Origin of the sequence: Maribacter algarum (ex Zhang et al. 2020), from assembly GCF_005885635.1 — a bacterium.
GTDB lineage: Bacteria > Bacteroidota > Bacteroidia > Flavobacteriales > Flavobacteriaceae > Maribacter_C > Maribacter_C algarum.
On the sequence record NZ_VATY01000002.1, the window covers coordinates 115,344 to 173,014 of the forward strand.

General features: G+C 38.9%; 44 protein-coding genes (2 of these 44 cut by a window edge). 35 read left to right on the forward strand and 9 right to left on the reverse strand.

Annotation, left to right across the window (positions count from 1 at the left end; genetic code table 11):
- The 3 genes from FEE95_RS09410 to FEE95_RS09420 all read left to right on the forward strand — a co-directional run.
- Nucleotides 1-401, forward strand: partial view of a DUF6503 family protein gene (locus FEE95_RS09410; protein WP_212748430.1) — the 3' portion only. 370 nt of this gene lie to the left of the window's left edge; only the last 401 of its 771 coding nucleotides appear in the window; the start codon falls outside the window, past its left edge; its stop codon occupies nucleotides 399-401.
- Between the two features lie 12 nt (nucleotides 402-413).
- Nucleotides 414-908: a hydrogenase maturation protease gene (locus tag FEE95_RS09415; RefSeq protein ID WP_138657692.1), complete on the forward strand. Its 495-nt coding sequence runs from the start codon at nucleotides 414-416 to the stop codon at nucleotides 906-908.
- Between the two features lie 81 nt (nucleotides 909-989).
- Nucleotides 990-1,973 (forward strand): DUF6503 family protein, encoded by a 984-nt coding sequence (locus tag FEE95_RS09420; protein WP_138657693.1) that lies wholly within the window; start codon nucleotides 990-992, stop codon nucleotides 1,971-1,973.
- Nucleotides 1,974-1,980: 7 nt separating this feature from the next.
- On the opposite strand, the gene FEE95_RS09425 is transcribed toward FEE95_RS09420, so the two are convergent.
- From FEE95_RS09425 to hypF, 7 genes are read right to left on the reverse strand one after another with little or no spacing between them, the layout of a single operon-like run.
- Complete coding sequence (locus FEE95_RS09425) at nucleotides 1,981-2,751, reverse strand: ATP-binding protein (RefSeq protein WP_138657694.1); 771 nt, start codon at nucleotides 2,749-2,751, stop codon at nucleotides 1,981-1,983.
- A gap of 20 nt (nucleotides 2,752-2,771) precedes the next feature.
- Nucleotides 2,772-3,029: a HypC/HybG/HupF family hydrogenase formation chaperone gene (locus FEE95_RS09430; RefSeq protein WP_138657695.1), complete on the reverse strand. Its 258-nt coding sequence runs from the start codon at nucleotides 3,027-3,029 to the stop codon at nucleotides 2,772-2,774.
- Nucleotides 3,030-3,045: 16 nt separating this feature from the next.
- Nucleotides 3,046-3,711 (reverse strand): TetR/AcrR family transcriptional regulator, encoded by a 666-nt coding sequence (locus FEE95_RS09435; RefSeq protein ID WP_138657696.1) that lies wholly within the window; start codon nucleotides 3,709-3,711, stop codon nucleotides 3,046-3,048.
- Nucleotides 3,712-3,718: 7 nt separating this feature from the next.
- Nucleotides 3,719-5,839: a TonB-dependent receptor plug domain-containing protein gene (locus FEE95_RS09440; protein ID WP_138657697.1), complete on the reverse strand. Its 2,121-nt coding sequence runs from the start codon at nucleotides 5,837-5,839 to the stop codon at nucleotides 3,719-3,721.
- 59 nt (nucleotides 5,840-5,898) lie between these two features.
- Complete coding sequence (gene hypE, locus FEE95_RS09445) at nucleotides 5,899-6,936, reverse strand: hydrogenase expression/formation protein HypE (RefSeq protein WP_238474544.1); 1,038 nt, start codon at nucleotides 6,934-6,936, stop codon at nucleotides 5,899-5,901.
- Nucleotides 6,937-6,975: 39 nt separating this feature from the next.
- The gene (gene hypD / locus FEE95_RS09450) at nucleotides 6,976-8,076 is read right to left on the reverse strand and encodes a hydrogenase formation protein HypD (RefSeq protein WP_138657698.1); all 1,101 of its coding nucleotides are present in this window, start codon (nucleotides 8,074-8,076) and stop codon (nucleotides 6,976-6,978) included.
- Nucleotides 8,060-10,363, reverse strand: coding sequence for a carbamoyltransferase HypF (gene hypF, locus FEE95_RS09455; protein ID WP_138657699.1), 2,304 nt, complete (start codon nucleotides 10,361-10,363; stop codon nucleotides 8,060-8,062). The genes hypD and hypF overlap by 17 nt, the downstream gene beginning before the upstream one ends.
- A gap of 663 nt (nucleotides 10,364-11,026) precedes the next feature.
- Here hypF and FEE95_RS09460 point away from each other — a divergent pair.
- The gene (locus FEE95_RS09460; RefSeq protein ID WP_238474545.1) at nucleotides 11,027-12,058 is read left to right on the forward strand and encodes a polysaccharide lyase family 7 protein; all 1,032 of its coding nucleotides are present in this window, start codon (nucleotides 11,027-11,029) and stop codon (nucleotides 12,056-12,058) included.
- Between the two features lie 139 nt (nucleotides 12,059-12,197).
- Here FEE95_RS09460 and FEE95_RS09465 read toward each other — a convergent pair whose 3' ends face one another.
- Nucleotides 12,198-12,908, reverse strand: coding sequence for a ribonuclease activity regulator RraA (locus FEE95_RS09465; RefSeq protein WP_138657701.1), 711 nt, complete (start codon nucleotides 12,906-12,908; stop codon nucleotides 12,198-12,200).
- A 24-nt stretch (nucleotides 12,909-12,932) separates the two neighbouring features.
- Complete coding sequence (locus FEE95_RS09470) at nucleotides 12,933-13,901, reverse strand: sugar phosphate isomerase/epimerase family protein (protein ID WP_138657702.1); 969 nt, start codon at nucleotides 13,899-13,901, stop codon at nucleotides 12,933-12,935.
- A gap of 164 nt (nucleotides 13,902-14,065) precedes the next feature.
- Here FEE95_RS09470 and FEE95_RS09475 point away from each other — a divergent pair, with 164 nt between their 5' ends.
- The 31 genes from FEE95_RS09475 to FEE95_RS09625 all read left to right on the forward strand — a co-directional run.
- A complete protein-coding gene (locus FEE95_RS09475) occupies nucleotides 14,066-16,387 on the forward strand; it encodes a chondroitinase-B domain-containing protein (protein ID WP_138657703.1) in 2,322 nt (773 codons plus the stop codon).
- Nucleotides 16,388-16,412: 25 nt separating this feature from the next.
- Nucleotides 16,413-17,438: a polysaccharide lyase family 7 protein gene (locus tag FEE95_RS09480; protein WP_138657704.1), complete on the forward strand. Its 1,026-nt coding sequence runs from the start codon at nucleotides 16,413-16,415 to the stop codon at nucleotides 17,436-17,438.
- A 45-nt stretch (nucleotides 17,439-17,483) separates the two neighbouring features.
- Nucleotides 17,484-19,262, forward strand: coding sequence for a sodium:solute symporter family transporter (locus tag FEE95_RS09485; protein ID WP_138657705.1), 1,779 nt, complete (start codon nucleotides 17,484-17,486; stop codon nucleotides 19,260-19,262).
- A complete protein-coding gene (manD, locus tag FEE95_RS09490) occupies nucleotides 19,259-20,476 on the forward strand; it encodes a D-mannonate dehydratase ManD (protein WP_138657706.1) in 1,218 nt (405 codons plus the stop codon). The genes FEE95_RS09485 and manD overlap by 4 nt, the downstream gene beginning before the upstream one ends.
- A gap of 14 nt (nucleotides 20,477-20,490) precedes the next feature.
- Nucleotides 20,491-21,630, forward strand: coding sequence for a Gfo/Idh/MocA family protein (locus tag FEE95_RS09495; protein WP_138657707.1), 1,140 nt, complete (start codon nucleotides 20,491-20,493; stop codon nucleotides 21,628-21,630).
- Nucleotides 21,631-21,642: 12 nt separating this feature from the next.
- Nucleotides 21,643-23,403: a sodium:solute symporter family transporter gene (locus FEE95_RS09500; protein ID WP_138657708.1), complete on the forward strand. Its 1,761-nt coding sequence runs from the start codon at nucleotides 21,643-21,645 to the stop codon at nucleotides 23,401-23,403.
- 4 nt (nucleotides 23,404-23,407) lie between these two features.
- Entirely contained in the window at nucleotides 23,408-24,235 is an 828-nt protein-coding gene (locus FEE95_RS09505) for a hypothetical protein (RefSeq protein WP_138657709.1), read from the forward strand.
- A gap of 63 nt (nucleotides 24,236-24,298) precedes the next feature.
- Nucleotides 24,299-25,969 (forward strand): PQQ-dependent sugar dehydrogenase, encoded by a 1,671-nt coding sequence (locus FEE95_RS09510; protein ID WP_138657710.1) that lies wholly within the window; start codon nucleotides 24,299-24,301, stop codon nucleotides 25,967-25,969.
- Nucleotides 25,970-26,116: 147 nt separating this feature from the next.
- On the forward strand, nucleotides 26,117-27,223 hold the full coding sequence (locus FEE95_RS09515; RefSeq protein ID WP_138657711.1) for a polysaccharide lyase family 7 protein: 1,107 nt from the start codon (nucleotides 26,117-26,119) through the stop codon (nucleotides 27,221-27,223).
- Nucleotides 27,224-27,295: 72 nt separating this feature from the next.
- Nucleotides 27,296-29,545 (forward strand): alginate lyase family protein, encoded by a 2,250-nt coding sequence (locus FEE95_RS09520; protein WP_138657712.1) that lies wholly within the window; start codon nucleotides 27,296-27,298, stop codon nucleotides 29,543-29,545.
- A gap of 11 nt (nucleotides 29,546-29,556) precedes the next feature.
- Entirely contained in the window at nucleotides 29,557-29,931 is a 375-nt protein-coding gene (locus tag FEE95_RS09525) for a cupin domain-containing protein (RefSeq protein WP_138657713.1), read from the forward strand.
- A gap of 20 nt (nucleotides 29,932-29,951) precedes the next feature.
- Nucleotides 29,952-30,716: an SDR family NAD(P)-dependent oxidoreductase gene (locus tag FEE95_RS09530; protein ID WP_138657714.1), complete on the forward strand. Its 765-nt coding sequence runs from the start codon at nucleotides 29,952-29,954 to the stop codon at nucleotides 30,714-30,716.
- 17 nt (nucleotides 30,717-30,733) lie between these two features.
- Nucleotides 30,734-31,486 carry an SDR family NAD(P)-dependent oxidoreductase gene (locus FEE95_RS09535; RefSeq protein ID WP_138657715.1) on the forward strand — a complete coding sequence of 251 codons (753 nt, stop codon included), beginning with the start codon at nucleotides 30,734-30,736 and terminating at the stop codon, nucleotides 31,484-31,486.
- A gap of 452 nt (nucleotides 31,487-31,938) precedes the next feature.
- The gene (locus FEE95_RS09540; RefSeq protein WP_138657716.1) at nucleotides 31,939-35,031 is read left to right on the forward strand and encodes a SusC/RagA family TonB-linked outer membrane protein; all 3,093 of its coding nucleotides are present in this window, start codon (nucleotides 31,939-31,941) and stop codon (nucleotides 35,029-35,031) included.
- Nucleotides 35,032-35,050: 19 nt separating this feature from the next.
- The gene (locus FEE95_RS09545; RefSeq protein ID WP_138657717.1) at nucleotides 35,051-36,514 is read left to right on the forward strand and encodes a RagB/SusD family nutrient uptake outer membrane protein; all 1,464 of its coding nucleotides are present in this window, start codon (nucleotides 35,051-35,053) and stop codon (nucleotides 36,512-36,514) included.
- Nucleotides 36,515-36,532: 18 nt separating this feature from the next.
- The gene (locus FEE95_RS09550; RefSeq protein ID WP_138657718.1) at nucleotides 36,533-37,339 is read left to right on the forward strand and encodes a PKD domain-containing protein; all 807 of its coding nucleotides are present in this window, start codon (nucleotides 36,533-36,535) and stop codon (nucleotides 37,337-37,339) included.
- Nucleotides 37,340-37,446: 107 nt separating this feature from the next.
- Nucleotides 37,447-38,871, forward strand: coding sequence for a hypothetical protein (locus FEE95_RS09555; protein ID WP_138657719.1), 1,425 nt, complete (start codon nucleotides 37,447-37,449; stop codon nucleotides 38,869-38,871).
- Nucleotides 38,872-38,882: 11 nt separating this feature from the next.
- Complete coding sequence (locus FEE95_RS09560; protein WP_138657720.1) at nucleotides 38,883-39,794, forward strand: polysaccharide lyase family 7 protein; 912 nt, start codon at nucleotides 38,883-38,885, stop codon at nucleotides 39,792-39,794.
- 680 nt (nucleotides 39,795-40,474) lie between these two features.
- Nucleotides 40,475-41,179, forward strand: coding sequence for a FadR/GntR family transcriptional regulator (locus FEE95_RS09565; RefSeq protein WP_138657721.1), 705 nt, complete (start codon nucleotides 40,475-40,477; stop codon nucleotides 41,177-41,179).
- 723 nt (nucleotides 41,180-41,902) lie between these two features.
- A complete protein-coding gene (locus FEE95_RS09570; RefSeq protein ID WP_138657722.1) occupies nucleotides 41,903-45,088 on the forward strand; it encodes a SusC/RagA family TonB-linked outer membrane protein in 3,186 nt (1,061 codons plus the stop codon).
- A gap of 11 nt (nucleotides 45,089-45,099) precedes the next feature.
- Nucleotides 45,100-46,428, forward strand: a complete 1,329-nt coding sequence (locus tag FEE95_RS09575; RefSeq protein WP_138657723.1) for a RagB/SusD family nutrient uptake outer membrane protein — start codon at nucleotides 45,100-45,102, stop codon at nucleotides 46,426-46,428.
- A 196-nt stretch (nucleotides 46,429-46,624) separates the two neighbouring features.
- Complete coding sequence (locus FEE95_RS09580) at nucleotides 46,625-47,326, forward strand: FadR/GntR family transcriptional regulator (RefSeq protein ID WP_138657724.1); 702 nt, start codon at nucleotides 46,625-46,627, stop codon at nucleotides 47,324-47,326.
- Between the two features lie 245 nt (nucleotides 47,327-47,571).
- Nucleotides 47,572-48,873: an MFS transporter gene (locus tag FEE95_RS09585; protein WP_138657725.1), complete on the forward strand. Its 1,302-nt coding sequence runs from the start codon at nucleotides 47,572-47,574 to the stop codon at nucleotides 48,871-48,873.
- A 21-nt stretch (nucleotides 48,874-48,894) separates the two neighbouring features.
- Nucleotides 48,895-49,656, forward strand: coding sequence for an SDR family NAD(P)-dependent oxidoreductase (locus tag FEE95_RS09590; RefSeq protein WP_138657726.1), 762 nt, complete (start codon nucleotides 48,895-48,897; stop codon nucleotides 49,654-49,656).
- A 110-nt stretch (nucleotides 49,657-49,766) separates the two neighbouring features.
- Nucleotides 49,767-50,807 carry a sugar kinase gene (locus tag FEE95_RS09595; protein WP_138657727.1) on the forward strand — a complete coding sequence of 347 codons (1,041 nt, stop codon included), beginning with the start codon at nucleotides 49,767-49,769 and terminating at the stop codon, nucleotides 50,805-50,807.
- 52 nt (nucleotides 50,808-50,859) lie between these two features.
- Nucleotides 50,860-51,528 (forward strand): bifunctional 4-hydroxy-2-oxoglutarate aldolase/2-dehydro-3-deoxy-phosphogluconate aldolase, encoded by a 669-nt coding sequence (locus FEE95_RS09600; protein WP_138657728.1) that lies wholly within the window; start codon nucleotides 50,860-50,862, stop codon nucleotides 51,526-51,528.
- 19 nt (nucleotides 51,529-51,547) lie between these two features.
- Complete coding sequence (locus tag FEE95_RS09605; RefSeq protein WP_138657729.1) at nucleotides 51,548-52,798, forward strand: Nramp family divalent metal transporter; 1,251 nt, start codon at nucleotides 51,548-51,550, stop codon at nucleotides 52,796-52,798.
- A gap of 40 nt (nucleotides 52,799-52,838) precedes the next feature.
- On the forward strand, nucleotides 52,839-54,125 hold the full coding sequence (locus FEE95_RS09610; protein ID WP_138657730.1) for an NRAMP family divalent metal transporter: 1,287 nt from the start codon (nucleotides 52,839-52,841) through the stop codon (nucleotides 54,123-54,125).
- Nucleotides 54,126-54,284: 159 nt separating this feature from the next.
- Nucleotides 54,285-55,157, forward strand: a complete 873-nt coding sequence (locus FEE95_RS09615; RefSeq protein WP_138657731.1) for an acyl-CoA thioesterase — start codon at nucleotides 54,285-54,287, stop codon at nucleotides 55,155-55,157.
- A 68-nt stretch (nucleotides 55,158-55,225) separates the two neighbouring features.
- Nucleotides 55,226-56,776 carry a long-chain-fatty-acid--CoA ligase gene (locus tag FEE95_RS09620; RefSeq protein ID WP_138657732.1) on the forward strand — a complete coding sequence of 517 codons (1,551 nt, stop codon included), beginning with the start codon at nucleotides 55,226-55,228 and terminating at the stop codon, nucleotides 56,774-56,776.
- Nucleotides 56,777-56,911: 135 nt separating this feature from the next.
- On the forward strand, nucleotides 56,912-57,671 hold the 5' portion of the coding sequence (locus FEE95_RS09625; protein ID WP_138657733.1) for a TonB-dependent receptor. 2,096 nt of this gene lie beyond the right edge of the window; the window shows 760 of its 2,856 coding nt (coding positions 1-760); the start codon lies at nucleotides 56,912-56,914; its stop codon lies off the right edge, out of view.

The window sequence follows — 57,671 nt, forward strand, 5'->3', positions numbered from 1 at the left end:
GTTCTCAGTATATGGTAAGCATGCCATTTAAATTAAAAGCTCCCGGGACTATATTAAACTATGAAGGGATTGATACATTATCAAATAATCGAATAGTACATAAGCTCAAGGTTACCTATGAAAAGGGAGCTGGAAGCGCAGGAGGAATGCACACTTGGTATTACTTTTTAAATAAGGATAATTATCAATTTGAGGCAAATTTTTTAGACCACGGAAAGGGATTCTCATATACTGATTATGAGACCTTTATAAAAGTTGACGGCATAGAAATTACCAAGGAAAGAAAAAGCTATGCTTCTAATGCAATTATGGAAACTACTTACCTAAAAACAATTTACAGTAATACCAATATTAAGTTTGATAAGGAATTCCCCGAAAACCTGTTTCAGGTCGATAATTAGAACTTTTGAAAAGTGCAGAAAAAAATCCTCATTGCGGGTGTTGGAAATGAATTAAAGCAAGATGATGCTTTTGGGATTGAATTTGCTAAAATATTTAGACCCAAGGTCGCTCACTTAGATAACATCATGGTCATGGAAGTGGGTATTGGAGGTATTCATTTGGTGCAAGAGTTGCACGCAAGTTATGATATTTTGGTTCTAGTAGATGCTGTGGCTTGGGGGGAAGAAGCCGGACATATCTATTTTCGGGAAATGGAAAAGGTGTCTGATATTGAGGAGATGCCTGTTTTTGAAAAACGGGTTTTTTTGGCGGACATGCATTACACGAACCCCATTAGGGCTTTAATGCTGGCGAAAGCGTTGAAGGTATTGCCTGCTGAAGTTTATATTCTGGGTTGCGAAGCGGCAGAACATGATGATTTCGCAATAGGAATGACAACCGTGGTCACCGAAGCAATTCCAAAAGCTATAGATAAATTGCTAAGCTGGTTGTCCATAAAAATTTAGAACATTTAAAATTATTGAGCGCATCGTAATCTTTTAGTATTAAACACAAATTTTGTAACTTTAGAGTATAAATAGAATATTATGAATCAGGAAGTTAAGTCACCCCAGGGCCCTAATAAAGTTGAGAAGAAATCCGAAGAAAAAATTCCTTGGTGGTTTAATCTGCAGGTAAAAGATTTGGTAAAACCCATTACCATAAAACGAATGCAATTATTATCTGCAGGGGCACTGCTACTTGCTTTAATTGCTGGTGGATTTTATGCCTGGGAAAACTTCTTGAGGGAGCCTACAGGAGCTGAATTTGTTGATGAAATTGTGGATGCTGCAGGTGGTCTTGATACATGGAAAGGTATTGAACATGGACAGTTTACACGCACGCATAATTTGTATGACGATTCGGGAGAATTGTTAAAGTCTACTGAGGAGACTTTTTATTTTAAAAGAGGAAAAGAAGGCTTAAAGCTACAAGTAAAATCTGTTGGCTCTGACGATAGCGAAGTAGTTGTAGGTAAAGATGACGAAGGATTTTGGGCAACAAAAGACAACCAAACGGTGGACCCAATGATTGCAGCTAAGGATGAAGGAATGATGTGCGATTCTAAATTTTGCGACCCGCAATGTGCTTCTTCGATGGCATTTTTTAGATTTTCAATGCCATTCAAGCTAAAAGATAGTGGCGTGAATGCTAGTTTGGCATCAACGGGATTCAATATTGCCGAGTTGAATTTGTTAGGTGGTTCGGGAAAAGAACCGACTTTGCTTGATATTTCGTATGACCGTACGGTAGGGAAGGATAGCTGGCGATTTTATGTTGACCCTCAGGATAAATTGATTCACAAAGTTGAATATTACAATAAGTCAGATAAAGGCGAAATTCGTCCAGAAGAAATTTATTGGACAGATCATAAAACCGTTGACGGAATAACATTTAGCCACCGGTGGACAAGGTATTGGCCTAACGGCAAGGTTATGGATGAATATGTTTATTCAGATGTAAATTTAGATAGTGAATTGCCAGACGAATTTTTCAATAGAAGAAATTCTTTGGGAATTGCAGACCGATAAAATAGGGTTATCCAGCGAGGATAGAATCACGTAATTTTTCTAAAGCTTTTACTACTTTAGCCTCAGGGTCGAAATCCATAACAGACTTTCCTTTTAGATCGGCTGCGGTTACCTGTTCGTCAAACGGCACAAACACCGCGATTGGGAGATTGATTTTAGCACAGTACTCGCGTATGGCCATTTCATCTTCCTTGGTGCGTACCTTATTGGCAATGGCCTCTACTTGACCAATACCCAGTTGTTCTGCCATTTCAGCAAATCGTGAGGCTGCTTCCAAAGACCTATAGTAAGGCTCAACAACGGTATAGATTTTATCTACGTGCTTTGAAGTACCCCTTGTCATATGCTCTAGAGATGCCTCTGTATCCAAAACCATAACCTGACCTTCTTCAGAGGTCATTGCAGCATTGACCAATTCACGAACTACGGTATTAGGACCGCACAAGCAACCGGTACCTGCTTGTTCGGGTTTACCTACCATAAGCAAGGTTACATTATCCGTTACCTTTTGCCCATAGGTTTCCAAAACTTCTTGAAAAGGAATCTTCACCTGAAATTTCCATTTACCATCTTCGGTCTCGACTCTCTCAATAATGTCAGTACTCAAATTTGGAGGACCAGCGTCCGATTTGTCAATACCTAACACAATCGAAAGGTTCGGGTTTGGGTCACCATCAATAGCGAGTACTTGGTCGCCTTTGGCTCCAAAAATCCTACAAAGTGTTCCACTTATTGTGGTTTTACCAACTCCGCCCTTGCCAGCTATTGCTATCTTCATACAATTTGAATTAGGTATTATTATTCGTCGTCGGGCCGAATATCATCTAAATCATCCGTTCCTAACAGAAAATCCATGGTGCGCTTAGCTTCTTCTTCATCGACCACACTCATAGCTACACCCACATGAACCAGTACATAATCGCCTTCCTTGGCTTCGGGTACCAGACCAAGGTTAATTTTTTTTACAATACCATCAAAAGAGACTTTTCCTATCTTGAAAACACTTTCGATATTATCTACAAAGCCTATAATTTTTCCGGGAACTGCTAAACACATGAATATGGTTTTAATGCTAGGTTAATTTACGGAAATCCAACGATATTGACTCATCTAAATGAAATTTTAATTGTGGCAGTATCACTGCTTCGAATTCTATCCATCCTGCTTCCGTAAGTAATGGAATCAATTGATTCCAAATAAATTCCTTGAAATGACCTTCTCCAATTTCAGTCTTCCCACGGACTTGTCTTTGCGTTAGCCAAAATGTAATAATCATCCAAATCGATTCCGCAGTATGTAAATAATGGTGTTCCCCTTTTTCCGGCTTCAAAATATCTTTTTCCATATTGAGCAATAGCCATGCATGGATTTGAGCAATCATTTTCTCCATATACTCCAACCGTTTCGAATGCATTTTAGGGTACGCTCTCTCCATTTCAAGCAGATCTAAGAAATAAAACGAATATTGATTGAGTAGAAAAAAATAGCGGCCTAAATGATTGTCAAAATCGATAAGCGAAGGAAAATTTTGATCAATTGATAACAATGGTTCTAATTCATTACCCAACTCTGCGTCTATTGCTTGAATAATAGCTTTTTTACTGTAATAATGATACGCAAGATTTCCTACACTGATGCCCGCATCATCGGCAATTTGTTGAAGTCGAACGTTGATGAGTCCCTTTTCATTAAAAAGCGCAATAGCCGATTTTAATATTTTTTGCTTCGTATTGCTCATTCCTTATTTAATGCTTTCCTGCCACGCCCAAACGAATGATTAGTTGCGCATTTATACTGCGGCCCGGAGCAAGGAAACGGGTTTGATTTCCAGGGGTACCCCTAAAAACATGACTCTGATACTCTTCATTGACAAGATTATCCACAGAAAGCACAAACTTCGAATAGGGAAAATTTGAAAATAAATTATGAAGATTAAACCCGGCACTTAGGTTAAAAAGATTATAACTGTCCGTCTCGCGTTCAGTAGGAGCAGGCTTATCTTGTTCACCAACAATAACGGTCTCAAATCGACCGAAAAAAGTATCGCTATTATTTCGAATTTGAAAACCAAGTATATTTTGATTGGCTGGCATAAAGGCCAAATCATCATTTGTAATCTCATTTTTACCCCTGATATAGGAACCGGTCAAGAAAACACTAGACAATTTCCCTATAGTGTGACTCAGTTGATACTCAAGGCCGGTGAGTTTGGCTTTACCTATCGCCTGATTTTGAATATTAGGTGTGCCTTGAAAATCCACACTTACGGGCACATAAAGATCATTGACAAAGTTTTGGTAAAAATTTAGATTGAAGTCAAAATTGTCACTATCATAGGCATAACCCAATTCATAAAAAATTCCTTTTTCTGGACCGAGATCTGGGTTGGGAATTACACCATCTGCAAAATTGTATTTGGAAAATAAATCAGGTCCTCTAAAAGAATTCGCCAAATTGACAGAGAAATCTGATTTCTCTGAAGCGTGAAATTTTGCTCCTATGTTACCTGTTAAAGCACTATTATTATCCGAACTATTATCGGCATTATATAAACTAGCTATAGCAGGAATAAAAAATGGTTCGCTTTCAATTTCGTTCTTTACGTTGTCATAACGAAGTGCGATTAGTAAATCAACGGCATCACTGACCTTCCACTCTTCCACTGCAAAAATACCTATTGATGTAGCGTAGCTATCTGGCTGTATTTGCCCTGGTGGTGGCGCGACCTGATTTACCTGTACCCCCATAGGGTTAAAAATATCGACGACTAGTTCTCTTTTGGTTCCGAAACGATGCTCCCTGAGATAATCTGCGCCTACCGTCAACTTAGAGTTTTCTGCTAAGCGAAGTGCAGTGAAGGCTTTGATGCCTCCAAAATCCACATCAACATCCAGATTAACATCAATTCTTCGATTAACGTTCATTGTATTCGGAAAACGCACGTTGGTTACCTGATCTATATGCAACCGTTGTTGTTTGAAGTATGCACTAAATCCTACTTCTTCAATTACACTTGATAGCTTTTTACCGGTATAATTAAAGTTGTAACCCGTCTGCTCATCTGGCGAAAATAATCGGACGCGAATTGGTGGCCCAGGTGCCCCAAGTCCTCCTGGAAAACCAACATCCTCATTTTTGAAAATTTTACCGCTGAATTCAAAACGATGATTTTCTGCTGGAGAATATCCAATGTTCCAATCAAAGTAATTGGATTTAAATTGACTGTTTGGAATTTCGCCACCGGGAGTATCAGTATTACTAGCATCGCGAATACCGCCACCTATCAAAAAATCAAAACCATTACCTCTTCCTTCAACTTCAAGTCGCCCTCTGGAATAGGAATTCACAGATTGATAACCCCCATACAGACTGGCACCTACCTTAAAGTCTTTTCCATACCCATTTTCCGCCTTTCTGGTAATGACATTAACAAGTCCGCTTACGGCATCACTTCCCCAGAATGCTGAAGCTGGACCCTTAATAACCTCAACCCTTTCTACTTGCCAAGGATCTATTAAAGCATAACTTCTTATACGACCTCCTACAAATGAATTCCCATCAATAAGTATGGGAGCCCTTTCTCTTGATAAACCTCTAATAATGGGAGTACTTGTAATACCACCATCGTTTTGAACAACAACACCGGGTATGTATTTTAAAATTTCCGTAGCCGACGGCGGTTGCGTTTCTAGGATAGCTCGTTGATTGACAACAACTACGTTAACGGGTAAATTCTTAAGCGGAGAAGAGGATCTTAGTGCGGTAACTTCGACTGGAGCTATTTTTATAGTGTCTTGAGTCTGCTCTTGTCCATAAAAAAAGGTGTGTACGAGCACAAATAGTGCGAGAATAGTGTAGTTTTTCATTTGGTTTGTTATTTAGAGCCTATCAATATATAAAAAATAAACAAACCTGAGAGAACAGCTTAGCAAATGCGTGGCAGCTGTTCTCCAATCAACATACTTACCACTCGTTTGCCGCCAATAGCGCTTGTTATCACTACCTGATTTATATGATTCTCTACAACCTCACCTATAATTGCTGCATTTGAACAATGCTCTATCTTTCGTAGTTTATCCACAACTTTTTCTGCTATCTCAGCTTTGACTACTGCCATAAAAATACCTTCATTGGCCACATAGAGCGGGTCTAGACCAAGTAATTCACATAAGGCACTTACTTCTTTTTGTATGGGCAGGTGTTTTTGATTTAGGTCTACTCCTAGATTTCCATCTCTTGCGATTTCATTAAGAACAGTTGCCAACCCGCCCCGTGTCGGATCTTTTAGCAGGTGTATGTCCTCCCCAAAATTATCTAACAGCGCAGTTACCGTATGATTTAAACATCTAGTGTCACTTTTGATGGTGGTTTCAAACTCAAGACCTTCCCGGACGGACATGATGGCCACCCCATGAGTCGCTATAGAATCACTAACAATGATTTTATCACCGGGTCTAACATGCTCTAATGAAATTTTTGCATTGTCATGCACTTGACCTACGCCGCTGGTATTTATAAATATTTTATCTCCCTTTCCCTTTTCAACAACTTTTGTATCTCCGGTCACGATTTGTACACCAGCCTGTTCAGCAGCCCACTTTATCGAGACCAGAATTTCCCAAAAATCAGTCATTTCTAAGCCTTCTTCCAGTATAAAGCTTAGCGAAAGATACTTTGGCACTGCACCGCACATGGCCAAGTCGTTTACCGTTCCATTTACAGCCAACTCACCAATATTACTATCAGGAAAAAAAATGGGGGAGATTACAAAACTATCTGTTGAAAAAGCAGTCTTGCCTTTTAATTCCAGGATTGCCCCATCATGTCGTTGTTGCAACTGTTCATTATCAAAGAGATGAAAAACCCCAGAATCTAGCAGTTTGTTGGTCAAAAGTCCGCCACTACCATGACCGAGTGTAATAATATCGAAGTCCAATTTGGGCATCGGACATTGTAATTGCATTTTTAAATGAGTTTTGGACATTCTTTTAAATAGGGAAGGTTACGAAATAGTTTCTATTGCCCCGCTAAAGTGATAGTATGCAGCGCAAGCCCCTTCGGAACTTACCATCGGTGCGCCCATTGGGTTTTGGGGCGTACATTTTTTTCCGAACTGCGAACATTCCATTGGTTTTTTAATTCCTTTAAGCACAAGGCCAGCGATACATTCTTTTGGTTCTTCAACCTTTGGAATATCAATACTAAATTTAAGATTTGCGTCGAACGAGGCATATTTCGAACGCAATTCAAAACCACTCTTCGGAATGTTTCCGATACCCCGCCATTCTCTGTCGGTTACTTCGAAAATTTTATGAAGAAGTTCTTGAGCTTTACGATTACCTTCGGGCTTTACCACCCGACTATATTGATTTTGCAGTAAAGCCTCACCTTTTTCTAATTGCTGAACGGTAAGTAAAATGCCTTGTAAAAGGTCAACAGGTTCAAAACCCGTTACTACCATTGGTATCTTATAGTGGGCTACCAAAGGATAGTATTCCTCCATTCCCATAATGGTACATACGTGGCCAGCAGCCAGGAAGGCATCTATTTTGCTTTCCTCATCTTCAATAACCGCTTCCATTGCAGGCGGCACCAAAACTTGGGAAGCTAAGATGGAATAATTTGTCAAGCCTAGGTCGTCAGCCTTATCAATCGAAAGCGCGTTAGCCGGAGCTGTTGTTTCAAAACCAACCGCAAAAAAGACAACTTCCCTATCTGGGTTTTCACTTGCCAATTGTACAGCTTCTAAAGGAGAGTATAAAATACGAATATCAGCACCTGCAGCCTTAGTTTGGAGCAAACTCTTTTTTGAACCAGGCACACGAAGCATATCACCAAAAGAACAAAGAATAACATCTTTTTCTTCCGCTAGGTATATGGCTTTATCAATTAAATTTAATGGAGTAACACAGACCGGGCAACCTGGTCCGTGGATCATTTGCACTTCGTCGGGCAATAAGGTCATAATGCCATTTTTCACCAAACTATGGGTTTGGCCCCCACAAACTTCCATGATATTCCATGGCTGCGTAACAGTAGCACGAATTTCATCTAAATATTTTTTTGCCAAATCGGCATCTCGGTATTCACTTAGAAATTTCATCTCTTTTTGTAGTTTGATAATAGGCCAATTGCCCCAATGCAATGTTTTCGTCGTTAGGCGATACTTCTCTATGAAAATATAGCTCGAACTTGTCACCTAAAAACTGTTGTACTAAATCAACCAGTAGGGCATTTTGAAAAACACCGCCACTAAAAGCTATTTTTTCATTATTTGTTGTTAACGCTACATTTTCAATCATCTTCACCAAAGAGTAATGAAATTGATAAGCAATCTGATTGATACCTACGCCATATTTGAGGTCTTTCACAACACCTTCTATAATTTCATTGACAGGCACTTCTTCAATATACGATATTTGGGAAACATAACTCGTCTCCTCAACCTTATTACTTTGTTCGAAATACCGTTGCGCTAATGTTTCGAGTTGTAAAGCAGCTTCTCCTTCATAGGTTTGGGTATCCATAATTCCCAATAAACATGCAACGGCGTCGAAAAGGCGCCCCATACTTGATGTTTTTGTAGATTGACCCTTAGCTAGTATTTTTCGGTAAATCTTCCATTCTTGTTCGCTAAATTTTTCTTTCAAAATATCCATAGCCTTTGTATTTTCCCAAGAATGGGCCAAGGCCGAAATCCTAGGTTCTAAGGCCATTTTATCACCCAGAATTACAGGTACATAAGACAGGTGGGCCAAGCGATTAATCATACCACTTTCAAAAGTTAAGAATTCACCGCCCCAAATATTACCATCATCACCGTAACCGGTTCCATCCCAAATGACTCCTAGGACTTCTTCCGGTTTAGTTTGTAGTTCATGTTCCGATAAAATTGCTGCGAAATGTGCATAATGATGTTGTATGGATACGAGTTTTGCTCCATGGGTAGTCGCCAACTGTTTCCCATATTCAGTGGAATAATAATTTGGGTGCATATCAACGAGGATTACCTCAGGCTGACAATTCAGCAAGTTCATGAAATGCCTAAGCGTTCTTTTATAACTCTCAGTACTTTCGAAAAAGGCTAAATCCCCCAAATACTGACTTAAATAAAACAAGCTTTGGAAAAGCAATCCAAAAACACTTTTTTGAGAAGCACCCATTGCCAAGATTGTATTGCTTTCACAATTTGATATCGGACCAAAATAGTTTGGTGCCAAACCTCGGGATCTTCGGATAAGTATCGGTTGCTTTTTTATTGAGCTAAAACGCAGTACGCTATCATCTTGAGATGTTACGATTTCACGATCATTGCTAAGCACATAATCCCAAATACCAGCTAGTTCGGAAAACACTTTTATATCTTCAAAGACAATGGAAGCATTGCTGAGGTTTGCACTGGTTGCAATTATTGGTTTTCCATATGCTTGTAATAGAAGTTCATATAAAGGAGTGTAGGGCAACATTACACCTATTTGGTCCAGACCGGGTGCTACATCATTTAGCGCAATGCTGGCTTGTTTCTTTTTCAATCGTAATAGGACAATTGGAGCTACTTCGCCGGTGAGCGATTTACTTTCAGTAGCGGAAATTATAAGCTCTTGTTCGGCGTAGGATGCATTGGGATACATGCATGCAAATGGCTTTGAAGGCCTGTGTTTCCGTTTTCTTAAGATTTTGATGGTTTCCGCATTAGAAGCATCACAGGTTAGGAGGTAGCCTCCAATCCCCTTGATTGCTACAATTTTTCCTTCCTTCCATAAAGCAACAACTTTCTTAATTACCAATTTCGAATCGGGTTCAATTTCCTCCCTTAAGTTGTTCATCAGGCTTAATCGAACCCCACAATCACTACAGGAATTGGTCTGGGAATGATATCGTCTATCCTTTGGATTTGAATACTCCTCACCACAAGTCGGACACATTTTAAAATCATCCATTGCAATACACTCTCTTTCAAAAGGGAGTTTTTTGATTAAGGAATAGCGCGGGCCACATTCCGTACAAGTAATAAATGAATAATATCCCCTTCGATTAGAGTTATTCAAGACTTCTTTTCGACAGTTTTTGCAGATGGCAAAATCTGGCGGAAGCATCATTGCCGCAGTTTTTGCTTCTTTTTTTTGTAAAATTTGGAAGCCTTCAAAACTTCGGTCATCCATTTCATAAAGCTCATGTCCAGTAATTTTCGCCAAAGTGGGCGCAGCTTCAATTAGTTTTTTGTAAAACGGAATTGCCACTTCTTTGCTAGCCAAAAATTCAATATGCACTCCATTAAGATCATTGTATACTATTCCGTTCAGTTTCTGTTTGGCAGCTAATCGGTATACATACGGCCGAAACCCTACTCCTTGTACTCTTCCAGTAATATGTATGTGCCAATTATTCATTAGCCACCAATATAGGAAATTATCATACGGATACAGTTCGTATAACAAGATGAAAAAAAGAAGTTAACAGGAAGTGAGAAGGAAAATTGCTTTACTACATTTCAGTAAAATTTGAAAGTATTTAGTTTCAAATAATTCTATTTTACGATATTTATAAAATCAATAAAGTACCAATAGAAATAATATAAGATGATTATTTATATCGATTTATTATGCAATTCAGTATAGTAATAGTCGCATAAAATTTGCATCGAATAGTGCCATTTTAAACCGAATTTGAGTTCGGTTAATCTTTTAAAATAAAATATATAAATTACTGATAGTTAAAATATTGTGATGATGGAATTAGCTCTCTCATCCCGACAAAAGTCAGTGCAGTTTTTGAACTGGTTTTTTTGTTTATCAAGATAGCAATGCCATTGCGAATTAATAATTGATCTGCCAGAACATAGCTTAACTGCTAAATATAGTATTAAAATTACCAGATAAGATTATTTCAAAATCTTATCTTTTCGCTCTAATAGAATTCGAATTGCAAAGAATACCTAAACGATATTTATTTCGTTATGAGAGTGTATTTGTAGCAAAATGGAATGTTTTTTGTGAAAGTGCTTTGTAGTGTTTTCCAATCAGATAATAAATAATTGCTTAATGAATTTTTCAATGAAGAAGTTGATAATTATGATGATGCGTGTATTCTTTTTTATGCTTGCTTTAACCATTTTCTCATGTGGTTCAGATGATTCGGGAATAACTCCCGACATTGATACAACGGTGCAGCCAGAACCTGAGCCGGAGCCAGAACCAGAACCAGAACCAGAACCAGAGCCAGAACCAGAACCGGAACCTGAGCCAGAACCTTCTGACAACGTTCCGCCATCAGATAATTTTGATCTTTCACAATGGAAAATTAGTATCCCCACAGATGAAGATGGCAGTGGTACGGCAGATGACATAAAGGAAGTGGAATTGAACGCTGGCTATCAAAACGAAACGTATTTTTATACAGCGGATGACGGAGGCATGGTTTTCAAATGCTTTGTAGACGGATTTAAAACATCGACCAATACATCCTATACCCGTACTGAACTACGCGAAATGTTGCGCGCTGGTAATACCTCGATAAGTACTCAGGGTGTCAATGGCAACAATTGGGTTTTTGGCAGTGCCCCGGCAATTGATATCACTGCAGCGGGCGGATATGATGGTGAGTTAAATGCAACTCTTGCGGTAAACCATGTTACAACTACAGGTAGTAGCAGTCAAGTGGGTAGGGTAATAGTTGGCCAAATTCACGCGAATGATGATGAGCCAATTCGTATTTATTATAGAAAGCTACCGAATAATGAATTGGGGTCAATTTATTTTGCGCATGAATTAAATCAAGGAGATGACACCTATTTTGAAATGATTGGTAGTCGGTCTAGTTCTGCGTCGAATCCAGCTGACGGAATTGCACTCGATGAAGTTTTTAGTTATAAGGTAAAAGTCGTTGGTAATGATATGTGGGTGACAATTTCAAGAGAAGGCAAAGAAGACGTGGAACAATATGTTGATATGAGTGCGAGTGGGTATGACCAAGGTGGTCAGTACATGTATTTCAAAGCAGGTGTTTACAATCAAAACAACACGGGTAACGCCGACGACTACGTACAAGCTACGTTCTACAGTCTATCGCAATCACATACCAACTAAAAGCTATCGATAAATAAAATATGAGCCCTAATTTTTTAGGGCTTTTTGCTCGATAATCGAGATTTTAAATGCTCCGACGCTTGGTCGAAATCAATGTTAATTTTCCATCCAATGCCTCGTGGGCTTGGCCCGAGGTTATTTACCTTTTCTTCCAAGTTTCAAAATCTAATATAACTTGTTCATCAGTTATGGGATAGAGTCCAATAATTGCTTCTCCTCTAGCAACACGTTCAAAAACGAATTCTTCATACAAAGTCATTTGCAAACATTCATCTGCTACTTCATTTGCTATATTGCCAGGAATGACCATAACTCCGTCGTCGTCACCGACCAAAATATCCCCTGGAAAAACCGCAACATCCCCACATCCAATAGGCTCATTAATAGCGATAGCTTGATGTAGGGTCAAATTTGTTGGAGCAGAAGGCCTATTATGGTATGAAGGCATATCTAAATCTGCAATTTCAGCGGAATCTCTGAAACCACCATCGGTTACTAATCCGGCAACACCGCGCTTCATTAGTCTAGTTGCTAAAATAGAACCTGCGGAAGCAGCTCTTGCATCTTTTCTACTATCTATAACTAAGACCGCCCCTTCTGGGCATTCCTCAACCGCAACCCGTTGCAAATGTTTCGGGTCTTTAAAAACCGAAATCGGATTTAAATCTTCACGCGCAGGAATATATCTCAGCGTATATGCTTCACCGACCATTGTTGGTTTGCCTAGTTTGAGGGGCTTCACGTTTTGAATGAATTGATTTTTCAAACCTTTTTTAAAAAGGCATGTTGCGATGGTTGCCGTACTCACTTTTTTTAACTTCTCTTTTGTAGATTTTGATGCTCCTGCCATGATATTTTACCCTATTGCTTAAAATTATTCAGCTTGTTGCCATGCTTTTCTTAAAAAAGTCAAGTCCTTTTTCATTTGAGCAAAAACTTCCTTTTTATCAATCGTGATTTTAGAATCACCATGTTCTGCCCCTCCTAAATCGTATTCCAAGTGAAGTGACATTGGTACGTTAATTTCATATTTTTTTAGCAATTTAAAATAGGAATCGAAATCAACTATACCTTCTCCTAACGGAACATTTATTGGCTGCCATTTTCCATCTTTTTGTCCCCACTTAAAATCCTTGATATCTATGCTATTGATATAGGATTGAACAAGGCGAAGACCAAGTTGCCAACTACCACCACCTTCTGCAATGGCATGTCGGATATCATATTGACAGCCCATATGCAGGGAAGATGTTTTCTTTAAAATTTCTGGAATATCCCAAATTGGGGCACCGACATGATTGCCAAAATGATTTTGATACCCACCGTATAATCCTAATTTTTTGTTCAGCGTCTCCAAAGCCGCTAATTTTTGTGCATGGACTTCAATACTTTCCGGAATCGTTATTTTTTCAGGATAGGTCAACCAGCCTGTACGATAATGTGTCAATCCCAAGGCGCTTGCCGTTTCAAGAACCTCTTTACTCTGAGGGTCATTTGAATCGATAATGTTGGTAGTCATCATGGTAGTTTGTAAACCAAACTTCTTCATAGCCTCAACTGCTTTAGGTAAATCCTCAATAGAGCGTTCCGGCAAAACGTGACCTTTTGGCCTTACGGTTAAATCAAGGCCATCAAACCCAATTTCTGCCGCAGCTTCGGACATATTATTATAATCGAGAAACTGTAAATGTTTAGAGAACAAATTTACCTGGATGTCATCTTTATTGCCTGGCAGGGAATCAAGGAGAGAATTGTCAAAGCCCATTAGTGGAATACTACCCAATGCAGCTGCCGATAACTTTGTGAAATTTCTTCTCGATATACCCTCTTTGTCATTTTTCATAATCAAGTGTACTTTTATCAGTATAATTTATGTTAAAAACTTGCGGGTCTTACAAATATATGTATTTTTGGTAAACCAAACTGGTTAACCAATTTTTGAATTTGAATTGTTAATTTATACTGTTAATATAATTCTCTTAAAACGAAGAATATACCTCATAAAAAATGAAGAAATCATTAACTGTTATTGCGCTACTTTTTTTATTTCTGGCGTGTAGTGAAAAATCAAATTTAAATGCCATCAAGGTAAATAATCCAGATGAGCTAACTAAAGCTATAGATAGTGCCAAAGCCGGAGATAACATTGTGTTAGCGAATGGAATTTGGAAAGACGTTCAAATAAAATTTAGAGGAAAAGGGACAAAAGATAATCCCATAACAATTTCTGCTGAAACGCCTGGCAAGGTTACTATTGAAGGGCAATCTTATTTAAAATTTGGAGGGGAATATTTAGTGGTAGAAGGGTTGTACTTTAAAAATGGATTTTCACCATCTAATGCAGTCATCGATTTTAAAATAGGCCATAAAGATGCGCCAGATGAAATTTCAAACAACTGCAAAGTCTCCAATTGTGTAATAGAAGATTTTAATAAGCCTAAAAGGGATGATAGTGATTTATGGGTCCAGTTTTGGGGGCGACATAATGAGTTGAGCAATTCTTACATCGCAGGAAAAACAAATAGAGGTCCAACCGTAAGAGTTAGTATAGCGGGTATTGAAAGCATAAACAATTACCATCAAATCATAAACAATCATTTTGGCCCACGTCCAGTTAAAGGTGGTCCAAGTGGAGAAACTATTCAATTAGGTGATAGTTACACGTCTATGTCGCCAAGTCATACAACAGTTGCCAATAATTTGTTTGAAGAATGCAACGGAGAAGTAGAGGTTATTTCGAGCAAAACCAATTTCAATGTATTTAAAAATAACGTGTTCTATAAAAGTGAAGGTTCTTTAGTAACTCGACATGGTAACTACGTTTCGGTAGACGGAAATTATTTTATTGGAGATGGTGTCAACGAAAATTATGGGGGAATTAGAATCATTAATACGGGCCATTGGGTAGTCAATAACTATTTCTATGGACTAAAAGGAAAAAGCTTTAGAAGTCCGTTGGCAGTAATGAATGGTATTCCCAAGTCTCCATTAAACCGGTACAATCAAGTAACCGATGTAGTGGTGGCTTATAACACTTATGTTAACTGTGCCTCGCCTTGGCAATTTGGTGTTGGGCAAAATTTAGCCCAATCTGATGTGTTGCCAAAATCTGAAATCCGTTCGGCTAGGGCAATTAGAACTACAGTTGCTAATAATATTGTATACAATGAAAAAGGTCTGGAATCTATTGTAGTTGAAAATGATAAAGCAGATGGTGTAACCTTCAAAAATAACATCATCAATAATCAAGGTGTGAAATTTAAAGATTTTGACGGAGGTATAACTGAAGCTTCATTAGAGCTCAGACCGTTAACTGATAATATATTCATTCCTGTAGGAATACCCGATGATTTTGAAGCTTTTGAGGGCTTTGATTTTAATACGATTGAAACTGATTTATTGGGAGTTTCTAGAAAAGAGGACAAGAGCATTGGCGCTATAACAGGTAAAAATGTTTCCAACCCAAATATTTTAGATAAAACAAAATATGGTGCTTCTTGGTATTCTAATGAAGTTGAGGCAAGAGAACCGGTAACACATGTGGTAACTAAGGCTGAAGAATTACAGACGAAACTAAATGAAGCCAGTAATGGGGATATTATTGCGTTATCTGCAGGAGTATATACAGTAAATGAATCTCTGGTAGTTAATAAATCAATTACCATTCAATCTGAAGGAAAAGCACAGCTTGTTTATGCGGGATTAGCGAATACCCCATTATTTTCATTACAACCTTATGGAAAGTTAACCGTAAACAATGTCGTTTTAAAAGGAAACGATTCGAATTATGCTTTTGCTAGTTTAAAAGAAAATATGTCCAACCATTTTGGCTTAACGGTTACTAATACTGAAATCAGCAATTTTAACTATGTCTTGAAGGCTTATAAAGAATCTTTTGCTGAACGCATAACTTTTGAAAATACTTCGATTTCTAATTGTGAAAACGGCATAGAATTATCTGAAGAAAAAAATGACAAAGGCGATTATAACACAGAATATTTAACCATTAACAGCTGTAATTTCGACAACGTTAAACAAAACGTTGTCGATTATTACAGAGGTGGCTATGATGAGTCTACCATTGGTGGCAACCTTTTGGTAACTAATAGCACATTTACGAATTGTGGCGCAAAAGAGAAAAACAAAAGGTTACTAAACCATAACGGAATTATAAATGTGAACATCACTAAAAACACATTCAAAAACAATGCAGTACAATTTGTATCTATTTTATGGGGAGCAAAAAATAACGTGGAATCTGAAAACAGTATAACTAATTCAGGGCAACTAAAAACGGAAGAAAATTTAGTGATGAAATTAATGTACTAACAGATTCAAGAAAATCTATTTTAAAATGAAGAATGCAGTCTTTACCGTGATTATACTTTTAGGACTAGTTGCTTGTAAAAACAATTCTAAAGCTACTTCTGAAGCAACTGATAAGAGTGAAGTTGAAAAAAAATACCCAAGTGATGTTATTCCGTTTATGGATGAATGGAAAATTCTTTGTGGAGATGGTACACGTTCTGAAGATTTGATGAATTTTGAAAAGAAAGACTTTTTCTATGTGGAAAATGATGGAGAAACCCATTGGGTCGTGTATAAAACTCCGAACGCCGGAATTACTTCAAGAACTTCAAGCAACACACGAACAGAGCTGGGTCAAAAAACACATTGGATTCCTGAAACGGGTGGCAAACTAAAAGGGACTTTAAAAGTAATGCATGTGTCGACTACCGGAGATGCTACCAAAGCTTCATCTTTTTCAACCGTTATCGGACAGATACATAGTGATGAAGGGCATGAAAATGAACCCTTGAAAATCTACTATAAAAAATTTCCTGGCCATGAAAAAGGGTCCGTCTTCTGGAACTATGAAATCAATACAGAAGGAGATAATATCGGACGATTTGATTATTCTACCGCCGTTTGGGGTTATAATTTTTCTGATGTTGGTTCAAGTGCGAATGAATATCCGAAAGAACCTGAAGATGGCATTGCTTTAGGCGAAGAGTTTAGTTATGAGGTAAACGTTTACAAGGGTATGATGCATTTGACTTTTACCACCGAAGGACGTGAGGTAAAAAAATTCGCAAAGAACTTATTGAAATCCGATTTTGCGACTAGAAAAGATATTCCAGAACAGGTACTGAAAGTATACGCAAATAGAGAAAAAGGTGGTGGCGTAGAACGTGATACCGCCTATGCCGGCGAGATTCAGTATTTTAAGCAAGGTTGTTATAATCAAGCGAATGCCAAGTCCACCAACTCAGAAATTTATGGTGGCGACATTGCCAAACAATATGCCAACGGTAGTTATGCTGAGGTTTGGTTTAGAGAAGCTACGGTAGGAGCGGCGACTGAGCCTACACGGAATTAATTTCCTCGCTAAGCGAAGAAATGAAAATAATTGAACCAGCCACATATGATTTCCTTTTACGACAACATGGTCATTGCGGCCTACTTTCTCTTGATGATTGCCGTAGGTGTGGTGTTCAAGCGTATGAACAAGAACACCAGTGACTATTTTCGTGGGGGTGGAAGTATGCTTTGGTGGCTTGTAGGGGCAACTACTTTTATGTCATTTATTAGCGCGGTTACCTATACCGGAGCCGCTGGAAAGGCCTACGAAACGGGCACTTTTGTTTTTGTGGTCTATATGGCCAATGGAGTCGGTTTTTTTATAAGTTTCCTTTATTTTTCAAAGCGTTTCCGCCAGACCAGAGTAGTTACAGCTATTGAAGTGGTCAGAGAGCGTTTTGGAAGGGTAAATGAACAATTTTTTACTTGGCTTGTGGTGCCTTTTGGAGTAATTCATGGCGGCGTTTGGCTCTATGGTTTGGGGATTATCGTTTCAACTGTTTTTGGTGTTAGTATGGAAATGACCGTACTTGCAGTAGGTATAACAGTACTATTTATAACACTCTTAGGCGGTTCATGGGCAGTAGTTGCCAGTGATTTTATGCAGTTGATGATTATGGTGCCGGTCGCCATAATCTTAGCTTTTTTATCCTTAAAAGAATTAGGTGGGGTGGGAAATTTTCTAGAGCAACTGCCTACCTCACAATACAATTGGTCAGAGCTGGCCGATAGTAAAATCGTATGGCTTTGGTTCATCGCCTCCTTTTGCAAACAGTTTTTTTCAGTGAATAACACCAATGATGGCTATCGCTTTTTAGCGGTCAAGGATTCCAATCAAGCTCGAAAGGCTTCCTTAATGGCTTCTATTTTATTTTTTACGGTAACCTTTATTTGGTTTATACCTCCAATGGCCGCATCAATTCTATTTCCAGATGTATCAGCAGTTGAAGCTCTTAAACCACTAGGCGAAAAAGCCGTAGATGGTATTTATTTGGCAATGGGAATTGAATTGCTTCCAGTCGGAATGATAGGCGTGATGATATGTGCCATATTTGCGGCTACGATGTCATCTATGGATAGTACGCTCAATCGCAATGCAGGTATTTTTGTGCGTAACTTCTATAAACCCATCCTTAGAAAATCGGCAAACGAAAAGGAATTATTTCGGGTCTCTTTGATTACCACGGTGGTTTTAGGATGTTTAGTGATTCTTTCAGCAATTTTCTTTAGCGAATTAGAAGGAATAAACCTGTTCGATATCAACATGCGACTTGGGGCAATGATTTCGCTTCCCTTTATGATTCCGTTGACTTGGGGTATGGTTTTCCAAGACACACCACGATGGGCCGGATGGTCGACCGTCTTATTGGGCATGCTGATTTCTTACATTATCCAAACACATATTGGCCCTGAAATATTGTTAGAATTCATAGGTGTGGATACCCCTTGGTCTAATCGTGAACTAATTGATGTTATGTTCTTTTCAAATGTGTTCGCGGTAATTGTACTCTGTAGTCTCTGGTTCTTAGGTGCGCGTCTATTTAGAAATACTTCCCCGGAAACCTATCTTCAAGAAGTCAAAGAATTTTTCGTAAAAATCAATACCCCTATTGATTATGAAAAGGAACATGGTCATAAGGGTTATGATATGCAACAGTTCAAGATTTTAGGAAATATGTGCCTGGTTTATGGTACTTTCCTATCGGCATTGGTATTAATTCCGAACGATCTAACAGGAAGACTATGTTTCGTTTTCATCGGTGGAATTATGCTTACGGTCGGATTTATTTTTAAAAAGAAATACAAAAAAAGCAAGTTGGAATCAAAAGGGATATCAGGATGAAAATAAAAGAAATAAAAGTTTTTGTTTGTTGCCCGGGCCGCAATTTCGTTACAGTCAAGGTTATCACTGAAGACGGCACATATGGACTGGGCGATGGTACAGTCAACGGTAGGGAATTAGCGGTGGTTTCGTATTTAGAAGAACATGTTGTTCCCTGTCTTATCGGGAAGGATGCCCATCAAATCGAAGATATTTGGCAGTACCTGTATAAAGGAGCCTATTGGCAAAATGGAGCTATTAGTATCGCTGCGATTAGCGCTATTGATATGGCACTTTGGGATATTAAAGGGAAGTTGGCTAAGATGCCCGTCTATCTATTGCTTGGTGGGAAAAGTAGAAAAGGAGTAACGGTTTATGTACATGCCAATGGGGAGACGATAGATGAAGTTATAGGCAATTTGGGAGCCTATATTAAACAAGGTTACAAAGCAGTAAGATTGCAATGCGCGCTTCCAAATTCTAAAGGTACGTATGGTACCATGGAAGGAAAAAAGAATTATTACGAATTGCAAGGCAACAGACCCTTACCGCCAGAAAATGAATGGTCGACGACGAAGTACCTCAATTTTATTCCTGAACTTTTTAAGAAGGCTAGGGAAAAGTTTGGTTACGAGATAGAACTATGTCACGATGTTCATAGCAGAATAACGCCTATTGAAGCGGCTAGATTGGGGAAATTATTGGAGCCTTACCAGCTATTGTTTTTAGAGGATGCCGTTACTACGGAAAACCAGGAAGGCTACAAAATCCTTAGGGAACAAACACATATCCCCTTGGCGACAGGGGAAAAGTTCAATACCCTTTGGGATGCCAAAGAGATGATACAAAACCAATGGATAGATTATGTACGCACCGCGGCGACACATGGAGGCGGTTTGACCGCACTGCGAAGATTGGCGGATTTTGCTTCTTTATATCATGTGCGTACCGCACCCCACGGAGCACCTGATTTATCTCCCATTTGTTTGATGGCGCACATGCATTTTAACCTATGGGCTCCCAATTTTGGTATTCAAGAATTTGTCGGTTTTGGTACGCCCGAGATAAACGAAGTTTTTCAATATCAAGTTGAAATGAAAGAAGGTTTGTTATATATGGATGACCAACCGGGATTGGGTATTGATTTTGACGAGGAAGCTGCAAAGAAGCATCCCTACAAGAGGTCCTACCTTCCTGTAAATCGTTTGGAGGACGGTACCTTATGGAACTGGTAAAAAAATAGCTCAAAATGAATAGAAAGTTAAAAGTTCTTGTTTCAGGAACTGGATTTGCAGGACAAGGACATACAGATGCCTTTCGAGCAGTAGGTGCTGAAGTGGTAGGCATTGTTGGTAGAACACCTCATGTAGTGGCCGAGGTGGCACAAAAAATGGACATACCCTTTTCGGGCACAAACTGGCAAGAAGCATTGGAAGCATGCCAACCTGATATTGTTTCAATAGGCACTCCTGGTGGGGCGCATTATGAAACGATTAAGCAATCCATTGAATTCGGTTGCCATGTCTATAGCGATAAGCCATTAACCGTTGATGGAGATTCTGCTATAAAACTGTATGAACTTGCCAAAACGAAAAATGTAAAAACTGCCTTTGCATCTAGTTTTCGGTATATGCCGCATGTTTTGCATGCGAAACGGCTCGTAGCAAATGGTGCAATTGGCGAACCTGTTGAAGCCGAGTTTATGTCACACTTCCATTTAGAGCGAGATATTCCCTTCGGATGGTCCCATCGAAAGGAGGATGGAGGCGGTCGTTTGAATAACAACTTTACCCATATGATGTCGATTGCCACCTCGGTAATCGGTGAAAAGATTCTATCGATAATCGGAGAGGTTCGTGATGACTTGGGGAAAGCGCCTATTGTAAAAGGTGTACATAATTTTAAAACACGACGAGACTACATTCCTAAAGATTTAAATGACCCTAATCTTGAATGGGGAGAAAGTAATGTGGAATGGTCGTATACCGTGATGGCAAAACTGGAAAGTGAATTTGCCGCAAAACCGGTTTCTGTATTGTTTAAACACGGCGGACTAAACCCTAGATTTAATGAAGACCACATTGTATTTTATGGCACGAAGGGAGCTGTCTACATTAAAGGTCATTACGGTATGGGGCCTTTGTATATATGGGATGAAAGTAAAACTTGGCAAGAGCTGCCATTACCCCAAGATATTGTCGACGACCAACCAAAAGTTGACGGAGATACGGAGCGCAATTGGCAATATTTAGCTCGCGAATTTGTAAAAGATATTGAAGGACAAGCTTTTGCTCCGTATCAAACTTTTAAAGAAGGAAGTCAGTACCAACAACTCATTGATATCATTAGAAAGAATGACAACTGGACAGATGTTATTCATCTGCAATAAACCCGCAACCCTATGTTCTACGACTATATCGTAATTGCAATTTACTTTGTATTGATCCTTGCAATTGGGGTGGTATTTTCACGAATGGCAAGTAAGTCTACTAGCGATTATTTTCGAGGTGGTGGTAGAATGTTGTGGTGGATGGTAGGAGCTACCGCTTTTATGGCACAGTTTTCAGCCGTAACTTTTACCGGGGCAGCAGGTAAGGCATTTGCCGACGGGTTTGCTATAGTTGCCGTGTATATCGGAAATACCTTTGCCTTCTTTTGTGGTTATGCCTTCTTCGCACATCGGTTTCGACAAATGCGGGTAGATACGCCTACTGAAGGAATCAAAAGACGCTTCGGTCCTGAGAACGAAACTTTTTTTTCATGGGCGTTGATTGCTTTTTCCTTTTTAAATGCAGGAGTTTGGTTAAATGCATTAGGGGTCTTTACCAGTGCAGTTTTTGATGCAGATATCTCTGTTACCATTATTGGTATTGGTTTGACCGTACTTTTTGTGTCGGTACTTTCAGGAGCTTGGGGAGTTGTTGCTTCCGACTTTGTTCAAACTTTGGTAGTGGCGGTCGTTTCAATCGCCTGCGCGATAGTAGCATTGGTGATGGTAGATGGTCCTGTGAACTTGGTCAAAAATTTTCCAGGAGGATTTCTAATAGGTCCGAATATGAACTACCCCCTGATATTATTTGGAACTTTCATTTTCTTTTTACCGAAGCAGATAATTACGATGATGAATCTTCACGATTCCTTTCGATGGCTCAATGCAAAAGATTCCTTCAATGCCCGTAAAGCGGCCTTATTGGCCATGACCCTTATGGGGGTGGGAAGTATTATTTGGTTTATTCCCCCATGGGCCGCAGCTACGTTGTACCCTGATGCTCCGGCAGATTATGCACAATTAGGGAACAAGGCGGCAGATGCGGTCTATCTTGTATTTGCTCGCAATGCGATGCCCATTGGAACCGTCGGACTATTAATGGCAGGACTTTTTGCGGCCTCCATGTCTTCCATGGACTCTGCGCTAAATAAAAATGCAGGAATCTTTATCCGAAGTATTTACCAACCTTTTCTAGCTAAAAGGAGCAAACAAAGAAGTGACAAGAAACTATTACGAATAAGCCAATTGGTAAGTCTTATAAGTGGAATCGGTGTTATTACCGCCGCGTTATTTTTTGCTTCCCTTAAAAAATTAAGCCTATTTGAATTGATGATGTCCGTTTCAACCATGGTTCAAGTACCGATGATGGTGCCTTTGGTTGTTGGTATTGTTGTGAAAAAAACACCCAAATGGGCTCCGTGGGCAACAATTGCTGTTGGCTTTCTTGTTTCTTGGCTGGTTATGAATGTCTTTACCGCAGAAGTTTGCGCTGGCTTATTCGGTATCGAATCGCTAACAGCTAGGGAAATTATTGATATGAATATCATTTTGACCATTGCAGGGCATGTATTTATAACCGCTGGTTTTTTCTGGGCAACCTCTTTATTTTATAATGAAGCAAAGGATACAAACAAACTAGAAACCGATCGCTTTTTTGAAGATTTGCAACGGCCCGTTATTGCAGATGATAAACAAGATGCTGTGGATAAACAACAAAGAAGAAAACTAGGAGGTATGGTCATGACCATGAGTGTAGGGATTCTATTAATGACACTGATTCCCAATCCGGTTTGGGGGCGAATGATGTTTGTGATTTGTTCGCTGATTATATTTATGATTGGCTTTTTATTACGTAGGAGTGCCAAAAGTAATCTCTCCACTACAAAAGCTTAATGATATGAATTTGATAAAAGTCATACTAGTATTGTTTTTAATTTCATGCTGTGGCTCGTGTACTGAGCAAAAGGTATTGCTTTCTCATGGCATAGATGAATCGGCAGGTGGCGGAGAGGCGTATATTATTACTACTCCCGTGGCAACGTATTTTCTTGAAAAATCCGGCGGTGGCTTATCCAGTATGTTAGACAAGGATGGCATAGATTGGATTGGTTTTCATAACATAGAAGGTTCTGCTCATAAAGGTGAATACAGGGGTTTTCCAAATGCCATTCATAAACAAGACGGTAGTTATTTTCATGCAATGAATGCAAAAACCAACCCTTCTTCTTCAGTTGTGAAGATTGAATCGAATGACCATATTCAAATTGTATTTACTTCGGATAATGGGAAATGGGAAGGTCAATGGGATTTTTATGCTGACCGCTGCGATTTTACCATGACCAAGATTAGTGACGGTTACTATTATTGGGTACAATATGAAGGGGTACCCGGAGGAGAAATGGACACTACAGATTTTTGGTTTTCCTCGGCAGAAGAGAAAAAGCATCCCATAGAGGAATCTTTTAATGGCGATTTGCCTTCGCCAGAATGGATGGCCTTTGGTGATGAAAATGCGCCACGAATGTTATATATGCTGCATCATGAAGACGATGAACATTCTGATAATTACGTGTATCGAAAAGATATGACCGTATTGGGATTTGGCAGACAAAATGGAGAACAAACCACCAAGCATTTAACAACCGTTCAGACCTTTTCAATCGGCTTCGTGGAATCCACCAAGTATTCGGTAGTTAATCAAATCATTGGGCAGGTACTTGATTGAATAAACGTGTTTTATCCAAAGAATAGCGTATATTTTTAGTCTAGATTTTATTATTAATGATTTATGAATAAAGCAATTCACAAAGTCACCATTCTGTTATGCATTACCGCAATGGCTCTTGGCAGTGTGTTTATGAGTTGTGAAAGTTCGAAGTCAGAAGAACGACCAGAGTTTGAAAAGCCAAAATTCATAATCCAATTAGAAAAAACACGCTTACTCGTGAGTGAAGTGGTTCGGAATTTGGACGAACCTTGGGAAATTACCTGGGGAGGTGATGACCATTTATGGTTCACCGAAAAAAAAGGAAATGTTCTACGAATGAACCCCAACACGGGACAGGTCAAAAAAGTGCTAAATGTTCCCAACGTATATTCCGAGGGAAATACCCCCGGCTTATTGGGTTTGGTTTTGGGTCCAGATTTTAAGAATGAGCCTTATGTATACATGCATTATACCTACATTGATTCATCTATAACTGATCAATTCGATAGGAGGGGTAGTCCCAATTTTGTAAGATCTAAGGTCGAACGCTACACCTATTTCCAGAAGGAGGACACTTTAAAAGAACCCGAGCTGATCTTACCTAAAATACCTGGGTTTAGGGCACATAACGGCTCTAGGCTTGCCATAAGCGAAGACGACAAGCTTCTTTTTACAATTGGCGATGTGGGCAATTCCGAGAATGCCCAGACAATACAGAGCCTTCCGGGGAAAGTACTACGAATGAATCTTGATGGCAGCGTTCCAAAAGATAATCCCATTGCGGGAAGCTATTTCTACTCAATGGGCCATCGAAATTCTCAGGGACTTGTAGCTGCAAACGGGAAAATCTACTCATCAGAACACGGGCCGAATAACGATGATGAAATAAATATAATAGAACCTGGTGGAAACTATGGCTGGCCCTTTGTTGAAGGGTATTGTGATAAAGAAAACGAAATGGCCTTCTGTGATTCTGTCAAAGTTACCGAGCCGATTTATGATTGGACACCCACAATAGCTCCGGCTGGTTTGGACTTTTATGCAAATGCTGCAATTCCCGAGTGGAAAAACAATCTCATGCTAGCTACCCTGAAAGGACAGGCACTTTGGTTATTTGAACTTGATGATTCTGGCGAGAAGATAGTCGAGGAAAGGGTCTATCTGCAGAAACAGTTTGGGAGGATACGGGATTTGTGTATTTCGTCAACGGGTGAAGTGTATTTGATTACCAGTAACACGGACTGGAATGTAAGCCGATATAATTGGTTATATGGTGATATCCCCAAAGACGGGAACGACCGCGTGCTCAAAATAGCGGTAATTCAAGAGGATGAGAATGATAAGTATGACCACTTAATGACATTTGTTGAAGATAGTGAGCCAGAGCGAATGTTGATTCAGTATGGTCGTGCCGGGCTTTCAGATGTGCCTGGGGCATATACTTTCAGTAATAACTGTGCACCATGTCATGTGAATACCGGAATAGGAATACCGGAATTTACCCCTCCCCTTTTAGGAACTGCTACGGTAGCCAACAAGCAGAAACTTATAGCGACAACACTTTTTGGATTGTCAGGAGAAATAGAGGTAAAAGGTAAAAAATACAATGACGTTATGCCGGGCTTTGCGGCTGGCCTCACAAATCAGGAATTAAAAGACCTACTTAATTATGTGCGAACAAGTCTCAATACTCATAAAGATTCTATAACCATTTCGGAGATTGAGGAAATACGAAAAGGTAGATCTTTCTGATTATTCTTGGTATTACCAATCGTTTTAATGTTAAAAATTTGTGAGTCTTACAATTATGTGTATTTTTGGTAAACCAATCTGGTAAACCAATTTAATAGAATTAATCGAACATTCTTTTTATCCCGCAAAAAATCTAGACTTTATAGTATGAGAATCAAAATATCCAATTCCAGTATTTACATCAGTACGATAGTGACAAGTATAATGCTGCTATGCTCTAGCTGCGGCGATAAAAACAAAAAAGAAAACCTTGAAAGGGATTCAGATAATACGGCTGGGGTTACCAAAGCGAATGATGTTATACCTTTTTTCCAACATTGGAATTTAATCTTAGGCGACGGTTCTAATGCTGGTCAGGCGGTTGACTACGAGCATAAGGATTTCTTCTACACCACAAATGATGACAATAGTGACTGGGTCGTATTTAAAACACCAAATGGGGGAGACACTCATGGCACCTCTAACAACACAAGAACCGAATTGGCACAGGTAAAAAAATGGTATCCGAAAACTGCCAATGATAAATTGTCCGCAACACTCAAGGTAATGAACGTATCTGCTACTGGTGATGCTCGTGTAGCTTCAACCTATTCGGTAGTGGTCGGACAAATACACAGTGCGAATGGACATGAGAACGAGCCGTTAAAAATATTTTACAAAAAATTTCCGGGGCATGAAAAAGGCTCTGTATTTTGGCATTATGAGATAAATACAGAGGGGGGTGATAATTCCGGGAGATGGGATTTTTCCTCAGCAGTTTGGGGGCATGACTTTTCGGTTGTTGGGGCGGAAGCAAACACCTACCCTGAAGAACCTGAAGACGGTATTGCTTTGGGAGAAGAATTTAGTTATCAAATTGAGGTTAAGGATGGTATGATGAACTTATATTTTTCTAGTAAAGGTCATGAAACCAAAACGTTTACAAAGAACTTAGTTGAATCAGAATACACTACAACTGATGATATGCCTGAGCAAACAAGAAAATTATTTGTCCCAATTGGGCAAGATGGGGTAGAGCGTTCAACTGCATATTCAGGTGAGGGTTTATTTTTTAAATTGGGTTGTTACAATCAAACAAATGGAAAATCCCCAGAAGAAAATCAAAATTGGTGTTCGGGTGCAGAAACGCATGGTGGGGACATTCAAAAACAATATGCAGACGGAAATTATGCGGAAGTATGGTTTAAAACTGCCGATATATCTATAAGTGATGCTGCCGTTTCCAATGAAGGTTATTTCCTTAAAAATGACTAAATCAGGTAGTTTACAAATAGTTGTATATTTGGTCAGCCAGATTGGTTAACCAATTTGAACTCCATAAAACAAATGAACAAAAAGAAGACCAATACTTATTTGATGTGCCTTTTGATTTTGACCTTAAGTATATCCACTTCGTCAATCCAAGCTCAAGAGCACCCGAAATTAATTCTTACCAAAGCTGGTGTTGAAAAAATCAGGGCTGAATTGGGCAAGGTGCCATTATTCGATGCATCTTTGGAACAACTGAAAAAGGAGGTGGATGCTGAAATAGCGCTAGGTATTGATACTCCAGTCCCAAAGGATTATTCTGGTGGATACACCCATGCGCGACATAAAAAGAATTGGATAGTTCTTCAAAAAGCGGGCGTGCTTTTCCAGATTTTGGAAGATGAAGAATATGCGATTTACGTTCGCGATATGTTGTTGCAGTATGCGGAGTTGTATCCTACCTTACCAGCGCACCCTAAGACACGTTCTTATGCTAGAGGCAAATTGTTTTGGCAATGTCTGAATGATTCCAATTGGTTGGTATATGTCAGTCAGGCTTATGATTGTGTTTATGATTTTCTGACCAAAAAAGAACGCAAGAACTTAGAGGAAAATTTATTTCGACCTTTTGCAGATTGGATATCTGTGAAAAATCCGCAGTTCTACAACCGTGTGCACAACCATAGTACTTGGGGAAATGCCGCTGTGGGTATGATTGGTTTGGTTATGGGCGACGATGAATTAGTAGATAGGGCTTTGTACGGACTCAAAAATGCTCCAGTAAATACCGGAGAAAAAGATAATGATGGCGGCTTTATTTATTCAGAGGATGGTAAAGCGGGTTTTTTGGCCAATCTTGATGAGCCCTTCTCTCCAGATGGCTATTATACGGAAGGACCGTATTACCAACGCTATGCGATGTATCCTTTCCTGATTTTTGCCGAAGGATTGGAAAACGTGAAACCAGAGTTGAAAATTTTAGAATATAAAGATGGGGTTTTACTTAAAGCGGTTAACGCACTTTTAAACCTTTCAGATGCCGATGGCGAATTCTTTCCACTTAACGATGGACAAAAAGGAATGTCTATTTATACTTCTTCCCTAGTAAGTGCGGTAGATATTGCTTATCACCACGGGGGAAACAATCCACAGTTATTAAGTATAGCTAAAGAACAAGGCAAGGTATTATTGGATGATTCCGGTCTGGCCGTTGCAATTGGTCTTAGAGATGGCGAGGCAACACCATTTGAAAAAAAGTCAATCAATTTGTCTGACGGTCCCAAAGGAGAACAAGGTGGCGTTGGGATTTTGCGCTACGGGAACGAAGATTTGACTTTGGTATTTAAATATGCCGCACAGGGCTTAAGTCACGGCCACTACGACAAATTATCTTATTCCTTTTTTGAAAAGGGAGATGAGGTCTTACAAGATTATGGACTGTCAAGGTTTGTGAATATTGAACAAAAAGGTGGCGGTAATTACCTAAAGGAAAACAAGAGCTGGGCGAAACAGACCATCGCACATAATACCTTGGTTCAGAATGAGACTTCTCATTTTAAAGGGAAGTATGAAATCGGCAGCAAGCACCATTCAGAATTATACTTTTTTGATGAATCTCAAAGTGAAGTACAGGTAGTAAGTGCAAAAGAAAGTAATGCGTATCCGGGTACCGAAATGCATCGCACTATAGCCTTGATAAAAGGATATGGTTTTGAAAAGCCTTTTCTGTTGGATATTTTGAAAGTTAACTCCGACAGTACCAATCAATATGATCTGCCTTTTTACTTTATGGGACAAGTGATTCAAACCAATTTTGAGTATAAAACTCCCAAAGAGCTATATCCTTTAGGAAAAAAACATGGGTACCAACATTTATGGATGGAAGGCTTGGGTAAGGCGAGTGAAGATAACTCGAAGTTTAGCTGGATGAATGAGCGACGCTTTTATACACTTACCACCATAACAACTACTGCTGATGAAATGCGATTTGTTCGTATAGGGGCGAATGACCCAGAGTTTAACCTAAGGCGCGATGCTGGATTAATACTCCGTAGAAAAGATACTCAGCATACCACTTTTGTGTCGGTACTAGAATCGCATGGTAGTTATAGTCCTGTTTCAGAGTTCGCCGTGAATTCAAAAAGTAACATTGCATCGGTAAACATGGTACATGATGGCACTAAGTATACAGCGCTGGCCATAGAAGATTTAAGAGGTGAGAAACACTTGTTCATACTTTCAAATAAAGATGCAAGCAATTCTAGTAAACATAAATTAAACATTAATGGGAATGATTATTCGTGGTCAGGACCTTATTATTTCAAATAAAAATTAAGATTATGAAACGATTTAGTAAAAAATATGTCATCACAAAAGACATGGATTGGGAAGAACTTGGTGGAGGAGTATCAAGAAAGTTCTTAGGGTATGACAACCAGATTATGATGGTAAAAGTAAAATTTGAAAAAGGAGCATTGGGTTCTCCACATCAACATTTTCACACACAAGCTACCTATTGTGTTTCAGGAAAATTTGAGTTTGAAATTGATGGGGTAAAACAAATTGTAGAAGGGGGCGATGGTGTTTACATCGAACCAAACTTATTACATAGCGCTGTTTGTTTAGAGGAAGGAATCCTCATCGACACCTTTAGTCCGGTAAGGGAGGACTTTTTAAGTGGTGACGGAGTCTCTTATTTTGGTGACAAGAAATAAAAAATACTTATTAAATCAATATGAATAACAAACTAAGCGGAAAAAACATTCTCGTTACTGCAGGAGCCCAAGGTATTGGGGAGTCGATAACTAAACACTTTATTGACAACGGTGCCAATGTAGCGATACATTATTTTTCAAGTGCCGATACCGCCAACCAATTGACTGATTATGCAGATAGCAAAGGTCAAAAAGCGCTAGCCGTAAGTGGCGATTTAACAAAAGAAGCTGATGCAAATGCTTTGGTTGAAAAAACAGTTGAGGCATTAGGAAGTCTAGATATCCTAATTAACAACGCAGGTTCTCTTGTTGCCCGAAAAAGATTGGAAGAACTGGAAGCAGAGTTCTGGCATCGAGTAATGGATATCAATATGACCTCCATGCTTTTCGTAACACGAGCCGCAGCACCTTATTTGGCAAAGAATGAGAATAGCAGTATTGTCAATTTGGCCTCGCTTGCCGGTCGAAAAGGTGGTCACGCAGGATCTTTGGCTTATGCTACTAGTAAAGGAGCAATATTAACATTTACTAGGGCATTGGCTTCAGAATTAGGCCCGCAAGGTACGCGCGTGAATGCGGTAGCGCCCGGTCTTATTCTTGGAACTTCTTTTCACAATACACATACAACAAAAGAATCCGCATCAAAAACAATTGCAGGTATTCCTATTGAACGTGCGGGCAATGCATCGGATGTGGCAAGGGCAGTGGTATATTTAGCATCTGAGTATGACGGTTTTATTACTGGGGCGACCCTAGATATTAATGGAGGTGTATATAATATGTAATTAAGACAAAAACAACTATGGATTTAAAAGGAAAAGTGGCCATTGTAACCGGCGGAACAAGAGATATAGGAAGAGCAATTAGTATACGTTTGGCCAGGGAAGGCGTAAAAGTGGTCGCCAATTATTTCAATAATGCCGAGAATGCCCAAATAACGATGAGGGAAATTGAAGCGGTTAAAGGAACCGGTATTATCGTCAAAGGTGATATGACTCAAAAAGCTGATGTCGATCATCTGATAAAAGAAACTAGAGCGGCTTTCGGAGATACTATTGATATCGTCGTCAATAATGCTGGAGGTTTAGTCGCGCGAAAAACCATTGATGAAATGGATGAGGCTTTCTTTAATAAAGTAATGTTCTTAAATCTGAACTCTACATTTTTAGTGTCGCAAGCAGCTTTGCCTTATATGGGCTCTGGAGGTTCGATAGTTAACATTGCATCGCAAGCCGGTAGAGATGGTGGCGGTGGTGGTTCTCTGGCCTATGCTACCTCAAAAGGAGCCGTAATAACTTTCACTCGTGGATTGGCCAAAGAAGTAGGCCCTAGAAATATACGGGTAAACTCACTTTGCCCCGGTATGATCGCTACAAAATTCCATGATGATTTTACAAAAGATGAGGTTCGTAAAAAAGTGGAAGGCATGACGCCTCTACGCCGACAAGGTACTGCAGATGAAATTGCCAATACAGTTGCTTGTCTAGCCTCCTCGGAAACCTCTTTTATGACGGGTGCGAATGTGGATATAAATGGCGGACTTATTTTTTCTTAGGCCCAAAATACACTTTTTAAGAATTCCCTAATCTGATAGTACCCTTATTAATAGGTTCCTAAAAATTCAAATCATAAAATTTGAATTTAATTTTTATTTAACATTCTAATAACATATATTTGGTCAACCAAATTGGTTAACCAGTATGGAAAACCAATTTTAATTACTCAAAAACCTAGCTACTAACTATAACTAACTCAATGAACAAATAACACTTCACAAAAACAAAAAAGACGGGTGAATGCCCATCACTCAAGACTAGATTACTTCACTCTGAAGGGAAGTAATTTCAAGAACAATTAAGAATCACTAGTTACGAGCTCTTAACAAGCACAATTTATTTCCTTGACCTTTTTGTGTTGTATTAGTCAAGAGATTAGCAACTATACTATTTCATAATAGAAATATCGGCTTGATAGCCGAAGGACAGTAATAACTTAATTTTAACACAAATGAATTTAAAAAAGAATTTAATGCTTATTGCGATGTTGTGTATCAGCATGGCAATGTTTGCTCAAGACAACTATACCTTGTCGGGCACAACTGCTGATGAGGCAGGTGTACCTGTTCCTGGGGTCAATGTTGTTATAGTAAACACCACGACCGGAACATCTTCCGATTTTGATGGTAATTTTGAGATTTCGGTTTCTGATGGAGACGTGCTTCAATTCACTTCTCTAGGGTTCGAAAGTCAACTAATCGCGATAAGTGGTCAGACTAACCTAAATGTGGTTATGATAGAAGACGCAGCCCAACTAGATGAGGTTGTTGTGGTAGGTTATGGCACCCAGAAAAAGTCAACTGTTACCGGGTCGATTTCCAAGGTAGTAAATGAAACTTTGGATCAGATTGCTGTATCAAGGGTAGACGATGCTCTTATCGGTCAGGTTTCCGGTGTAAACATTCAGGCTACAAATGCTGAAGCCGGTGGAGCACCAACAATTACCATTAGGGGTGTTGGGTCAATTGCTGCGGATTCAGGTCCGGCATTGGTTGTTGACGGTATTGTTGTAAGTTCAGAATTTCTTGGAAATCTTGACATGAACGACGTAGAGTCTTTTGAAGTTTTAAAAGATGCTGCTTCGGCTGCAATTTATGGTAGTGAAGGTGCAAACGGGGTCATTTTAATTACTACTAAAAGTGGTAAGGCCGGAAAAACAAAATTCAGTTACCAAACCTACACTGGATATAAGCAGGCACATGGTAGTGATGATTACAGAAAGGATATTGACGAGTGGTTTAAACTTGAACAATCGGTTGCTGGCACGCTTTCCGAAGAATCACAATATATTAAGCTTTTGGTAGAAACAACCGGAGTAAATAGAGATTGGCAAGATGTTTTCTTTGATGGAGGTAATGTTATTAGTCATTCGCTATCTGCAAGAGGGGGAACGGAGGATACCAAGTTTAGTACTTCCTTGAGATACCTCCACGATGAAGGTGTTGTGATAACTGACGATTACAAATTGTATACTGGTAATATAAAGATCAATTCGAAAATTGGTAAAAAGGCTAAGTTTGGTGTTAGTATTACTCCTTCTTATACCAAGCAAAGACGTTTACCAACATCGATTCACAATCCAACGCGTCAATCACCTTGGTTGCCTATCTATCATACGGAAGAATCATTGCAGTTTATTAATCGTGATAATTACCCAAATGTTGGTGTCGGGGATTACTTTTTGGAAAATCATTTAGTTGAATTGGATTTAGATGGAGATGGTAGTGATTCCAGACCCCGTACATCTGGTGATTCTAATCCGTACCAACAATATGTTGAGAGAGAACATTACGATGTTAACACTAAACTATTCGGCTCAACATACTTGAGTTATGAAATTATAGATGGTCTGACAGCAAAAACATCTTTGGGTGTAACTATCGATCAGAGAAAACAAACAAGATGGGATGGCACCAATTATCACGCAGCTGGTGCAAGTAGATCTGCTTATGGGTTGAATAATAGATATAGAACAAGATTGATTAATGATAACACCCTAAATTATACTAAGAATTTTGGCGATCATGATCTTAATCTATTAGGAGGTGTAACCATTCAGAAAAGAAGAGCTGAGTTTAGCACCGTAACTAGCAGCGGTTTTACCGATGATCGACTTAAGAACATAAATGGAGCTAATCCTGAAAATACTATTGTAACAGAATTTAATACAAACCGTAGTAAGTTGGGATTTTTTGCAAGAGTTAATTATTCTTTTGCAGATAAGTATTTATTCAATGCATCCTTTAGACGAGACGGTAGTTCAGTATTTGGTGTTGACTCCAAATGGGGTAATTTCCCTGCTGTATCCGTAGGTTGGAATGTCGCCAAAGAAAATTTCCTGGCAAATAGCGATTTTGTTAGCAATCTGAAGTTTAGAGCTAGTTATGGACTTACAGGTTCTGAGAATTTCAATGTTGGAAACGCTCTTACAAATGCATGGCCTTATCTAGCGTTGAATCAAAATACGAACTACGGTACCACGCAAGGCGCTTCCCCACTTAATATTGCAAATCCTGATTTGCAGTGGGAAGCTTCCAAAGAATTGACCATAGGTTTAGACTATGGGTTTGCAGGCAATAGAATATCAGGTTCAATTGATTATTATCAAAGGAATAGTGATGAGTTGCTTTTGAACAACCCCGTTTCATATCTTACTGGGTTTAACCAAGGTATTGTAAACTTAGGTGAAGTTCAAAACAGAGGATTGGAATTTGAATTAAGAACAAGAAACATTGTTACCGAAAATTTCAGATGGAATTCTACATTGATCGCCTCAACTAATCAAAATGAACTATTGAGTTTTGGTGATTCCAATAACGCCTTAATTTCAGATACCTATGGTAGAAACTCACAATGGATAAACCGAATAGGTGAACCTATTTCTTCTTACTGGGGCTTTGTTGTTGACGAGGAGCGTTTTGATGAAACTTCTTTTAGAACAACTTATGTTAACAGCCCGTGGAATAGAATAAACGGGGAGTCTAGAGCAACAATTGTAAAAGACTTAAACGGCGACGGTTTAATTACTGATGAGGATAAAACCATTTTAGGAGATCCTTATCCAGATTTGGTATATAGTTTTACCAATGATTTTAAATTTGGTGACTTTGACTTTTCCTTTATGGTACAAGGGAGTCTTGGTGCGCAGGTAAATAATATTGGTGATGAATACTTCTTCAATTGGTTTGGGAATACCACAAGAGGTACAGGTGCTCAGGAAGCTGTAGCCGATGGTCTTGTGCCCGATGTGTCTTTCATTCAAAGAAAGGTGGTAACTAGCGATGTTATTGCCAGTGCAGACTACTTTTCTTTGAGAAATGTAAACTTGGGATATAACTTCTCAAAGGATCTCATATCCCGAATAGGATTGGATGGTTTAAGACTTTATGCTACTGGGCAGAATTTATTATACATTACTGCTGATGATTATCACGGTTTTAATCCAGAGCATGATGACAACGGTAATGTAAGGGCGTTTGGATCACAAAGAGCAGGTACGCCGATATTCAAAACATTTACAGTTGGTATGAACATTGACTTTTAATTTTAGTAAAGAATATATTATGAAACATATAAAATATCTAATTTTTGCTACAGGGTTTCTTTTTCTCTCCTGTGATACCGAAGAGTTTTTAAATCCAGTTCCGGATTCTGTTGTTACCGTAGATTCATTCTTTCAAACGGATGCCGATGTATTCTCAGGAATTATGGGAATTTACGATGCGCTCCAAGGTGTAAATGATGCTACCGACTCTAATGAAGCAAGAACGAATAGAGGCGTACAATTTGAGCACCTTTTGACAGAACATAGAACTGATAATACAAGAAACGCTACCACTGAAGGTTCAAAAGCGGATTTTCATAGGTACCTTGTTAATGCGAACAATGTAGAGTCTGAAGATTACTATGCCTCTATGTATGAGGTCATTTTTAGAGCGAACAACATCTTAAACTTTATTGAAATTGCAGAAGCCGGTAATCAGGCAAGGTATACTGCTGAAGCTAAATTTTTAAGAGCTTACGCGTATTTCAAATTAGTTCGGTTGTATAGTGATGTTCCTTTGATAACTGAAGTTGTAGCTCCAGATGACAAGGAAACACCTTTTATTAGAACAGCTGAAGCAGAGATTTATACTCAGATCATTTCAGATTTGCAAGAGGCAATCAATGTTTTGGATAATTCAAATGTTATAAGAGCTTCTAAAGCGGCTGCACAAGGTATTTTGGCTAAGGTATACCTAACTCAGGATAGCCCTAACTATGCTGGTGCACGACAGCTATGTGAAGACATAGTTAACAGTGGTAATTTCTCGCTAGAGCCTGACTTTTATGATGTATTTTATACAGGTTTCGATTCTGGTGAAGTTGATGCTTCTGCAAATAGTGAAGTTATATTTGCTATTCAATATATTTCAGGTAATCAGTTAGAAAGCCAAGGTTTTTCAGCTGAATTTACTTCAGCTACCCGTATTGGTGCTGAAGATGGTCAAAATATTGTAAACGACAACCTTATCGCTGATTTTGCGTCAGCCGGTGGTGATAGAACAGATCTATCATATGCCACATTTGGGCTTTCGAATGAGGTTATCAAATTTTTACCAGAAGGATCTGATATAACTACAACGCCACCAAGTTATGGCGCAGGCCGTGATGCCGGTAACGATTACATCGCATTACGTTATGCCGATGTATTGTTAATGCATGTAGAAGCTATAATGGCTGGGGCAGCATCTACGAGCGATCCCGCAGCGCTGACATCTTTTCAGATGGTAAGGGATAGAGCAGGTTTAACCACCGCGGTAAGCTCAATTACGCAAGATGACCTTTTGTTGGAAAGAAGAGTAGAGTTGGCTTTTGAAAACCAACGCTGGTTCGACTTACTTAGATTTGGTGTGGCAGAATCTGTTTTAAGTGCACACGCAACCGAAATGGATTATGTATTTGACGCAAGAAAACTTTTATTGCCAATTCCCGCTAGTGAAATTAATCTTAGTGGAGGTCTTCTAACACAAAATCCAGGATACTAAAATTCAAAAATTCAAACTATGAAAAATAAAGCGAAATTTTTCCGTAAAATAACCTTGGTCTTCATGACAGCTATTTTTTCTGTTAGCTGTGTTGGTACCGACCTTTTTAGAGATGATTTGCCCGATACAGGTTCTAAAGCAGACACCGTATTTCCAGAAGCAAACTTTGATTATACAGCAGATCAAGATGATTTTAGAGTAATCAATTTCACCGATCTTTCTACAGAAGCAAATACGTACACATGGGATTTTGGAGGAGGAGCTACCTCAACCGACAGAGACCCTACACATACTTTTGCAGGAGAAGGTACTTTTCCCGTTACCTTGGTTGCATCTGATGCTAATGGTGAAACATCTTCAATTACCTTAGACGTTGTAGTTGTCGACGAGTTGGTTGCAGCTTTTCAATGTCCTGACTTTTTATGTGACCCAAGAACACCCTGGGGTGGTGGTAGAGGTACAAGTACCTATTCTGCTAGTAGTTCACCAACACCTCCAGAAGGAAATGGGGCTGCCAAAATAAGTAGTTCTTCACAATTTCTTGATCAAACTATTCGTGTGGTCGCTGGGGCACAGTACAGAATAACATTTTGGTATGTAAGTAAAACTACTGGTAGTTCTGCAGGTCAGCTCTTAATTGAAGATGGAGATACTGGTGTGGACTTCCTAAGCGAAGATGTTCCATTAACCTCTCAATCTACTGCTTATGTAGAATACTCCGTTTCATTTGCAACAGGAGATGACACGGAAAACATGAGGTTCAATATTGAATACGATGGTACAGAATGTAGATATTCTAAAATCAGTATAGAAAGACTTGATTAAGTTTAATGTCTATAGTAATATGTCTCAGATAACTGTAAGATTCGTGCTTTACCTAGCATGACCGTATTGGACAGAGATAAACAAAAAAATAAACAAACAAAAATATTATGAATTCATTAAAAAAAGGAATAGGCACCTTGCTAATAGTAGGCCTTATGATTGTGTCATGTGATGACGAGGGTTATATCCCAATTGCACCAGACGATTCATTTGTCGGTAAGACAGCAGCAGTGTTTTCCAGTTTTTCAACGTCGACGGACGGTGATGGTACAATTGTAACGGTAAAGCCACTTACGGTAGGTGTTGATTCTTATGTAGTAGATTTTGGTGATGGCAGTAGTACAGTTACCGCAGCACAAGGAGAGACGGTCACTCACGATTATTCCAATAAAGATGCTTCGACGGATTATACAATATCCGTAACTGCTGCAGGTATAACTAAAACTACAGATATAACGGTGGACCACACCGTGCAACCTATTGGAACTGCTCCTTCATCACCTTCCGGGAAAAGATATAATTTGTTGAATATTTTTACTGATGCTACTTCCTTTGGTTCGGCAGGGACGGGAGGTAAAGTTATAGCATTGGAATCTGGGAACAATTTACTTGAATTTTCTAGACTGCATAGTGATACTGGGGTTGTATCATTGAGTGATGAAATAGTTGCTACAGATGCTTTTTATAGTGGTGTAGGTTCGTCAGAAATTCATTTTGACGTGTATTCTAATTTTGCAGAAGGTATTGATAAATTGAAAATAACTTTAGTTGACAGCACGAATTCCGTTAGCCATGTTATTGATGATTTAGATTTAACGGATGGTGAATGGACTAGTTTTGATTTCAATTTAGATACAGATTTCTCATCACCTGTTGTTCAATTTGAAACAATAGTATTTGAAGTAGCTTCTAGTGGAACTACAAACGATCATGCAACTATTTATGTGGATAATATCTATATGCCTAGAATGACTGGCTCGACTATTATTAATGGAGATTTCGAGGATGGTCAAGATTTCTGGAAATGGGGAAAATTTACTGATGGAACTACGAACCCTTTCGGTTCAAGTTCAGATGGTTCTGACTTCGATATCGACGGAAATGATACTGGAGGTAAAACAAGAGGAGCAAAATGGTCTTCAAGTCAGTCTGCTGGGGAGTTTAGATCTTCTAGTTCTAGATTCGCGTATCAAGAGTTGGTCTTAACCCCTGGTGCTAATTATATTTTGCAGTATCAATATGCTATTAAAGATGATAGTGGAACTGACCCTGTTGGAGGAAGAAGGGTAGTAGGTTTGATATTAGATCAGCATTATGATGATGGAGCTGATGCTGCCGCTAATCTTGGTAATAATTTAGGGTTTGATGAAGGGTTCGTAGCTGAAGGGAAATTCTCAGATACAAACAACGATTTTGGAACATTGGTTCAAATTCCATTTACCGCCAATATCAGCGGCGAAGTAGCTGTAATGTTTTATGCAGTGAGTCCCAAAGACGCCTATATTGACAATGTAAAGGTGATTGCTTTATAATTTTACTTTTGATGAAAAGTTTCCGAAAAGGACTTTTAGTATGTACAGTACTAATGTTCGTATCTGTCAACGCTACTTCTCAAAGTAAGAAAAGTAGCGTTACAGCATCGGAAACAAGAGTTGAAAAACCTAAAAAAAGAAAAAGGAAAGTAAAACTTCCTGAAATTGATTTAAGTAATTGGAAGGTTACCATACCAGCAGGTGAGGGAAAAGGTGGTGCAACCAGCATTGAACCGCCAGCGATTTTGGATTATGCCAATAATGATGTCCTAAGGCCATTTATGTATAATGATTCTGCTTCTGGAGCTTTAGTATTTTATGCCTACCCAACCGATGCGACCACTGCTAACACGAAGTATTCTCGGACAGAACTTCGAGAACAAATGGAACCCGGAAACGACAAAGTTAATTGGACATTTGCTGAAGGAGCTAATCTAAAGGCAAAAATGGCAATGGATGAGGTTTCAAGAGCAGACGATGGAAAGTATCATAAGGTAATTATAGCACAGATACATGGTCGATTAACAAATGAACAGCGTGAATTGATAGGGCAAAAAGACAATAATGCTCCACCTATTTTAAAAATTTATTGGCAAAATGGAAAAATCCGAGTAAAAACCAAGGTTTTGAAATATGCTGGTGTTAATCAAAAAGGCATCCTATATAAGGAGGCATGGACTGATGACGAAGGCAAAAATTTTGAACAGGAAGTTGGCTTCAGAAAATTTGCGCTTGAGATAAATGTTACGGATGGAAAAATGGTAGTGTCATTAAATAAGCATGAATTTTTTGTTTATGATAGTGCTAGTATTAAAAGATGGGGAGTTTTTGAAAACTACTTTAAAGTTGGAAATTATTTTCAGTCAAGAGACAAGGGAGCCTTTGCAAAGGTAAAGCTCTATGAACTCAGTGTAAATCATTAATTGTGTTGGTGAATGGTTTTGAAAAAGTTCATAGGTAAAACTTCCATGAATCAAATAGCTTCTAGCCTTGAGTTATTTTCAGTTTTTTTCATAATCATACGTCCTTTACGGAAATGACAAAAAAAGGTGTAGTAGAAAAGAAATGCCAGAGGTACTAGTTGATACAGATAATCCTATCAAGAAGAATCATCATTTGTACTTCTGGAAATTGATTTAAATAACTGGAAGGAAACATTATTACCTAGTACTGAAAACAGAAAACTAATCAGAGTTGAACCGCTAGAAATATTGAATTACGTTGCCATTGAGGTTTTAAAACCTTTGACGATATTCACATAGTAAAATGGGTTGTCCTTGAAAATTATTTTAAACTAGGAAATTATTTTTAAACAACGGACTCTGAAGCCTTTTGCAAGATTAAATTTTATGATTTATTGATTCAATATTGAAAAGTAAGCTCGCATAGCTAAGGCTATTAATAGGTAATTTATAGAGTTGTTTGAGTTAGTTTTTTAAGACATCTAGCCGGTCTATATGACCGGTAATGATGTCATTAACTTTAGGGAAGGTGATTTATAACTATAATTTAGCTCCTTTTGACCTAAAGGTCTGGCTCAATAAGGTTTTAGCCTTATTTTAACCAATTAACTGGGATAGCAAATCGAAACTAATATCTATTTATGAAGATTGAAATACTAACACGACCTGAAAATCAAGAAATTCAAACTGACATCATTACCAAAATTAGGGATTTGATGAATTACAAAAATCTTGAACCGGGGGACAAGCTACCTTCAGAGCGAATGCTATCTGAGAAATTTGGTGTTAGTAGAAGTAATGTTAGAGAGGCCATTCAAAAACTGGAATTTTATGGTTTACTAACGTCCAAGCCTCAAAGTGGCACTTTTGTAGCAGATATTGGTCAAGTAGCCATGAATGGTATGATGGAGTATATTTTAAGATTAGAGGAACCGGATTTCAAGTCCTTGGTGGAAACTAGAATTTTACTTGAATTAAAGACTGTGCGGTTAGCTGCTCTAAGGAGGACAGAAGAAGATTTGATACAATTGAAGAAAGCTTTAGAGGCTTATGCTGAAAAAGTTGAAAATGGAGAAGATGCGGTACAGGAAGATTTGCTTTTTCATTTAGCAATTGCAAAAGCAAGCGGCAACAGTACAATGAATACTTTTATGTTAATTATTACCCCTGAGATTATAACTAAGTTTGAAGAGCACCATGTTTGTGACAAGGGTTTAGCATTTTCAGGAATCAAAGAACATCAAGATATATATGATGCAATAAAAGACCAAAAGCCCAAATTAGCTAAAGAAAAAATGAAGGTGCATTTTAAGACACTATATCAATATTGTTATAATATAGATTGAGAAAATTAAAGATAAGATTGTACGATTTTCATTTTTCATATTAATAAGATAGATATGTAATTGTTGACTGTACAAATTCTAAGGTTATTAAACGTTCACTACTATTTCCAAAACATTCGCCAGTCTTCAAGTTTCTTTCAGCAAAGACAGCTCTAAGTCATAAATGTCAATTGAGGTTATTCAAATACTAAGGTTTGCTTAGCCTTAGAAATACCTCCTATAATTCGAGCAAATACATAATCTCAAGAAGGGAATTAACTTTGAATATCTCAAATATACCTAGTTGAGGTTTTCGTAACTCAATGACTACCTTATTGTTAGGTTCTCAAAAATTCAAATCATAAAATTGAAAATTAATTTTTATTTAACAAACTAATAACATATATTTGGTAAACCAAATTGGTTAACCAGTATGGAAAACCAATATGGATAACCAATTTGTAGACGATCTTATACTAATGAACTCTAATCAAAAAACGCTAATGAAATAGTAAACTAACTGCACAAAAAAAGGACAGGTGCACGCCTATCCTTTTAAACAAATTACTTCAGTTTGAAGGGAAGTAATACGATATGACACCATTAATGCCATAATCGTCAAATTTATAATAAAATTTGAATTCTAAGAATAGGCATCTATGGCAAATTGCATTAACATAAACAGGAATTGTTAAAATGTTAAAAAGTAAAATTGACTAACTATTTATCTAAAACTTAAATTTTATGAAGATTACGTTATTAAAAAGGCTGTTATTGTTTGGAGCACTTATTTGTCTCTCCGCTGTTTCGGCTCAGACGGTATCGGGTACGGTTGCTGATTCTAGTGGCCCATTGCCTGGGGCGAGTGTAGTGGTTAAAGGAACCACCAATGGTACACAGACCGATTTCGATGGGAATTATTCCATAGACAATGTTGGCAGTGGAGCTACCCTAGTATTTAGCTACATCGGATACGCTAATCAGGAAATCGCTGTTGGCGGTCAAAACACTATTAATGTAGTTCTGGCAGAGGATGCTAGCCAACTTGAAGAAGTTGTAGTAGTAGGTTATGGAACACAAAAAAGAGCAAACATATCTGGTTCGGTCGCTAAAGTCGGAGGTGCTGAAGTTGCTGCGATTCAAGCAGCGCGTGTCGACGATGCTTTGGCGGGTAAGTTACCAGGGGTATTGATTCAAAATCAAAGTGGTGAACCAGGTGCAGATCCAAAGATTCAAGTAAGGGCAGCATCATCACTCTCAGGAGACTCAAGTCCCCTAATTGTAGTAGATGGATATCCTATTTCCGGAAGTCTAGCTACAGTGAATCCAAATGATATTCAAAGTTTGGAGGTTTTAAAAGATGCCGCTTCGGCAGCTATTTATGGATCTAGGGGTGCAAATGGTGTTATCTTGGTAACTACCAAAAAAGGTAGATCAGGTAAAGCGAATTTTAGTTATAACGCATACACAAGCTTCTCACAAAAATATGTAAAGGACATTGAAATGCTTAAGACGGCTTCAGAATGGGCCGATGAATTGGAAACAAGTGCCTACGACCTTTCTGAAGTGGATCCCGGTTTGTTGAATTATAGACTTAACGCTCTTAGAAATGCTCCTGATGTCGTAAGTATGGAAGATTGGCTTTTTCAAAATGGTAATACCCAAAGTCATGACTTTAGTGTAAGTGGTGGTAGTGAAGATTTAAGAGCTTTCGCTTCTGTTGGTTATCAGAATACCGAGGGTATCGTAAGAGGACAAGGCTTTGAAAGAATCAATGCACGTTTGAACGTCGATGCCAATTTAGGTGAAAGAATCCAAGCCGGAGTTAATTTCAATGGATTCTATGGTAAGCAAGATATTGTTCCGCATGATATGAGGGACCTCTTAAGAGCATATAGTATTCATCCAATTTACCATACTCAGGCGTCTATTGATTTCGTACAACAATTGGATGCTCAAAGACAGGCTCTGTTCGATGCAACTGGAGGGGCGAATATTCCAGGTGCTTTTTCTCAACCCTTTGATAATGGATATAGGGGAACGGGCAATATTAACTCCAGTATATTTACCCTACAACCTGGCGATATTGCGCACGAATGGCATTATGGTAGAGCTCAAAATGGTATCGGGGGGTCAGGAGATGCAGGTCCGGCGGCAAAATTTGACAATGCACGCAGATACCAAACGACATATTTTGGTAACGTAAGCTCTTATCTCCAATATGAGATTTTAGATGGGTTGAATATCAAAACCGTTCTGGGTGGAGATTTCAGGGATACTGAGACCTATTATTATCAAGGAACTTTGGCGGATGCTCGCGAACGTACGAATCAATCTGATTTGGATATCTCCAATATAAGAAGATCATCGGTTTTAAGTGAGACAACCTTGAACTTTGCCAAAGTGATTGGCAAACATGATATAGCAGCAGTAGCTGGATTTGAATTTCAAAATAATTATATTAAAGGAATAAGTTCCACCGGAACGAATGTGCCAATTGGTCTTCCTCAAAATTATGGACTGTTTGCCCCTGAAGATGTAATTTCAGTAGAGACAGACGCGACCATATCAAGAAGGAGTGTATTTGGTAGAGTTAATTATGCCTTTGACAATCGTTATTTATTAACTGCATCGATAAGAAGAGACGGTGATTCACGTTTTGGGGCAAACAATAGATTCGCAACATTCCCTGCCCTTTCTGTAGGTTGGAACATTCATAATGAATCTTTTCTAAAGGATAATGAAACACTCAGCCAATTCAAATTGAGGTTTAGTACAGGTTCCTTAGGAACTACGTCCTTCTTAGGTCCATACAATGCACTGAGCTTATTAGGAGCGGCACCAACTGCCAATGGAACAGGATTTCTTATACCCAATGATGTGGCTAACCCAGATTTAACTTGGCAAACCAATACGGAAACGAACTTTGGTGCTGATTTAGGTTTTTTCAACAATCGTTTAAGAATTGGGGTAGATTATTACACGTCTGATATTGAAGACATGTTAATCAACCAAAGTGTATCTGAAGTTTTCGGTACGCCTTCTGTAGTACTAAACCGTGGTAATATAACAAGTTCTGGTTTAGAATTGGATTTAAATGCCAGTATTATCCAAGGGAGCGATTTGTCTTGGAGCGTAGGTGCTAACATATCTACAGTTAATCAGGAAATAACTAGCCTAGGTGATTTGGACGAACTCCCTCGAACAGTTTACGGTGGACCGAGTGGTAGAGGCCCAGAGTTTAGAAATTATGTAGGCGGAGAACTTGGAGAAATGTGGGGTTATGCAGTTACTGGAGAAGTAGAAACCATACATATTGCTGATCCGTCAAGAAATATTGGATTCGGTAGCTCGGAATGGTACGTTGTAGACCAAAATGGTGATGGCGAAATTACATATGAAGGTGATTATGTCAAATTAGGATCTGCTACTCCAGATTTTTACTATGGTATTACAAGTAATTTGAACTATAAGGCTTTTGATTTGTCACTACAGTTCCAGGGGTCACAAGGAGCGGAGGTTTATAACATCGATCCGATTTACTGGAAATCACAATTTGGTGGTAGAGTACGTGATAGTTTTGACGCTGATGGTGATGGTATTGCAGATGCGAATGGCCAACATTATGTTCAGACTAGAAATGCACATGGTTCAGGTATTCAAGATGCTTCTTACTTTGCATTGAGAAATCTGACTTTAGGGTATACCGTTGATTCGGATGTGACGAGCAAAATAGGTCTTAGTTCTTTAAGGATCTATGCTGCTGGTACCAATTTATTATATCTATTTGGTGATAATTATACCTCGTTTAACCCAGAAGGTGTTGAAACAACCAATGGAGGGTATTTAGGCCCTACGACCTACGGGTACCAAGAAGGTGCGAGCCCGATTGTAAGAAGCTTTACGCTTGGTTTGAATGTTAATTTTTAAAAATGGAAAAAATGAAATATATATCTATAGTAATTGCATCGTTGTTTTTGATAACAGCATGTGATAATGATTTAGATCAAATACCTCCTAAACAAATCGAAGCATCGAATTTGACGGATTATAATGGAGCCTTGAATGCTGCATATCATTATCAAACAGGTACACCCACACCATTGGCAATAATGGGTGATTTTAGAGCTGACAATATGTTAATGGACGAAGAACCTTATCCTGCATTTGACAGATTCAATTCCGATTTGGCTGGTGGAGATTTAGTAGAGCAATTTTTTCGCCCATTCTATAGCAATTTGTACAAGGCAATCTTAAGTGCAAATAATGTTATTAATAATTCATCAGATGCCACTCAGGTCGCTGAAGCTCGGTTTTTAAGAGGTTTATCATACTTTAAGCTTGTAATGGTCTTTGGTGATGTAACCGTGAATTTATCGGAGTCTCCAGATACATCGGACTCATCTATTTTAGTGAGACAGGCGGCTACTGAGGTGTACAATAGTGTGATTATTCCTGACTTACAAGCTGCAGCATCTGGTTTGGACAATTCTGGAGTTTCGAACGGACGTGTGTCTCAGATTGCAGCTCGAGGTTTTCTTGGTAAAGTTTACATGTATAGAGGTGATTATAGTAGTGCCGCTACCGAGCTGGCAGCAGTTATCAACACCGCTGAGGCTGCAGGTGTTAGTTTAGAAACCGACATTGCTAATGTTGTAGCTGATGGTAATTCGGAAGTACTTTTTGCGACATCAAGGTCGAGTTCTATTCCTAGCGTTTACACCGCTGGTACTGGTTTTCCAGGATGGTTTAGTGGAGGTGACACAAAATCTCTTACACCGCTAGATCCAGATTTGGTCGCTGCCTTCGATGCTGTCGCCAATGATACACTGGTCGGTGGCGATTTAAGAAGAGCTTTAACAATTGATGAAGGAGCAAGTATAGGGCTGAAATACCCCGAAAATCTTGAACAGGATTTCATAGAAATGAGATTATCTGATGTCATTCTTATGTATGCTGAGGCATTGAACGAAACAGGTTCATCGGCAGCTGAAGTCTTAGGTCTTTTAGATGATATAAGAACTCGTGCGGGATTAAATGCTTTGGATCCAGCAGCCATTAATACCCAAGCTTTGGTTAAGCAGGCTTTAGCTGACGAAAGAAGATTGGAATTGGCCTTTGAAGGTCACAGATGGTTTGATTTGGTGAGAACCGGTACCGTTGATGCTGAAATGGGAGAGACTATTAATAGTAATTATCATGTATTTCCAATTCCAAATTCGGAAGTATTAGCAAGCGGTGGAGCAATTACCCAAAACCCAGGATATTAAAATTGTTAGTTGAGTTAGTTTTTTGAAGAATTTACCGGTCTGATTTTCTGGGCCGGTAAGTTTTCTTTATCTCAAAAATTAGCATTATGGTCTTGGTTTTTAACAAATAGGTGAATAATTTTTTTACTTAGGTATTTTTCATAGTTTTAACAAACCAATCTGGTTAACCAATTTTTTGAAATTCCGTAATTGTTGTATGAAAATAGAAATCCTTACTAAAAGTGAAAATAGAGAAATCCAAAATGAAATAATAGCAAAGATTCGGGATTTGATGAATTATAAAAATCTCGAACCCGGTGATAAATTACCTTCAGAACGGCAGCTATCGGAGAGATTCGGGGTAAGTCGTACCAATGTAAGAGAAGCTATTCAAAAATTGGAATTCTATGGAATACTTAAATCGAAACCTCAGAGCGGAACCTTTGTAGCCGATATCGGTCAGGTTGCGATGAATGGTATGATGGAGGATATTTTGAGATTGGAAGAACCCGATTTCAAATCTTTAGTAGAAACTAGAATATTACTTGAGCTAAAGACTGTAAGACTCGCCGCGCAAAGGAGAACAGAGGAAGATTTGAAACAAATGAAGATGGCCTTGGAGGCGTATAGTCAAAAAGTTAATAATGGAGAGGATGCGGTTCAAGAAGATCTCCTTTTTCATTTGGCTATTGCAAAGGCAAGTGGTAATAGTACGATGAATACATTTATGTTGATTATTACACCGGAGATTATTACAAATTTTGAAAAGTACCATGTCTGTGATAAGGGTATGGCCTTTATGGGAATTCAAGAACATCAAGACATATATGATGCCATAGAAGCGCAAGACCCGCAGTTAGCCAAGAAAAAAATGAAAGTACATTTTAAAGCTTTATATCAATATTGTTATAACATTTAGAAGAACATAAATACCCAAAAAGATAAAATTGCACGATTTTGTCTTTTCTATTATGGTAAAATGAAGGGAATTAATACTTAAAATTTAACTATTCAGATTCAATTTTAATTGAACTTCCGTGTCAATTGCTTCTAGAGATTTTAGCTGAAGCTTGAGTAAAATAAATGCATAGACAAGCATATCGCTTGCTGATTTACTATTGTCCATTCGAGACAAATATTATTAGAATTAAAAAATAAAAAGCAATGAAATTCAAAGGACTAAGATGGTGGGTTATTGGCTTGATTGCCTTGGCTACTGTTATAAATTATATTGATCGCCAGTCAATTGGAGTGCTTTGGCCAGATATTGCTGATGATTTATTTCCTGATAATAGCACTGATGAGCGCAAAGAAATTTTTGCAACCATCTCTGTTATTTTCATGTTCTCATATGCTTTTGGCCAAGCTATTTTTGGAAAGATACTTGATTGGGTGGGTACACGACTTGGTTTTGCGATATCTATCGCGGTATGGTCCATTGCGACAGCACTTCATGCATTGGCCCGCGGGGTCTTAAGTTTTGGAATTTTTCGTTCTATCTTAGGAATTGCAGAAGCAGGAAACTGGCCAGGGGCTGCTAAAGCAAATGCTGAATGGTTTCCTACGCAAGAGCGGGCCTTTGCCCAAGGTCTTTTCAATTCTGGAGCCGCAGTTGGAGGAATAGTTGCTATTCCGGTGATTGCATTTTTGACTGTCTATTTTAGTTGGCAAATGATTTTTGTGTTGGTCGGATTAATAGGCTTATTATGGTTAATTCCTTGGATGATAATAGTAAAAGCACCACCAAAAAAGCACCCTTGGTTGTCAGAAGAGGAACGCCAGTATATCTTAACAGGTCAGCAAAATCAAGATATAGATGAAGATGGTACGCACGATGAGGGTTACAATCCAAATACAGGAAAGCTTTTATCGCACAAACAAAGTTGGGGAGTTATTATTGCCTCTGCGGCCATCGACCCAATCTGGTGGTTATTTGTAGTATGGATTCCTATTTACCTAAATGAGGTATATGGTATGGATGTAAAAACGATAGGCATTTACGGATGGGTTCCTTATGTAGGAGCAATGCTAGGAGCTTGGTTCGGTGGACTTTTTGCCCAAAACCGCTTAAAGGCAGGCTGGACAGTCGATAAAACACGAAAGGTTGTGATTACTATTGGATGTTTAATTATGTTACCTAGCTTATTGGCAATGGCAAACCCGGGAGGACCAACCTCAGCTGTTCTTATAATGGCCGTTATTTTATTTGGCTTTCAAACTGCAATTGGAAACGTTCAGACATTACCGAGTGATTTTTTCGGTGGAAAAACGGTTGGGACCTTATCAGGGATTGCAGGAATGGCGGCTAAATTAACAGCTGCAGGATTAATTTATTTAGTCCCTTGGCTTACCTCTGGTGGAAATTATACACCTGCATTTGTGATAGGCGCTACCATGGCCATAATCGCTTTGGCAAGTGTCTGGATATTATGTCCGAAAATTGAACCCCTTAAAAGTAAAATTTAAATAGATCAAATTATAGATAATATGAGTGCAACAGGAAAAGTAGCAGTAGTAACAGGTGCGACCGGAGGAATCGGTTTTGAAGTAGCAAAAAGACTAGGTAAAGACGGATATACAGTTGTTTTAAACGGTATTGAAGATGCAGTAGGAGCTAAAAGAGTCGAAGAACTTACTGCTGAAGGCATTACTGCCGAGTATATGGGTTTTGATGTTACGAGCGAAGAAGCGGTAACTTCAAATATTGTAGCAATTGGAGAAAAGTATGGAAAAATCGATGTTCTTGTAAATAATGCAGGGGGCTTAGGTGGAAGATCTAGGTTCGAGGAAATGACCACTGAGTTTTACAGGAAGGTAATGGCTTTAAATCTTGATTCTGTATTTTTTGCCTCTAGAGCTGCCATCCCTTTTCTTAAAAAGGGAGAGCATCCTTCGATAATTAATTATACCTCAAATGCAGGGTGGACAGCTGGTGGACCTGGAGCAGGAATCTACGGAACATCAAAAGCAGGAGTTCATGCCATTACTAGAGCCTTGGCTAAAGATTTAGCTGAATATGGAATTCGCGCAAATGCGGTATCCCCTGGTACGATTGACACACCTTTTCATGCTCAAATTAAAGCTACTAAACCTGAGGTTTTTGCTTCTTGGGCAAACAACATTATGCTGGGGAGACTTGGTCAACCAGAAGATGTAGCTGGAGTTGTTTCTTTCTTAGCAAGTAAGGATGCTTCGTTTATTACTGCCGAAACCATCCAAATTGGTGGTGGACAAGCTTTAGGAATTTAAATAGTATCCCCTATAATATATTTAACTTAAAATTATTCCCTCATTGCTGAAACAAACCTGCCAATAGGCGGGTTCAGCATTGGGAATGGAATGATAATGAATTAGTAGAAATGAAAAAAGTAATAACTTTCGGAGAAATAATGCTCCGTTTAGCGCCTCCAGGATATCTTAGGTTTTCTCAGGCCAATAGTTTTGATGTGGTGTATGGTGGTGGAGAATCCAACGTAGCTGTTTCTTTGGCGAATTATGGGGTTCCAGTAGACTTCGTAACACGTTTGCCTAAAAATGATATTGGAGATTGCGCGCTAATGGAAATGCGAAAAAGAGGTGTAAATACACAGAATATTGTTTTTGGAGGCGACCGCTTGGGAATATATTTCCTAGAGACAGGTGCAGTGAGTAGGGGAAGTAAAGTGGTTTATGACCGAGCACATTCCGCCATTGCCGAAATCAAATCAGGAATGATTGATTGGGAGAAAGTATTCGATGGCGCGGGATGGTTCCATTGGACAGGAATTACCCCTGCGATTTCGCAGGGTGCGGCAGATGTTTGCTTAGAAGCTGTTAAAGCAGCAAGTGATTTGGGAATTACGATTTCCACGGACTTGAATTACCGAGCGAAACTATGGAACTATGGAGGAGATAGAGAAGCCATAATGACTGAAATCACTTCCTATTGTGATATCATCTTAGGAAACGAAGAAGATGCAGAAAAGCACTTTGGTATTCATCCGGAAGGATTGGATGTTCATAAAGACGGTCATGATGTTAAGGCCGAAGCTTTTCTATCAGTTTGCAAACAGATGATGAAAAAATTCCCAAAGGCAAAAAAGGTAATTACAACCCTCAGAGGTTCCATTTCCGCATCGCACAATACATGGGCGGGCGTATTATGGGATGGTTCAAAGATGTACGAAACCCGTCAATACCAGATTACTGATATTGTAGACCGAGTAGGCGGAGGCGATTCTTTTATGGGTGGATTAATCTACGGATTACTGAAGTACCCTGAAGATGACCAGAATGCACTTGATTTTGCCGTAGCTGCATCATGTTTGAAGCACACCATAAAAGGTGACGCCAATTTAGTAACGGTAGCTGAGGTAGAAAAACTAATGGGTGGTGATGCTTCGGGTAGAGTAGCAAGATAGTCTCTCTAAAAATTACTATTCCTACAAACCAAAAATCAAATAGTCCATATATATGGCTCAATATTCAAGAATAGAAGTAGCAACGGTAATGAAGGAATCAGGAATGGTTCCTTTGTTTTACCATCCTAATGTTGAATTGGGAGAAAAAGTTTTAAAAGCCTGCTATGATGGAGGGGCGAGATTAATGGAATTCACCGCTCGAGGCGATTTCGCTTTTGAAGTGTTTTCAGCATTGAACAAGTATGCTATAAAAGAACTCCCTGGGATGATTATGGGTGTTGGCTCTATTACCGATGCGGGTGCGGCTAGCATGTTCATGCAGATGGGAGCAAATTTTATAGTCACTCCATCCTTACGGGAAGATATTGCAATGGTCTGTAATCGCAGAAAAGTTCTTTGGTCTCCAGGTTGTGGTTCACTCACTGAAATCAACAATGCGGAGGAGTTAGGTTGTGAAATCGTAAAACTCTTCCCAGGTTCAACCTACGGCCCTGGATTTGTCAAAGCTATAAAAGGCCCACAGCCGTGGACAAGTGTTATGCCTACAGGAGGTGTTAGCACTGAAGAGTCTAATCTTAAAGGTTGGTTTGATGCAGGGGTAACTTGCGTGGGCATGGGCTCCAAATTGATTAGCAAGGATATCTTGGTCAATGAAGATTATGAAGGTCTAAAACAAAAGGTTTCACAAACTTTGGCGCTAATCTCCAAGCTACGGGTCTAGTTTTAAAACGTTTCAATTTATGACATCACCTAGTAGGTCACTTTCTGAAAGGATAAAAAAGGGACTGAAAAGTTATGGCCCCGCCTTTTTCATTATCGGCTATGTGGTAGGTACTGGTAGTGTTACTTCCATGGTGGTTTCGGGTGCCAATTATGGACTAAGTCTTTCATGGGCGCTTTTGCTTTCATGCTTTTTTACATATTTTCTTCTGGTAGCTATCAGTAAATTGACCATTGTTTCAGGAGAGACGCTGATGTTCAATTTTAAAAAGGCTTTCGGAAGACCGTTGACCATTTTCATTATAACAGCATTATTGGTTTCCATAGTATCATCCTGTATAGGAGTCATGGGAGTTGTGGCTGAGGTCACTATGGAATGGATATCTGTAAAAACATCGATTTCCTTTCTCAATGGTCCTATAATTGCCGTTTTCTTCATTGTTCTACTTATTAGCCTTTTTTGGACTGGTAAGCATGCCAATTTCATAAAGGCTATGAGTATTATGGTAGGCTTTATGGCATTTGCATTTCTCATTACAAGCGTATTGGTTGTTAAGGAAGCAGGAACATCATTACTTGATTTTTTTCCTGAATTACCAAATAGAGATAATACGGGACTCGTCATCGCGGGAATTGTAGGAACGACCATGGCTGGTGTATGTTTGGCTTCGCGCAGTATTTTGGTTCAAGAGCAAGGTTGGGGAGTAAACGATTTAGAAATTGAACGTAAGGATGCCATGTCCTCAATGGTAATGACATTTCTTATTAGTCTGGCGATTATGATTAGTGCAACTGGTACACTTTATTTTAATGACATGCCCGTAGATAATGCCACAGATATGATGCAGGCGTTAGGTCCCTGGGCCGGAGATTTTGCGCTGACCCTATTCACTTTAGGAATTATTGGCGCTGGATTGTCATCTATCTTTCCAAATCTTTTGTTATTTCCCTGGTTGATTTCTGATTATTCAGGTACTGAAAGGAACATGAAAAAACCACTTTATAAACTATTGGTGGTACTGGTTGCCTTGTCTGGTTTGGCAATACCTTTATTAGGAGGAAAACCTGTCTGGATATTGATTGCCTCACAAGCGCTAAGTCCATTCGTGATGCCTTTAATCACTCTATTTTTATTGATATTACTTAATAGAACTAGTCTCATGAAAGAGCATAAAATTAGTGTTTGGATGAATATCGCATTGATGGCTACTTTTATTTTTAACTGCTTTATGCTGTTTGTTGCTTTTAAGGGATTCCTGAATTTTCTCTAATAGCAAAATCGATTTTTTAGAACTGTAAATCTTTGGAAAAATGAATACTACAACAGAAAATGCCAATAGTAACAAATCGTTATTAAAGAAGATCATAGGTCTAGTTTTGGCCTTTGGACCCGGAATCTTTGCTATTGGATACACCATTGGTACAGGTAGCGTTACTTCAATGATTGTTGCCGGAAGTACATATGGCATGCAGTTGTTATGGGTCCTCTTATTGAGCTGTTTCTTTTCCGGAATTTTAATGTACGTCTATGGAAATTATGCCCTGATTTCTGGTGAAACGGCATTATTTGCATTTAAAAAGCACTTGAAATGGGGTAAACTTATCGCTATTCTGATAATCATAGGAATCTCATTCGGACAATGGAACTCCCTTATGGGCATAATGGGTATTTCATCCAATATCATATATGAAATATTTGCTATTTACTTTCCGGGGATAGTACAATATAAATACGAGACAGTGATTTTAATTGCTGTGGTGGTTACCGCAATTTTCTATGCTTTGCTCTTGGTGGGCAAGTATACCTTTTTTGAGAAAATCCTTGTCATTTTTGTTACCATAATGGGGCTTTCTTTTTTCATCTCACTTTTTATGGTTTATCCATTGCCTTCTGAAGTCGTACAAGGACTCATACCTTCAATTCCTAAGGTTGAAGGTGGTAAGATGTTGGTAGCCGCATTTGTTGGAACTACAATGGCGGCAGCGACTTTTTTGTCACGCCCTTTATTCGTTAAGGGTAAGGGTTGGACTATCAAAAACCTCAAACAACAAAAGAAAGATGCTATTATCGCTGCGATACTAGTCTTTACAATTAGTGCGGCTGTGATGGCGGTAGCAAGTGGCGCTCTTTTTCATCAAGGAAAACCAGTAACGCAGGTATTGGATATGGTAAATACACTAGAACCCGTGGCTGGCAAGTTTGCCTTGACTCTTTTCTTTTTTGGAACTTTGAGTGCTGGTCTATCCTCAATTTTTCCAATTCTGCTAATAGCCCCAATTCTAATAGCAGATTATCAATCTGGGGAGTTGGATACTAGTTCCAAACAATTCAAAATTATTACCGCTTTTGCCTGCCTGTTTGCCTTAATTGTTCCTGTGTTTGGTTCAAATCCTGTGGAAATGCAGATTGTCTCACAAATATTTAATGTCTTCGTCTTACCACTGGTCATCTTGGGAATCATGTTATTGATTAATAATAGCAAACTTATGAAGGGTCATAAAACCAGTATCTGGATTAATATCGGGCTGGTACTGGCATTTATATTTTCATGCGTGATTTCTTATAATGGAGTAGCGGCCCTGTTGAATTATTTTTAAGATTTGGCCCTTTCTCTTTTAGTTGCAATGGGAACTTGAAAGGTGGTATGAACCCTTTCTGTGCAACTCGATAAGAAAAGTTAGAAGTGGATACAAATAACTTTTTTTGTTTCTTCTTAAACAGTACTTTTAGTTTTTCAATGAGTAAATCAACCTTGCATGGAATCCATTAAAAATTTAATTGAACTTTTAACCCTTAAAAAACTAGACGATAATATTTTCGAAGGCGAAAATTATCAAGCACCCTGGGGTCGGGTTTTTGGAGGACAAGTATTGGGGCAATCCTTGCATGCTGCCTATCAAACGGTTCCAGAGGATAGAATAGCACATTCCTTACATGGTTATTTCATACTTGGTGGAGATTTAAAATACCCGATTAGATATGAAGTTGATACGATTCGGAATGGTGGAAGCTTTACTACGAGAAGGGTGGTCGCCTTGCAAAATGGCAAAGCTATTTTCAATATGGCGGCGTCTTTTCAGGTAAAGGCTGAAGGTGTTGATCATCAGATTCCAATGCCGAATTTGATACCCCCAGAAAAACTTACAACGAGCCTAGAGCAGTTAGAAGAAATTAAAGACGCTTTTCCCAGTGCTTATCATCGGCTTAGGGCAATACAACCAAGAGTATTTGATTTCAAGCCAGTAGAAAAATTTACCACCCAGTTGGCAAAGAACGGTTCGCCTTTTTTCAACACTTGGTTACGAACCTCGGAAAAGACAGAAATTGATTTAAGAATGCAGCACCAACTATTGGCCTATGCTTCGGACTACAACTTGTTGACTACCGCCACTTTACCACATCGGGAAACGCTTAACAAGGGCAAAACGTTTTATGCTAGTTTAGACCATGCTATCTGGTTTCATCGTGATTTTGATATTCAAGATTGGTTGTTATATAGTATGGATAGTCCGAGTGCTTCTAATTCCCGAGGATTCGCAAGAGGAAGTGTCTTTGATAGAAAAGGTGTTTTGGTCGCTTCGGTAGCACAGGAAGGATTGATGCGTCAAAGCTCGGAACAGTCCAAATGATTTGGTCAGGAGCTGTCAAATCGATACATTGTTGTTCCCTTTACAAAACTCAACTTAAAATCGTATAGATGTTAAACCTCTCCGTCTTATTAGAGAACAGTGCCCAAAAATATGCCGACAAAACTGCTTTTACCTTTATGGATTCAAGTCTCAGTTTTGCCCAAATCAATGGTGCTGCCAATCAAGTTGCCAATGCATTGGTTAGCCTTGGAATTCGACCTGGCGACAAAATCGCTTTGAGTTGTTTCAATCTGCCGTACTTTCCTATTATTTATAATGGAATTCTAAAGGCTGGAGCTACGGTGGTACCCTTAAGCGTTTTGTTGAAAGCAGATGAGATTCACTATCATTTAGAAAACAGTGATGCGAAGGCCTATTTCAGTTTTACAGGAACCGAAGATTTACCTATGGGACAAATGGGTCATGAGGGTTTTCAAAAAACTGAAGCTTGCGAGCATTTTTTCATGATTATGCCGAAAAGTGATATGCCTTCAACTATAGAAGGTGTTGAAACGTTGGGAACTATGATGCGAGGTCAATCCCCAATTTTTGATACGGTTGAAACAAAATCTTCTGATACTGCGGTTATTATATATACCTCGGGTACTACAGGAAGACCCAAAGGTGCCGAATTGACACATTCAAATTTGTTCGCAAATACCGTTCTGAGTGCGGATTTGATTGATTGTAAACCTGAAGATACTCTTCTGATTGTATTGCCGTTATTCCACATTTTTGCAATGACCGTAATGATGAACGCAGGTCTTTATAGAGGGGCTACCTCCATATTACTGCCACGCTTTGATGCTGAGGGGGTTTTGAGTTTGATGCACAAGCACAAAGTGACCATATTTGCTGGAGTCCCTACAATGTATTGGGGTCTTAATAGCTACCTAGATACTAATGAGTTTAATATATCAACGATAAAGTCAACTTTAAAAACCTGTGCGTCTGGGGGAGCTTCACTTCCAGTTCCAGTGCTGGAGAAGTTCGAGAAAACTTTTGACCTCACTATTCTCGAAGGTTATGGAATGTCCGAAGGTTCTCCCGTTGTAACATTCAATCAACTAGATGTGGGAAGAAAAATAGGTTCCGTCGGAACTCCGGTTTGGGGAGTACAAGTGAAGTTAGTAAATGAAGAAGGAGAAGAAGTTCCTGTTGGTGAAAAAGGAGAACTCTTGTATAAAGGTCACAATGTAATGAAGGGATATTATAAGAACCCAGAAGCAACGGCTAGAACAATAAAAAATGGCTGGCTGCATTCCGGCGATATTGCGGTGAAAGATGAAGACGGATTCTATTTTATAGTTGACCGAACCAAGGATATGATTATACGTGGCGGACTCAATGTGTATCCAAGAGAGGTAGAAGAGGTGATGATGAAACATCCTGCTGTCTCAATGGTTGCGGTGATTGGAGTTCCTGATGATGAAAAAGGAGAGGAAATCAAAGCATTTGTTCTGTTGAATGAAGGTCAAACTACAACCGAAGAAGAACTAACGGAATACACCAAAGGAAATATAGCAGCATACAAGTATCCGAGAATCATAGAAATTACAAAAACACTACCCACAAGTGCGACAGGCAAAATCCTTAAAAAAGAACTTCGAAAGCTCTAGAGGATTTTTCCCTCTAGTTAAAATAAAAATGATATTTTACGTTTGAGTTTAGGTGGCATTGCTGTTAAAAGTGATAATTATCACAATCTGTTGCTAAATTACTTTTTATCTTCGCCAACTTAAATCCGAACACCAATGAATAAGACAAGCTTTCTTCTATTTCTTGTATTCTTTTTTACACTTTCTACTTCCCTATTAGCCCAAGTAATGGTTAGTGGTACTGTGAATGATGAATCAGATGAGCCGCTTGTTGGGGCCAACATTCTTTTAAAGCCCTCAAATCAATTTGGAGTTACTGATAGGAGTGGAAATTTTCAGATTGATGAGGTAAATTCCGGCGAATATATTATTGTTGTTAGCTATTTAGGGCTCAAAACTAGCACAGAAACCATAACAGTAGGTACGGAAAACATTTCTTTGACATTTTCATTGGAAAAAGATCTTTTAAACCTTCAAAACGTAGTAGTTACCGGAAATTTTGACCCACGTGTTCAATTGGAGTCCAGTACGGCGGTGACAACGCTTAGCTCAAAGGATTTAAAAAAAGTATTTTCACGTGGTACCGCAGATGTTTTACAGGCCATTCCTGGAACATTTACTGATCCATCGGCCGGTGAGGTTTTCACGAAAGTATATTCAAGAGGTATTTCAGCTTCGGCGGAGGATGATTTAGGATGGTATTATGTTTCCCTTCAGGAAGACGGACTCCCAGTAAGTCTAGTTCAGCATTCTTACTACACTCCGGAACTCTTTCATCGTTTGGATTTAACAACTGACAAAGTAGAAGGAATCCGTGGTGGAAGCGCCGCAATAACCGCGCTAAATGCACCCGGCGGAATTTATAATTTTATATCAAAAGGAATAAGTAATGATTTTGCCGGCGAGGTTCAAGTTC

What these genes read in the sequence shown, in the direction of transcription:
- FEE95_RS09420 (WP_138657693.1), top strand. Translation starts at nt 990, where the DNA reads ATGAATCAGGAAGTTAAGTCACCCCAGGGCCCTAATAAAGTTGAGAAG.
- FEE95_RS09425 (WP_138657694.1), bottom strand. Translation starts at nt 2,751, where the DNA reads ATGAAGATAGCAATAGCTGGCAAGGGCGGAGTTGGTAAAACCACAATA.
- FEE95_RS09430 (WP_138657695.1), bottom strand. Translation starts at nt 3,029, where the DNA reads ATGTGTTTAGCAGTTCCCGGAAAAATTATAGGCTTTGTAGATAATATC.
- FEE95_RS09435 (WP_138657696.1), bottom strand. Translation starts at nt 3,711, where the DNA reads ATGAGCAATACGAAGCAAAAAATATTAAAATCGGCTATTGCGCTTTTT.
- FEE95_RS09440 (WP_138657697.1), bottom strand. Translation starts at nt 5,839, where the DNA reads ATGAAAAACTACACTATTCTCGCACTATTTGTGCTCGTACACACCTTT.
- hypE (WP_238474544.1), bottom strand. Translation starts at nt 6,936, where the DNA reads ATGCAATTACAATGTCCGATGCCCAAATTGGACTTCGATATTATTACA.
- hypD (WP_138657698.1), bottom strand. Translation starts at nt 8,076, where the DNA reads ATGAAATTTCTAAGTGAATACCGAGATGCCGATTTGGCAAAAAAATAT.
- hypF (WP_138657699.1), bottom strand. Translation starts at nt 10,363, where the DNA reads ATGAATAATTGGCACATACATATTACTGGAAGAGTACAAGGAGTAGGG.
- FEE95_RS09460 (WP_238474545.1), top strand. Translation starts at nt 11,027, where the DNA reads ATGAAGAAGTTGATAATTATGATGATGCGTGTATTCTTTTTTATGCTT.
- FEE95_RS09465 (WP_138657701.1), bottom strand. Translation starts at nt 12,908, where the DNA reads ATGGCAGGAGCATCAAAATCTACAAAAGAGAAGTTAAAAAAAGTGAGT.
- FEE95_RS09470 (WP_138657702.1), bottom strand. Translation starts at nt 13,901, where the DNA reads ATGAAAAATGACAAAGAGGGTATATCGAGAAGAAATTTCACAAAGTTA.
- FEE95_RS09475 (WP_138657703.1), top strand. Translation starts at nt 14,066, where the DNA reads ATGAAGAAATCATTAACTGTTATTGCGCTACTTTTTTTATTTCTGGCG.
- FEE95_RS09480 (WP_138657704.1), top strand. Translation starts at nt 16,413, where the DNA reads ATGAAGAATGCAGTCTTTACCGTGATTATACTTTTAGGACTAGTTGCT.
- FEE95_RS09485 (WP_138657705.1), top strand. Translation starts at nt 17,484, where the DNA reads ATGATTTCCTTTTACGACAACATGGTCATTGCGGCCTACTTTCTCTTG.
- manD (WP_138657706.1), top strand. Translation starts at nt 19,259, where the DNA reads ATGAAAATAAAAGAAATAAAAGTTTTTGTTTGTTGCCCGGGCCGCAAT.
- FEE95_RS09495 (WP_138657707.1), top strand. Translation starts at nt 20,491, where the DNA reads ATGAATAGAAAGTTAAAAGTTCTTGTTTCAGGAACTGGATTTGCAGGA.
- FEE95_RS09500 (WP_138657708.1), top strand. Translation starts at nt 21,643, where the DNA reads ATGTTCTACGACTATATCGTAATTGCAATTTACTTTGTATTGATCCTT.
- FEE95_RS09505 (WP_138657709.1), top strand. Translation starts at nt 23,408, where the DNA reads ATGAATTTGATAAAAGTCATACTAGTATTGTTTTTAATTTCATGCTGT.
- FEE95_RS09510 (WP_138657710.1), top strand. Translation starts at nt 24,299, where the DNA reads ATGAATAAAGCAATTCACAAAGTCACCATTCTGTTATGCATTACCGCA.
- FEE95_RS09515 (WP_138657711.1), top strand. Translation starts at nt 26,117, where the DNA reads ATGAGAATCAAAATATCCAATTCCAGTATTTACATCAGTACGATAGTG.
- FEE95_RS09520 (WP_138657712.1), top strand. Translation starts at nt 27,296, where the DNA reads ATGAACAAAAAGAAGACCAATACTTATTTGATGTGCCTTTTGATTTTG.
- FEE95_RS09525 (WP_138657713.1), top strand. Translation starts at nt 29,557, where the DNA reads ATGAAACGATTTAGTAAAAAATATGTCATCACAAAAGACATGGATTGG.
- FEE95_RS09530 (WP_138657714.1), top strand. Translation starts at nt 29,952, where the DNA reads ATGAATAACAAACTAAGCGGAAAAAACATTCTCGTTACTGCAGGAGCC.
- FEE95_RS09535 (WP_138657715.1), top strand. Translation starts at nt 30,734, where the DNA reads ATGGATTTAAAAGGAAAAGTGGCCATTGTAACCGGCGGAACAAGAGAT.
- FEE95_RS09540 (WP_138657716.1), top strand. Translation starts at nt 31,939, where the DNA reads ATGAATTTAAAAAAGAATTTAATGCTTATTGCGATGTTGTGTATCAGC.
- FEE95_RS09545 (WP_138657717.1), top strand. Translation starts at nt 35,051, where the DNA reads ATGAAACATATAAAATATCTAATTTTTGCTACAGGGTTTCTTTTTCTC.
- FEE95_RS09550 (WP_138657718.1), top strand. Translation starts at nt 36,533, where the DNA reads ATGAAAAATAAAGCGAAATTTTTCCGTAAAATAACCTTGGTCTTCATG.
- FEE95_RS09555 (WP_138657719.1), top strand. Translation starts at nt 37,447, where the DNA reads ATGAATTCATTAAAAAAAGGAATAGGCACCTTGCTAATAGTAGGCCTT.
- FEE95_RS09560 (WP_138657720.1), top strand. Translation starts at nt 38,883, where the DNA reads ATGAAAAGTTTCCGAAAAGGACTTTTAGTATGTACAGTACTAATGTTC.
- FEE95_RS09565 (WP_138657721.1), top strand. Translation starts at nt 40,475, where the DNA reads ATGAAGATTGAAATACTAACACGACCTGAAAATCAAGAAATTCAAACT.
- FEE95_RS09570 (WP_138657722.1), top strand. Translation starts at nt 41,903, where the DNA reads ATGAAGATTACGTTATTAAAAAGGCTGTTATTGTTTGGAGCACTTATT.
- FEE95_RS09575 (WP_138657723.1), top strand. Translation starts at nt 45,100, where the DNA reads ATGAAATATATATCTATAGTAATTGCATCGTTGTTTTTGATAACAGCA.
- FEE95_RS09580 (WP_138657724.1), top strand. Translation starts at nt 46,625, where the DNA reads ATGAAAATAGAAATCCTTACTAAAAGTGAAAATAGAGAAATCCAAAAT.
- FEE95_RS09585 (WP_138657725.1), top strand. Translation starts at nt 47,572, where the DNA reads ATGAAATTCAAAGGACTAAGATGGTGGGTTATTGGCTTGATTGCCTTG.
- FEE95_RS09590 (WP_138657726.1), top strand. Translation starts at nt 48,895, where the DNA reads ATGAGTGCAACAGGAAAAGTAGCAGTAGTAACAGGTGCGACCGGAGGA.
- FEE95_RS09595 (WP_138657727.1), top strand. Translation starts at nt 49,767, where the DNA reads ATGAAAAAAGTAATAACTTTCGGAGAAATAATGCTCCGTTTAGCGCCT.
- FEE95_RS09600 (WP_138657728.1), top strand. Translation starts at nt 50,860, where the DNA reads ATGGCTCAATATTCAAGAATAGAAGTAGCAACGGTAATGAAGGAATCA.
- FEE95_RS09605 (WP_138657729.1), top strand. Translation starts at nt 51,548, where the DNA reads ATGACATCACCTAGTAGGTCACTTTCTGAAAGGATAAAAAAGGGACTG.
- FEE95_RS09610 (WP_138657730.1), top strand. Translation starts at nt 52,839, where the DNA reads ATGAATACTACAACAGAAAATGCCAATAGTAACAAATCGTTATTAAAG.
- FEE95_RS09615 (WP_138657731.1), top strand. Translation starts at nt 54,285, where the DNA reads ATGGAATCCATTAAAAATTTAATTGAACTTTTAACCCTTAAAAAACTA.
- FEE95_RS09620 (WP_138657732.1), top strand. Translation starts at nt 55,226, where the DNA reads ATGTTAAACCTCTCCGTCTTATTAGAGAACAGTGCCCAAAAATATGCC.